Genomic DNA, 56,834 nt, shown 5'->3' with positions numbered 1-56,834 from the left:
CCACGGTGCCCATGGCGATGTTGCGACGATGCATCGGTTGCGGCGCGTTGGCCGGCGCAGCGTCGGCCAGCACGATCGAAAATGCGGCCACCGCGGCGGCCAGTGCCGTCGTCAGCGTGGCGGCGAAGGGCGCGGCCAGCGGCAGGCTGACCTGGCGATGCAGGCCGAGCATGGCAAGCCACAGCCCGGACCACAATCCGATGCCAAGAATGGCCGCACAGGCTATGCGCCAGTTGCGGCGTTTCGCGACCGTCGAGCCCCCCGGCAGGCGTGTCGCAGCGTCCAATGCGGCAAACGTGGTCAGCCCCGTGCTGACCCACGCAAACAGCAGCAGCGCAATATGGAAATCGTTATGCATGCGAGCGCGTTCGGCGCGGCCCCGATCCACGCCTGGTCTTGTTTGGCGGCGAGGATAGCGCAAACGCGTGCCGTTTCAGCCCGCGAAGAAAGATGTTTGTTGCGCGCTATTCACAGAATGCGTCGGGAGAATCCGCCGTGACGGCATCGCATCATGCGGGCACGGCGACGCCACGCCTGTTCTCATGCATCGGCACGAACGCCGAAAACGTGACAGGGGTATACGCGAATGGCTTCGCGCTGCCGGATCGGCGTCAGGCGTTCAGCCGGCCGCGACGGCGCGCGGTGGTGACCGTGGCGGCACCCGCGCGCTCAAGGTCGACGCTCGGCAGCAGGTGCAGCAGCCGCACGAGCTCCGACTGGCGATGCGTGCCCGTCTTGCGCAGGATGTCGCGGATATGCACCCGCACCGTATGCAGCGAGAGAAACTCGTGCTCGGCGATCTCCTGCAGCGTCTCGCCCGCCGCCAGTCGCGCTGCGACGATGCACTCCTTGTTCGTGAGCCCGAAGAGCGACGCCAGCACGCCGGCATCCATGACGGAGCGGGCCTCGGAGTTGCCGACCAGCACGAGCGCCAGCGGCGACGCCCACGCCGAGCGCAGTGCGTCGGACGGCGCCAGGGGCGTCGCAATGAACGGCACCGGCCGCCCATCGCGAGCCAGGTACATCCACGAGCCTGCCGCGCCCTGCACGCCGATCGAGCCCGCAGCATGCTCGATCAGGTTGCGCAGCGCCGTGTTATGGATGTGGTCTTCGGACCGCAACATGCCTCCATCGAGCGACAACCTATCGTCTTCGGCCGTCATCGTGCGGGCCCAGGCATTCGCGTACTTCACGCGCATGGTGCGCTCGATGACCATCACGCCAAAGTCGAGCGTGTCGAGCCCCGCCATGCCAAGCGCGGCAAGTTCGTTGAGCTCGAGATTGCGCTGCTGCATGCGGGCCGCGCGCTGAAGATGCGGCAGCACGCGCTGCAGGCGCGTTTCGCGTTCGCTGGCGCTGAGCTCGGATTCGCCTTCGCGGGTGCGCAGGCGCATCACCACCTGCAGGTCGGGCGTATCGATGAGCGTGACAGCCGCCGCGGAGGATGGCTCCGTCGCAGCGCTCACGTGCAGTCGAGCGTCCTGGCAGAAATCCTGGCAGCGGCCAGCATGCGGGCACTGCTGGCACCAGCCGGATGACACGCCATGGCGCGGCGCGCCGGCATGCTTGTCCCACACGAAATAGTGCGCGCTTTCCGCGCCGGCATAGACGGAGAGCAGGGCCAGCGCAATCGGCATCTGCGCGGGCTCGAGTACCGCCTCGTAGAGGGTGTCGACGAGTCGATGAAACTCTGCGTCATCCGATAGACGTTGCAGCATGATGGCCCCCGGTGCGTATTGCGACGGCTGAGGGTGCGCTCCCTTGCTGTCGGCGTGTTGCGGCCTGATGCCGCTGTCGCTGTATTGGTTCTTGTCGTTTTGCGCGACTTCTGTGGTGATCGGCAACGCGTTGGAAAAACTGAACATTCCGCTCTGATGCTCCCAAATTCGGGCGGTGATGTATCCCCCTCAGTAGAGGGGAGTATGGGCGACTTTCAGCGCTGAAAAAATAAACAATTCAAAAAAATCGTGCACATGTTCACGATCGGCGGTCGTGCGCGTCGGATCTCAGTTGAACTGGTAGGTGTACGCGGCATTGAACCGCAGGGCGCGCGAGCTGTTGTTCACCGGCTTGTCGCCCACGGGGCGCGCCACGGCAAGGTCGAGCGTGTAGTACTTGCGGTCAGAGAAGCGGACACCCAGGGCGATGGAGCCGAGCTGGTCGTGAATGAGCGTGCCCGCATTGGAATACACCTTGGCGGTGTCGTACAGCACGTACGGTTGCACGGTCTTGAGGTAGTCCATCGACACGGTGAACGCGCGGTTCAGTTCAACCGCCGCCCCCCAGCCTCGGTCTCCGGCCACTTCGCCGGCAGGATAGGCGAGGCCGAAGAAGCGTCCGCCGAAGCTGATCTGCTCGGACGAGGGCAGCACGGCGCCGCTGTACTGTGCGGCGGCCGAGACGGCCACCCCGAAGCCCATCGGCAGATCGTGCGCCTCGCTGGCCGTCACGCGGGTGCGCAGGAAGCTCAGGTCGACATTGTTGTTGGCCGACTTGCCTGCGCCAATGCCGTTGATGCCCTGATACACCCCCAATGAGGCGCGGCGTGTCTCCCCCGGCTTCACCTCTGTGTACAGGGCTTCGGCGCCGGCCACGCGAACCTTGGCGTCCAGCTCGGTCTGCGCGAACACGGGGCTTTGCGGCGTGTAGCGCTGCTTGTCGTCGTTGCCGTAGAGCGTGCCGGTGAGCGTCAGGCTGCGCGTGTTCGACAGCTGCACCGGATAGCTCAACGACAGGCCGAGACGCTGCGTATCGGTCAGGTAGCGTGACTGGTAGCCGAGCTGCTCAAGCGGCAGGTTTTCGGGCGTGCCGCGATAGTGCGACCACGTGAGCTTGGCCAGCATGCCATCGGTGCCGATCGGCTGCGCCCAGGTGGCCGAGTAGAACGTTTCATGATCCGGCCCGCGCGGCTGCAATGTGGACACGGTGATCTGCTCGCCCAACGGCGTCACGCTGTTGAGCGTGCCGGTGATGACCGCGCGCACGCCGGGCTTGCGGTATTCCACCCCGGTGCCGATCGTGTACGGCTGGCGCTTGACGTTGAGCACGAGTTCGCTTGCGCCATCGGTGGTGGTGGGGGGCTGCACGGTGGCGGTGATCTGCACGCCCGGCTGCAGCGCGAGCACGCCGGTCACACGCTCGAACGTCTCTTTGCGCAGCGGGCGTTCGTCCATCATGCGTTGCGAGATCTCGCGCAGGCGATCCTCGAGCGGGCCAGGTGTGCCCTCGATGCGCATGCGTGCCACGTAGCCTTCCACCACGGTGATGCGCACCACACCGCCCTCGAACGTTTGAGCAGGCACGAACGCGAAAGAGAGGGGATAGCCGCGCTCGGCGTAGAGCTTCGTGACGTCGTTGGCCGCCTGCAGCAGCTGTGCGACCGTGACATCGTGACCGGCCAGCGGCGCGAAGTGCGCGGCAATCTCCGGAAAGGGCAGGGTCTTGACGCCCTCGATCTGAAATTTGCTCGGCGTCAGGTGCGTGGCGAGCAGATTCTCAAGCGCGGGGTTGGGGCGCTGAACCTCCACCTGGATCTTCTGTTCACGCGGGCGGGAGGTATCGACCTTGGGCAGCGTATCGATCGGGTTGCCCTGGGTGGGGCTGCTCTGTGCCCAGGTGAGTGCCGGACTCGTGAGCACAACGCCTGTCGCCAGGGCCAACCGCATGGTGGTGGTCCGCACGCCTGTCTTCTCCGTGGTGGTGTTCGTTTGTCATGGTGCAAGCGCATACCGCCGCGCATTGCATCAAACGATAACCGCGAGACATGGTGCTTTACAACAAGACACATCAAGGCGGCGTTCACGCGGCGCAACGTCGGCGGCTGAACCGGCGCCGCGGCGCGTGTGCCTGCGAGCCAATCACGATGCCGCATTGCGCGGCATCGGTGTTTGAGATGCGATGGCTGCGGACCAGAACGGGGGCTGGCCCGCTCCCGTTCCAGCGGTTACTGGCGCGCGCCGCCCAGCAGGCCGCCCACCGTACCCAGCAGGCCGCCCACGGTGTTCGTGATGGGCGCCAGCGGGGTGGTGGCACCTGTCGACGTGACACCCGTGCCGACCGTGGTCACGATGTTGCCAACCGGCGCGGTGATCGCGCTGACGGGATTGCTGCCGCCCGTGGCACCGCCCAGGCCGCCAAGCGCCCCCGTGACAGCGCCGAGCGGGTTGCCGCCCGCGCCACCGGTCAGGCCGCCCAGCGCATTGGTGACGGGCGCCAGCGGGCTGGTGCCACCGGTGCCACCCGCGCCGCCCAGACCGCCGAGCGTGCCGGTGATGGCACCCAGCGGATTCGTCGCGCCCGTGCCGCCGCCGAGGCCGCCCAGGAGCCCGGTGATCGGAGCGAGCGGATTCGTCGGTGTGGAGGTGGACGAGTACACGACGCCGCCGAGCGCACCCACCGTATTGCCCACCGCCGTCACCACGCCGCCAAGGTTGCTGACGACCGGAACATTGGCTGCCGTGAGCGTGTTGCCGCCGTTGGCAACAGCGCCGCCCAGCGTGCCGAGCAGCGTGTTGGCCGGCGAGCCTAGGCCGGTGGCCGCGCCGAGCGTCTGCGTGCCATTGGTCAACTGCGAGGTGAGCGGCACGATCGCTGTGCTGAGCTGCTGCGTGAGCTGTTCCACCGGGCCCGTCGACAGCGCCGTGCCGAGCGTGCTGCCGCCATTCGCCACGGCCTGGCCGACCTGCGTGACGACCCCCGCCAGCGGCGTCGTGATCGGTGCGAGCGGTGCCAGCTGACCGGTGCCCAGGTTGTTGACGAGCGTTCCGGTGGCCGTGACGGTGTTGCCTGCGCCGGTGACCACATTGCCGAGGCTCGACACCGTCGTGCCCACCGGGTTGGGGTTGCGTCCGATGCTGCCAAGGCCATCCTGCACCCCCTTGCCCAGCGCCGACACGGTCTGGCCGGCGTTCTCGACCACGCCGCCCACGCCGCTCTGCACGCCGCTCAGCTGCGACGGCAGCGGTGCGTTCTTGATTGCCGTGCCCACGCCGCTGACGGCGCCGCCCGTTGCCGTCACGATGCCGCCCGTCGTATTGAGGACGCTGCCCGTCGGCGTCAGCGGAGCAGGCGCCGGTGTCGGCGAGGGTGACGGGGAAGGGGAAGGTGACGGAGATGGCGAAGGCGACGGCGACGGAGAGGGGGACGGCGAAGGCGAAGGCGACGGCGTGTTGCCGTTGTTGTTCGACCCGCCGCCGCCCAGCCCGCCGCTCATATCCCCCGAGCCCGAGCTTGCGCATCCACCCAGGATCAACAGACCTGCCATGGTGGCTGCCAGGCTCTTGATGTTCTTGTTCATGATGGTTCTCCCGTTTTGAAAATCCGCTTTTTACGGCTGGAAAATGGTCCCAATGTGCTGATGGGTGGGCGGACTCTGCAAACGGTGTGCCATGCGGCGATTATTACGCAATCCGTAATCGCTTATGTGCATTTGGCAACTTTGATCGGGAAATCGGGCGAAATGAGGTGGGCGCGATTCAAAAACGGCGGTTATGTCCGTGTCCAGCATGTTCCGTGTCACGTTACGTCGTAACGTCCGGAACACGATTTTCGGGCCCGTAACGGGGGCACTCCGTATTCGGGTAATCGCCAGGGTGTGGCCCGCAAAGCGCGCAACAGAGCCATTGCCGGAAAATCGAAGCTCTCCTCCACCGTATTGGCATGGTGTTTGCAGAAATCGGCCCGCAGTGCGCAGTACCGAGCTCAGACATCAGAAACATCATTCCAAGAAGGGGACGGACCATGACTCAGATTCGCTACTCCATCCGCGTTGCGCCGCTGGCCTGCGCTGTTGCCGCGCTCATGCTGGCAGCTTGTTCTTCGGGAGGCTCGGGCTCGGGAAGCTCGCCCAACCCCAGCCCGAACGATATGACGGGCGTCACGCCCGTCGGCAAGGTCGCCAACGGCACGGGCAACACCGTGATCGCCACGGGCCAGGCCGTCAGCGGGCTGGGCACGACCTTGCAGAACGCCAATCTTCCGGGCGTTTCCGACCAAGCCAAGGCTGGCCTGGGCGGTACGGTTTCGCATACCGGCGGCGCCGTGACCGCGCTCGGCGAGGGCCTGCGTGATGGCGTGGGCAAGATGGGCCAGAACCCCAATCCGGTCGGCACCACGGTCGCCAGCACGGGCAACGTGGTGACCGAACTGGGCCAGGCAACCGTCAGCGCCGGGTCGCTGGTGCAAGGGCTGGGCCAGGGCTCGGGAGCCCCGCTGGCACCGATCACCCAGCCGGTGGGCGGCGGTGTGCAGCAGATCGGCCAAGCGCTCATCGGTGGCGGCACGCTGCTGGGCAGCGCGCTGTCGTCGGGGGCTGTGCAGCAGGTCACGCAGCAAGTCAGCTCGGCCATCGTGCCCGTCACCACGCAGATCACCAACGCCACGCAGGCCGGCGGCGATGCCACGGGCCTGGGCGGTCCGTTCAGCTCCTTGCTGGGCACGATCGGCGGCGGCGTGGCCGGAGCCGGCAACACCATCACCGGGACGGGCGTGCCGGTGGTCTCGAGTCTGGGCCCGGTTGTCACGTCGGTGGGGACCACCGTGGCGGCGATTGGCGGTGTGGCCACCGCGGGTAATTCCGGCGGCGGGAGCAACCCGCTGGGCGGGCTGCTGGGCGGTGTAGGCGGATCGGGCGGCACCAATCCGCTGGCGCCGGTCACGGGGCTGCTTGGCGGCGGATCGGGCGGTGCCAACCCGCTCGCGCCCGTCACCGGCCTGCTGGGCGGCGCCTCGGGTGGCAGCAACCCCTTGGCACCGGTTACCAATCTGCTGAGCGGCGCAACCAGCGCGGCCGGCGGTACATCGGGCAGCGGCAATCCGCTGGCCCCTGTTACGAACTTGCTGGGCGGCGTAGGCAGCCCGGCGCACTGAGCAGTACCTGTCTGTGCTCTTGAAGGTGCGCGGGCGTGTTCCCGTCGCTCGCGCATCCTTTTTTTGCCCAAGACAGTATGGGGAGCGTTCCAATCCACCGCAGAATGCAGGGATAACCCACCCATATAATGGGGGTAATCTGCGGCGCATTAAGGGATTTCCATTACGTATCAAGGAGTTGGCGCGCCTTCAATACAATTTAATAGAGCGTTAACTCTAAATTGTGACAAGTACCTCAACTGAGTTATTTCGTTTGGACCCTCGCAAGCCTATAAAAGCGTTACGGAACGTTACGTGACAGGCGTGACATTTCGGGAACGAAACGAAGAACCTGTGCGGCGAAAGTGGGGGTACGGGAATGAGAGCCATCATCACGCGTTTTTTACGCGAAGACGAAGGTGCCACCGCGATCGAATATGGCCTGATGGCTGGTTTAATCGCAGCGGCGATCGTCGCGAATGTTGGTGGGGTTGGAACGCAGTTGGGCAGCGTTCTCACCTATATCAGCAACAAGCTCACCGGGATTGTTCCAAGCAGCTGATCCCACGGTCTACAAGAATGTAGCAACAGGGCGAGTGCACAGCAGGAGAGAGATCATGAAACACGCCATTCTTCAGTTCATCCGCGACGAGCAAGGTGCCACGGCCATCGAATATGGCCTGATGGCAGGTCTGATCGCTGCAGCCATCGTGGCCACGGTCGGCAACGTTGGGACCAACCTCAACAGCGTCTTCAACTACATCAAGGGCAAGCTGGTCGCCCCGACGTCCTGATCCGATGGTTGGGACTCAGCTTGCGAACACCGCAGGCTGGGCCGCCGTCGCAATCTTCTCGGCTTTTGCCATCTGGTTTGATCTGCGCGCCCGTCGGGTGCCGAACTGGCTCGTGCTTGCGGGCCTGGCGCTGGCGGCTGCGCTGATCGGGCTGGGGCCGGTGCGTGCGCTGGCCGTGGATTGGCGGGACGCGCTGCTGGGCGGAGCCATCGGTTTCGCGGTCTATCTGCCGCTGTATGCCATGCGCTGGATGGGCGCGGGGGATGTCAAGTTCTTCGCGGTGGCCGGGCTGATGTGCGGCTGGCATGGGCTGCTGCCGGTGTGGGTGGTCGGCAGCGTGCTTGCCGGGCTGCACGCGCTGCTGATCCTCATGGCGCGCCGGGTCGATGCGGCGAGCCCGGCTGCGTGGCTGCTCATGCGGGCGTGCCCGCCTCTGGCGCGCTGGGACGTCGCGCAGGCCGGCCGGCGCGGCATCCCGTATGCGGCGTACATGGCCGTCGGATTGTTATGCCTGCCGTGGTGGACGTATCGCTGAACACCGCGGGAAGGCGGCGCGGGAGGCGCCCCAAAAAGTACAGACAGGATTCACCAAGAGTCGCGCGAAAGCGGCCATCGCATAGAGGGGAATCGGCCATGCCGATCAAGCAACGGGAACAGGCGCGCGAGCGGGCGCGCCGGGGCGGCGGGCGTCGCCCGCATTGCCGAAGAGACCGCACTGGCGCAGTCTCCATCGAATTTGCCGTGGTGCTTCCGTTGTTGCTCACGCTGATGCTGGGCATCACGTACTACGGGCTCATCTTTGCCATGCAGCAGGTGCTGACGCTCGCCGCAGAAGAAGGAGCCCGCGCCGCGCTGCGCTATCAGCCTTCGAACCCCCAGCGCGTGGCCGCGGCCTATACGGCTGCCAATGCCGCGCTGCCGTCCTTCATCAGCGCGCAGGTCAAGACCAACCAGAGCGCCACGCCGCTGGTCACGTGTCCGACCATGGCGAGCATGCAATGCCTGAACGTGGTGCTCACGCTGCCGGTGACGACCGGCGCCAGCCCGCTGCTGCCCGCCATTCCGCTGCTGCCGCTGCCCGATGCGCTCACGGGTTCGGCCGTGGTGCAGCTCGTTCCGAATACGTAGGCGCCATGGCCCCCACCGCTCCCCTCGACCGTATCGACAGACCGCTCCGATGACCAGCAAACATCTCCAGATCTTCGCCGCCGCGCTCTTGGTGCTGGCCGCTGTCCTGGGTGCCGTGGCCTGGCGCAGTGCACACAAGCCGCCTGCGCCCGCCACCGTGCGCGAGAACGGCAAGACACTGTATCCGGTGGTCGTGACCACCAAGCCGCTCGAGGCCGGCAAGCCCATTGCCGCCAATGCCGTGGCCGTGGAGATGCTGCCCATCAATCCGGCGGACGGGTTCTCCGACGTGGGCAAGGTGATCGGCCGCGAACCGATCGTCGCGCTGGGCATGGGCGTGCCGTTGATCGGCTCGCAACTGTCGTCGGGGCTGGCGCTGCAGGTCACACCCGGGCAGCGCGCGGTGGCCATCACGGTGGATGAGGTGATCGGCGTGGGCAACCGCGTGGAGCCGGGCGACTACGTCGATGTCTTCCTCGTCATGCGCCGCGACGGCCAGGAGATCGACGGCAGCCGCGCCAAGCTGCTGTTGCCGCATCTGCGCGTGCTGGCCTTCGGCGCGGTGGCAGTCAACGAGCCCCCGCAGAAAGTGCAGGACGGCGGCGCGATGTCGCGCAAGGTGGAACCCGCCAAGACGGCCGTGCTGTCCGTGCCGGTGGAGGCCGTCAGCCAGCTCGCGATGGCGCATCAGTCCGGCCGGCTGCTGCTGGCGCTGCGCAATCCCGCCGATGATGCCGAGCCCACCGTCAAGCCGCAGGATGCAGCGGTGCTGGCGGCCGCCAACCGCAACCCGATGGACGTCGCACAGACCGGCGTATCGATCAGCAACCTGACCGGCGAGCCGCGCCGCCTGGCCGCTGCCCCCATGCCGGCGCTGCCGCTCGCGGCCGCGGTGCGCAGCGCCACCGTGCGCACCAGCACAGGCGGTGTCGAGATCATCCGCGCAGGAAAACGTGAGGAGCAACATGACTGAAGCCGTCGTGGTTCGCGGTTGGATGGGCGCGGTTGTGTTGGGCTGCGCGGTGCTGGCATCGACCGCATTTGCCGAAACGGCGCCCGCCGGGCAGACGTTGCATCTGCTGGCCGGCAGCCAGCGCGAGATCCGCCTCGGCAAGCCGCTCGAGCGCATTGCGATCGGCAATCCGGACATTGCCGACGCCCTGCTGCTCAAGGGGCGAGGTGCCGCAAGCAGCCTGCTCATCGTCGCCAAGAAGCCCGGCGCCGCCAGCGTGATGGTCTGGGCGCAGGGCGGGGCCGCCATCACGTACAACGTGCAGGTGGATGCCGCGGAGCCCGTGGCGGGCGACCCGAGCGTCAGCGTGCAGGGCAATACGGCTGTCGTGTCGGGCCAGCCGAAAGACGTGTATGGGCTCGCCCGGGCCCACCGCGCCGGTGCCGCGGCCACGGGCGCGGAAAAGGCCAAGGGCGGCAATGTGGTCGACACCACGTCTCTGGGCATTCCGGGGACGGTGCAGGTCGACGTGCGCGTGGTCGAGTTCAGCAAGACGGTGCTCAAGGAGGCGGGCTTCACCTTTGGCCGCAAGCGCGGCGGGTTCGATTTCCGCACGTTTGCGCCGTCTTCGCTGACCAAGTACACCGTCGACGCCAACGGCCTGTCGACCGAATCGACCATGCCGATCAGTTCGGCGTTCAACCTGCTCCTGTCGTGGGGAAGCAAGGGCATCTTTACGGACCTGAGCCTGCTCGAGTCCAACGGCATGGCGCGCGTGCTGGCCGAACCGAGCCTGGTGGCACTGTCGGGGCAGAGCGCGAACTTCCTGGCCGGCGGCGAGATCCCGATCCCGGTGCCGCAGGCGCTCGGCACCACCACCATCGAATACAAGCCGTTCGGCATCGGGCTCACGGTGTCGCCGACCATCCTGTCGGAAAATCGCATCGCCCTCAAAGTCGCCCCGGAGGCGAGCGACCTCGACTTCAGCCGCGGCATCACGCTCAATGGCGCCACCGTGCCGGCCATCGTCACGCGGCGCGCCGACACCGTGGTCGAGCTGGGCGACGGCGAGAGCTTCGTCATCGGCGGGCTGGTGAGCCGCTCGACGCTGTCGAACCTCGACAAGGTGCCGTTCCTGGGCGATCTGCCCGTCATCGGCACCTTCTTCAAGCGCCTGAACTACAACCAGGAGGAGCGCGAGCTGGTGATCGTCGTCACGCCGCACCTCGTCAAGCCGATGGCCCGCAATGCGCCCATCGACAAGATGCTGCCGGGCCAGTCCAACGGGCAGGACCGCGACGGCGCGGGCGCGCCGGTGTGGCGGCCGTTTGCGCTCGGCATTGCCGATCCGGCCACCATGCCGGGTTTCTCGCGGTAAAGGGCAGGGGCGGGCATGGATTACTTTCTCCTGCATGGCGGCACCTACGGCGCCCAGGGCGACGCGCAATCGGCAGCGGCCCACCGCTGGCTGGCGGGCGCCATCCGCGAGCTCGGCGTGCTGGTGGCGCAGACCAGCGGGCCCGACGGCTTTCTCGAGCAGATTGCCGCCGTCAATCCCGAAGTGGTGTTCGTGCGCTTCGCCTCTTCACCGGACTCCGCGGCCGCGCCCGAGCAGGACCAGAAGCTCGGCGAAGGCACCGACGCCATCAGCGAGGCCACGCAGCTGGTGGCGCAACTGACGCAGCTGTATCCGGGGCTGCCGCTTGTGGCCGTCGGCTCGGCCAGCGACGGGCGCGCGATGCTGGCCGCGTTGCGCGCAGGCGTGAAGGACTTCATCGACGTGGACGGCGCCCCGGCCGAGGCAGTGCGTGTGGTGCGCCGCCTGCTGGCCGAGCGCGCGTCCGCCGAGCCCACGAGGCGCGGGCGAGTGCTGGCCATCCTCGGGGCGCGCCCGGGCGTGGGGACGACCACACTGGCGACGAACCTCGCCACGCTCGTGCGGCGCACGTCGGCCAGCGACGTGATGCTGCTCGACCTCGGCCAGCCGCTGCGCGATGGCGCGCTGTACCTGAACGTGCATGCGCATTTCCATTTTGTTGAGGCGGTGCGCAACCTGCGCCGCTTTGACCAGGTGTTCGTGCAGACGGCGCTGTCGCGTCACCCGAGCGGGCTCGCCGTGCTGCCGCTGCCGGTTTCGCTGGCGGAGATGCGCGACATCTCGTTTTCGGAGGCGCTCGGGCTGCTGAACCGGCTGCGCACCTTCTTCGACCTGCAGGTCGTGGACCTGGGCGGCTTCAGCACCATTGATTTCATCGCGCAGCTCGTCAAGGCGGCCGATGACGTGATGCTGGTGGCCGAGCAGAGCGTGGGCGCGATCGTCTCGGCGGCGGAGCTGATGCAGGAGCTCAAGAAGCGCGAGATCGACCGCGACCACCTGCACCTGACCATCTCGAAATTCGACACACGCCTGTCGTTGGATGCGGCGCAGATTGCCGAGCGGCTGGAGATTCCCTCGGTGCTGACCGTGCCCAACCGGCGCGAGGCCCTGGTGATTGCGTCCAACCAGGGCGCGACGCTGGCCGAGAGCCACCCGGGCGATGCGTATGTGCGCGCCCTCGCGGGCATCGCGCAAACGCTGGGCTACGCCGAGCAGGGCGAACGCGCCACGGGCGTGCAGAACTGGGTGACCGGGCTCGGCGCGCGCCTGGGCAGTCGCTTCCGGCGCAAAGCGGCAGAGGCCACTGAACTGGATATCGGTACCACCGGACGGAACGCGACATGACACAACCCATCGAGTTCTCCAACCAGACGGACGCCGGCCACGGCGCGTTTGCCGTCTCGCAGGCGTTCCAGGACATCAAGGAAGCCGCGCACGAGCATCTACTCACGCGCATCGAAGAGCTCGGTGCCGAGTTCGGGCGCTGGTCGCGCACCGCCATCCAGCGCTTTGTCGATCTGGAGGTGGAGGGCTTCACCCGCGTGCGCCGCATTCCCGTCAACGAGACGGAAGTGCGCCAGATTGCAGAGGCGCTCACCAAGGAGCTGGCCGGCTTCGGCCCGATCGAGGATCTGCTTGCCGACCCGGCCGTGGAAGACATTCTCGTGAACGGGCATCTGGATGTGTACGTGTCGCGGCACGGCGTGCTCGAGCGCATTCCGGTGCGCTTTGCCGACAACAACCACCTGCTGCGCATCGTGCGCCGCATCCTCGCCCCGATCGGTCGGCGGCTCGACGAATCGAACCCGATGGTCGACGCGCGCCTGCCCGACGGCGGCCGCATCAACGTGGTCATTCCGCCGCTGGCGCTCGAAGGGCCCGTGGTGTCGATCCGCAAGTTCCGCAAGGATCCGCTCAAGCCCGATGACCTGCTCGGCCTGGGCACCATGAGCCCCGAGATCGGCGCGCTGCTGGAGGCCGCCGTGCAGGCACGCTGCAACATTCTCGTGAGCGGCGGGACGAGTTCGGGCAAGACATCGCTGCTCAATGCGATGGCGTATCACATTCCGACCTCGGAGCGCGTCATCACCATCGAAGACACGGCCGAGCTGTCGCTCAACCACCCGCACGTGGTGCGTCTGGAGAGCCGGCCCGGCGGTTTTGAGGGCACCGGCGCGGTGACGATCCGCGAATTGCTGCGCAACAGCCTGCGCATGCGCCCGGACCGCATCATCGTGGGCGAAGTGCGCGGCGGCGAAGTGCTCGAAATGCTGCAGGCCATGAGCACCGGGCACGATGGCTCGATGGGCACCATCCACGCCAGCAGCCCGCGCGAGTGCCTATACCGGCTCGAGATGCTCGCGGGCTTCGCAGGCTTCCAGGGCAGCGAAATCAGCTTGCGCCGGCAGATCACCAACGCAATCGACTTCATCGTGCAGATCGGGCGGCTGTCCAACGGCAAGCGGCGCATCCTGTCGATTACCGAAGTGACGGGACTGGGCGACAACATCATCTCCACACAGGAGCTGTACCGCTACGAGCCCTATGTCGGCCCCGACGGTGAGGAGATCGACCGCTGGACCGCGCTCGGCCTGCAGCCGCATTCGCCCAAGCTGGCGCGCCTGCGCAACGGTGGCCTGGAAGGCGGCGCGATGGGCGGCATGGGTGGCGGGATGGGGGGCGGATTCGGCGGCGGAGGCCGGTTCCATGTCTGAGGCGCTCTGGTTCGGCTGCCTGGCGCTGGCCTTCGTGGGCGGCGCGCTGATGCTGTGGTCCGAGGCTGCGCGCCGCCGCGAACGCGAGGCGTCGCGCGCGTTCGTGCGCGTGCAGACCGAGCAGATCAACGCCCGCTATCAGTCGAATGCCGAAGCCGTGCCGGCCAGCGTGCCGGATTCGCTGCACCGCGCCTGGAACGATGCGCTGCGCCGCGCAGACATCGAGCCCACCCGGCGCTTCTACATGCTGCTGATTGGGCCGGCGCTGGTGTTCGCGCTCGTTGCTTGGGCGGCATCGGGCGTACTTTCGGCCGTGATGGCGCTCGCGCTGTACGCGCTCATCGCCGTGTTCTGGTTCTGGAACCGCACGCGGCGCATCAATGAGCGGCTGTTACAGCAGCTGCCGGGATTCCTCGACGGCGTGGTAAGGCTGATGAGCATCGGCAGCGCTGTGCCGGCCGCCTTCCAGGCCGCCAGCGCCAACACCGAGCCGCCGCTGCGCAACTGCCTCGTTTCCACCACGCAGATGCAGCGGGCCGGCAAGGATCTGGATGCCGCCGTGCTGGCGGTCGGTCAGCAGTACCGCGTGACCGAACTGGTGCTGCTCGCCTCCGTGCTGCGGCTGTCGCTGCGCTATGGCGGTCGCGCCGACATCGTGATGGAGCGCACCGCGGCCTTCATGCGCGACCGGCAGCAGGCCCAGCGCGAACTGCTCGCGCTGTCGGCCGAGACGCGCCTGTCGGCCTGGATCCTGGGTCTGCTGCCCGTGGTGGTGGGCGGCCTGATCGTCATGTTCAACGCGAACTACGTGATGTCGATGTGGCGCGATCCCGTGGGTCAGATGCTGATCATGGCGGCGTTCGGGCTCGAGGTCATCGGAGGACTGGCGTTGGCGAAGCTGGCCAAGTCGGTCTAGGAGCAGGCATGGATGACGTGTTTCTCACCCTGAGCCTGACCGCGGCGGCGGCGGGGTTGCTGTTGCTGGGCGGCATCGCGGTTCGCGCCGTGCTGATGCGCCAGCGCAGCGTGCGCAAGCTTGATTCAGCGTTGTCCAATGTACGGGCGGCAGCAGCAGGCGCGGCACCCGCGCCGGCGGCCCCGGCTGTGCCGGCAGCGCCTGCCACCAAGGTACCGGCGCACGGCGTGCGCGAGGCGCGCCAACTGCAGCAGCAGATCGCCAGGGTCGGCCAGCGCTGGATCGACACGCCGCTGGGCCAGCGCATCCTCACTGAGGAAGACAGCAAGCTGCTGGAGGAATGCGGCTTTTACGGCGAACACGCGCGCACCGTGTTCGGCGGTCTGCGCATCGTGCTGCCGCCGCTACTGGCCATAGTGGGCTTCGTGCTGGCCGCAACGGGGGGCAAGGCGCTGCTCTGGGCGTTCATGGGTTTCGCCATCGGGTACCTCGCGCCCAAGTGGTACCTCAAGCATCGCTCGCAGGACCGCCGGCGGCGCGTCGACGAAGAGATGCCGGTGATGGTGGACATGCTGCGCCTGCTGCAGGGGGTGGGGCTGTCGATCGACCAGAGCCTGCAGGTCATCGCCAATGAATTTCCCGGGATGCTGCCCGTGCTGGCCGGCGAGTTTGGCCGGGCCAACCAGCAGTTCGCCTCGGGCCGCCCGCGCGAGCAGACGCTGCTGCGCATCGCCCGCCTGTTCGACAACGAAGACCTGAAGGGGCTGATCACGCTGCTCACGCAGGTGGACCGCTTTGGCGGCGCGGTGCAGGAGCCGCTGCGGCAGTTCGGCCTGCGCCTGCAGGAAAACCGCCGCGCGCGCATGAAAGAGCGCATCGGCAAGCTGACCGTCAAGATGACCGCGGTGATGGTCATGACGCTGCTGCCGGCGCTGCTCATCATCACCGCCGGCCCAGGGTTCATGGGCGTGATGCGCAGCCTGAAACACGTCGCAGGAGGAGGTTGAGGTGAGGACAATCCAGATCGCCGCACGCGCCCGGCGTGCATGGCCGATGGCGGCACTGCTGGTGCTGGCAGGCTGCGGCTCGATGGCTGCGTCGGACATGAGCCGCCGTACCGACGCCGATATCGAGATGGCCCGCCAGCGCCAGGGCGAAGAGAAGGCCGAGATCAGCAGCCCGGCCACGTATCAGGCGCTGATCCGCAAGATGCAGGAGCAGGGCCTGTATTACGCATCGCTGGCGCACATCGATGCCTATGAGCAGCGCTACGGACGCGTGCCCGAGATGCAGCTGCTGCGCGCCGATGCCCTGCGCGAGACCGACCAGGCCGCCGCGGCTGAAGCGGCTTACCGTGCCGTCATCGCCGCGACGTCGGCCATGGGCGCCGGCACGCAGGGCGCCATGTTGAATGCGGGCGCGTGGCGGGGGCTGGGCATCACCGCCGGCCGCCGCGGCAACTTTGCCGACGCCGCGCGCTTCCTGCAGGTGGCCGCGCAGGCCAATCCCACTGACGCCAGCACCGTGAGCGACTACGGCTACGCGCTGATGCGCGCCGGCGAAGTCGAGCAGGCCCGGGTGCCCCTCATGCAGGCCCAGCAGATGGCCGGATCGAGCGCGAAGATTGCCGGCAACCTCGTGATCTGGCTGACGGTGAATGACCGCAAGCAGGAAGCCGCATCGCTGGCGGCGCACGCACAGTTGAGCACGGCCGCACGCAAGGCCATCGACGACGATGCCATGCAGGTGATGCGTGCCTGGCGCGATCGGCGCATCGCCCGCGAGACTGCTCCGGCGGCACCGGTGGCCCCGCGTGCCGTGGCCACGCTGCAGCCGGCCGCTCGCCCATCCAACCATCCGCTTGCGCTGCAGCGCGGGCGCCTGCTCGACACCCTGGAGGTTGCGCAATGATCGATCGGATGCTTCTGGCCGCAGGCGTCGCGGCATGGCTTGCCGCGGGGCCGGTGGCTGCGCAGGGGTTCAGCGGCTCGGCACAGCCGGGGGCCGAGCCCGAGGCGCCCAAGGTCGGTCACCACGTGGCCGACGCGACGCGCGCATTGCTCAAGGCCCAGCGCGAGGGGACGTATGCCGGAGAACCGGCTCCGCTGCGCGGTGATGTGGCGGTGCTGGGGTATCAGCGTTATCTCGATTCATTCACCCAGCCCATGCCGGGGCTCACGCAGACGCAGTCCGGCACGCGCGCTTCCACGGTGAACTTCGTCCAGCAATCCGGCCGCTGACCGAGCGCATCGTGAACCGGCCCGCCATCCGCCCCTTGCGTATCGTCACGCTGCGCCGCATGCATGGCGCCATCAGTGTGATGACGGCCGCCTTTGTGGCCACGATCGGGCTGGCGGTGCTCGTGTCGATCGATATCGGCAACCTGTTCTATTCGCAGCGGGCGCTGCAGCGGGCGGCCGATCTGGCGGCCATGGCGGCAGCGCAGCGCCTGGATGTTCCCAATGCCGCGCAACTCGCCGTGCAGCAGAACGGGCTGACGGTGGACGGCAACAACGTCAAGCTGACGGCGGCGCCCGGCGTCTGGGATGCCACCACCGGGACCGCGCCGACCTACTTCACGGCGCAGTCGGCTGTGGACGGCAACACCAATGCGGTGCAGGTGACGGTGTCGCAGAACGTGCCGTACTTCTTCACCATCGGGCAGCGCACGCTGCAGGCGACGGCCATTGCCAAGAACACGTCCATCGTGGCGTTCTCGCTTGGCTCGGGGCTGGCGTCGCTTGACAACGGTCTGCTCAACCGGCTGCTCGGCTATCTGCTGCACACCAACCTGAATCTGGACGCGGCTTCCTACCAGGGGCTTGCCACGACGAATATCCGGCTGGGCGACCTGGCGGTGGCGCTCGGCGCGGGGTCGATGCAGGAGCTGCTCGCACTGTCGCCGAGCCTCGGGACGTTGTTCAACGCCATGGTGTCGGTGGCCTCGCAGTCGGGGCTGGCCGGGCTGTCGGTGGGCGGTGCCGGGGCCAGCAACGCGCTGTCGTTCGGCAGCGACCTCAACGTGCCGATCAACATTGGCGACGGCGGCGCATCTTCGCCGGGCCTGCTGCAGGTGCTGGCGCTGGCCGGTAACGAAAAGGCCGCGCTCGATGCCACGGTCAATGTGCTGGACCTGCTGACGACCGCCGCGCAGATTGCCAACAGCAAGTCGGCCGTGAATGTGAGCCCCGTTACGCTGAACCTCCTCGGGCTCGGCTCCGTCAAGCTGTCATTGAAGATCATCGAGCCGCCGGTCATCGCCGTCGGGCCGCCGGGCCAGTTCCTGTCGGGGCCGAATGCGGGGCAGTGGAAAACGCAGGCGCGCACGGCGCAGGTGCGGTTGGGGTTGGACGTGAATGCCAATCTGCTTCTCGCCGGCCTCGACTTGCCGATCGGCTTACAGGTTGCAGCAGCACAGGCGCACGCAAAATCGACCAGTTGCACGATCCCTCGCAAGAATTCGACCGCGACCATCTCGGTCCAGCCTCAGCCCGTGTCGTTATGCATTGCAGCGGGTGCAGCCAGCGCGGTGAATGGCGCCATGAATTGTGCAACGGCGCCGTTTGCGCCTTTGGTGGATCTGGGGCCCTTGGGAGCCGTGACCATCAAGGCCAATGTGTCGCCGACCGCCAATTCCAACTGGAGCGACGAAACGATTGCAGCAAGCCAGATCGGCTTGAATCCCCAAACGGATACGGGTGGCAAGTCTCCACCGCGCGTTGCGACGCCGGCGGTCTTCAGTTCCATCTTGAACAGCAATCTGAATCAACTTCAGCTGAACGCGACGCTTCCGCTCGTGGGCACCATTCCGCTCGGCGACGCCGGCAAGCTGATTCTTGCGCCCGTTGTGGCGGCCATCGGCCAGACACTCGACACCGTACTCTCACCTTTGCTCGGCGCCCTCGGCATCCAGCTCGGCTACGCCGACATCAAACTCCTCTCGCTCGGCTGCGACGCCGTCGAGCTCGTCTACTGACAGGGAAGCGACGACATGAAAACCGATCGCTGGGCGTACGAAGCGCTTGAGATCTTCGTCTGGGAAGGCCGCCACGACATTGCGGATCGCGTGGCACGATTCATGGCGCCGTTCGGCGCCGAGGTGATCCGTGCCGGCGGCATCGATTTCCAGCCGGCCGAGCCGCGCCTGAAGCCCAGCGTGGCGATCATCAGCGCGTCGGTGGTCGAAAGCGGCGGCTTTACCGTGCTCGACTGGCAGGCCGCGCAGGGCATGCCCGTGATCTGGGTGGCCGCCGATACGCAGCACGATCCGAGCCGTTTCCCGCCCGAATACACACACGTGCTGGGGCCGGACTTTGGCGCGACCGAGTTGCGCGCGCAGATCGGCAAGGTGCTGCCCGCGCTGTCGTCCTCGCAGGACGAGGCGCGCGACCAGAGCGATCTCGTGGCCGCATCGCCCGCCATGCAGGGGCTGCTGGAGCAGGTCGATACGTTTGCCGACTGCGACAGCAACGTCATGCTCTACGGCGAAACCGGTGCAGGCAAGGAGCGCATCGCGCGCCTGCTGCACGACAAGAACAGCGTGTACGGCAAGGGCCCGTTTGTGGCGGTCAACTGCGGCGCGATTCCCGACGGGCTGTTCGAATCGCAGTTCTTCGGCCATGCCAAGGGCGCGTTCACCGGGGCCATGTACGCGCACCGGGGTTACTTCGAGCAGGCCAACGGCGGGACGCTGTTCCTGGATGAACTCGGCGACCTGCCGCTGTATCAGCAGGTGAAGCTGCTGCGCGTGCTGGAAGACAGCGAGTGCACGCGGCTGGGCTCCACCGTGCCGGTCAAGCTGGACTTCCGCCTGGTGGCCGCCACCAACAAGAACCTGCGCGAGATGGTGGCCACCGGCAAGTTCCGGGCCGACCTGTATTTCCGCCTCGCCGTGATCGAGCTGCGCATCCCGAGCCTGGAACAGCGCGGCGCGGAAGACAAGGTCGCGCTGCTGCTGTCTTTCCTGCGGCACCTGCTGGGCGACAAGGTGTACGACAGCATGCCCCCGGTGCCCGAGTGGGTGCGGGCGTCCGTCGGCCGCGCCTACTTTGCGGGCAACGTGCGCGAGCTGCGCAACCTCGCCGAGCGCATCGGCATCACCCTGCGCCAGTTCGGCCGCTGGGACGAAGCGCGCATCCTGCCGCTGTTTGCCGGCCTGCAGCGCGACGCCTTCGAGCGGGAGGCCGGCAATGGCTCCTACGGGGAGCGGAGCAACGGCGGCAATGGCGGCGAAGAAGAGCGCCGCCGCATCCTTGCCGCGCTGGATGCCAACAACTGGCGCCGCCAGGACACCGCCGCCACGCTCGGCATCAGCCGCAAGGTGCTGTGGGAAAAGATGCGCAAATACCAGATTGCCGACGGCGAAACCGAGCTGCGCGAGCTGGAGTGACGCCAAACAACACCCCCACGGCCCTGGGGCGGGCCCGCGTGCCACTCGGGCGGCGGATCGCGTATAGTTTTCGGCTGCAACACCTGCGCAGAATCCACAGTGTCGAGATGAGAACAACAAAACAGTCAGGGAAAGCGCCGCAACAGGCGTTCCAGAGGGGATTGGCCGTTGCCGCCGCGGTGGCGATCATGGGCGGCACAGCCGCCTGCACATCGGCCGTGGCACAGAGCCCGGCTGCACCGCCCACCGCCATTGCACCGATTGCCGGCACGCCCGTGCCTGCATTGACAGCCACGGTGGGCCAGCCGGCCGCGCCGGCGGCCGCCAGTGCACCGGCCGCGTCGAACGGCAAGGCCCCGGCTGAAGCGTCGGCCGCCGGCGGTGCCGTGCACGAGTTGCAGCAGCGCATGCAGGCCCGCGAGCTGTCGGAGCTGCGCACGACCTACAACGGTGCCTATGGCGCGAGCCTGCTGTTTGCCCAGAGCGACCTGACGTACTACGTGACGCTGTTTCAGCAGAAAGACCTCTGGCGCGTCGTCAAGACCACCAACGAGGCCTTTGCGGAGCGCCTGTACAACGACTTCGCCAAGCAGACGCGTGCCATGGCCGACCTGGAGCTGCAGCGGATCCGTCTCGAGGCCCAGAAGGAGCGCGCCGAACGCCAGATCGCCGCGCAGGAAGAACGGCTGCGCGGCCTGCGCACCGATCTCGACATCCAGCGCCAGCAGCAGGCCCAGGCACTGGAGCGCCAGAAGGTCGCCCGCACCGAGGCCGATGCGCTGGACGCCGAACGCCGCGCCGCGCGCGCCCGTGTCGAGGCGTTGCAGCGCCAGATTCGCGAGCTGGAGGCGCAGGTCAATGCGCCGTTCAATTCGCAGCAGCGGCGTCGCTGAGCGCGACTGCATGAAACGCGACATCGGGCGGCCCACGGGTCGCCCGATGCACTTTTAGGGGGCGATTTCCAAACACGGCGACAGTGTTTGCCGTCGCTCGCAAGCGGCGCGTACATTGGCTAGGGCTCCTAACCCCATTCCCGCCGTCGACCACGCATGCGCTCTGCCTCCGAGTTGCCCGCCAACGTGTCGGCCATGGTTGACCCCAAGGCCGAGCCCATCCCGCAGCCCAAGGGGCTGCCCTGGCTGGGCAATCTGCTGCAACTGCCCAAGGACCGCCTTGCCCAGACGCTGCTGGAAACCAGCCGGCACTTTCCGCAAGGGCTCTACCAGCTCGACTTTGCCGGCCGCCGCGTGCCCTTCGTCTACGCCGCCGACCTGGTGGCCGAGCTCAGTGACGAAACGCGCTTTCGCAAGCTGATCGGCCCGCCGCTGTCGTTCCTGCGTGCCGGGGCTGGCGACGGGCTCTTCACCGCACACCACGACGAGCCCAACTGGGGCAAGGCGCACCGCATCCTGCTGCCGGCATTCAGCCAGCGCGCGATGAAGGGCTACTTTGACGTGATGCTCGAGGTGGCCAACGCACTGGCTGATAAATGGGCGCGCCAGGGCCCCGAGGCGGACATCGCCGTGGCCGACGACATGACGCGGCTCACGCTCGACACCATCTCGCTGGCGGGCTTCGGATACCGCTTCGACTCGTTCAATACGCCGGAGCTGCATCCGTTCCTGGCGGCGATGGTGGGCGTGCTGTCCGAAGCCATGGGCAAGCTCACGCGCCTGCCGCTCAAAGACCGGTTCATGCGCGAGCATCATCGCCGCTTTGCGCAGGACGTGGCTGCCATGCACGCGCTGGTGGACGAGGTCATCCGCGCGCGTCGCCATGCGCCGGACGGTGCCGCCGCCGCGAGCGACCTGCTGGGTCTGATGCTCAACGCCCGCGACCCGGTGACCGACGAGCCGCTGGACGACACGAACATCCGCTTCCAGGTCATCACGTTCCTGATCGCTGGGCACGAAACGACCAGCGGCCTGCTCACCTTCGCGCTGTACATGCTGCTGCGCAATCCGGCCGTGCTGGCGCAGGCGTATGCCGAAGTCGACCGCGTGCTGCCTGGCGACACGGTGCCGCAGTATGCGCATCTGGCGCGGCTCGACGTGCTCGAGCGCGTGCTCAAGGAAACGCTGCGCCTGTGGCCCACCGCCCCGAGTTTTGCCGTGGCGCCGTATGAAGACACGCGCATCGGCGGCCGCTACGTCATCCGCAAGGACCAACGCGTGGTGACGCTGCTGCTGGGGCTGCATCGCGACCCTGCGGTATGGGCGCGTCCTGAAGTGTTCGACATCGACCGCTTCTTGCCTGAGAACGAGGCCCGCCTGCACCCGCACGCATACAAGCCGTTCGGCAACGGCGAGCGTGCCTGCATCGGCCGCCAGTTTGCGCTGACCGAAGCAAAGCTGGCGCTCGCGGTGATCCTGCAGCGCTTCGCGTTGTCCGACCCCTACGATTACGGCTTCCGGATCAAGGAGACGTTGACCCTCAAGCCAGACGGCTTCCGCCTGCGTGCGCGGCGGCGCAATGCGCACGAGCGGCTGTCGGTGGCGATGCCCGCGCGCGTCGATGCTGCCAAGCAGCCCGATGCCGAGGCCGCGCTGGCCGGCGGCGGTGAACCGATGCATGTGCTGTACGGCGGCAGCCTCGGTACATGCCAGGACATTGCCGAGCAGCTTGCCGCCACGGCGTCGCGCGCGGGCTTTGATGCCAAGGTCGCGCCGCTGGACACGATTGCCGATGCGCTGCCGCAGCACGGCACGCTCATCGTCGTGGCCGCGACGTATAACGGCCGGGCGCCGGACAGCGCCCGCACCCTCGAAGCCAGGCTCGACGCGAGCGGCGCGCGCGTGCCGCAGGCCAGCGCATTGCGCTACGCCGTGCTGGGCTGCGGCAACTCGCAATGGCCTGCGTTCCAGGCGTTTCCGAAGCGGGTGGAAGCCATGCTGGCGGCATCCGGCGCGCAAGCCATCGTGCCGCGCGGCGAGGCCGACGGCAACGCCGGTTTCGATGCCGCGGTCGAGGCGTGGATACGCGGCCTATGGAGCGCACTCGGTGCCCGACAGGCGCACGCAGAGGGTGCGTCCGTCAGCGTCCGGTATGTCGCACCGGACGCCGTTCGCGCGGCCACACTGCCGCCCACGGCACGACCTGTGACAGTGCTCGGCAACGATGAACTGGTCAGCGACCCGACGGGCCTGTGGGATTTCACGCAGGAAGCGCCTCGCGGCCCCACGCGGCACATCACCGTGCGCCTGCCGGACGGCCAGACCTATGCCACGGGCGATCACCTCGCCATCTACCCGCGCAATGCCGATGACCGCGTCGATGCCGCCATCGCGCGACTCGGCCTGGAGGCCGATGCACTGGTCACGCTCACCGCGCGCCATGCGCATGTCCGGCATCTGCCGCTGGAGCAGCCCGTGTCGGTGCGCCAGCTGCTGCGCGACTTCGTCGAGCTGCAGGACACCGCCACGGTGCGCGATATCGCAGCGCTGCACGCGGCCACGCGCTGTCCGGTCACGCGCGGGCAGCTTGCCGTGTGGCTCGAGGGCGATGAGGCGGCGCGGCGCTTCGATCAGGACGTGCAGGCCGCGCACGTGAGCGTGCTCGATTTGCTGATCCGCTTTCCGGCGATCGAGCTGTCGCTGGAGGCGTTCCTGGCCCGGCTTGGCGCAATGCGGCCACGGTTCTATTCGATCGCTTCGTCGGCGCGTGTGTCGCCGCAGGTGGTGTCATTGACGGTCGGCATGGTGTCGGGCCCGGCGTGGTCCGGTGCGGGCATGTATCGCGGCACGGCCTCCAACTATCTGATGCAGCTGCGGCCCGGTGCGGAGATCGCCGCCGCCGTGCGCACGCCCAACCCGCCGTTCGCCCCCGAGGCGGATGCGAGCACGCCGATGGTGCTGATCGGCGCCGGCACGGGCATCGCGCCGTTTCGCGGCTTTCTCGAAGAGCGCGCCGCCCGGCAGGCCGCAGGGCACGCTGTGGCGACGTCGCTGCTGTGCTTCGGCTGCCGCCATCCCGAGCACGACTTCCTGTACCGCGACACGCTGCGTGCTTGGCAGGACGCAGGCGTGGTGCGCGTCTTTCCCGCATATTCGTGCGTGCCCGGTCATCCGCATCGCTTCGTACAGCATGCACTGTGGGATGCGCGTGACGCCGTGTGGGCGGCATTCGATGCCGGGGCCGCGCTGTACGTCTGCGGCGACGGGCGGGCCATGGCGCCGGCCGTGCGCGACACGCTCATCCGCATGCATCAGGCGCGCCATGGCAGCGATCTTGCAACGGCATCCGATTGGCTCGCGGCGCAGATGCAGGCCGGACGGTATCGGCAAGACGTCTTCAACTGATGCGCCTGATGGTGTCGCGCTGCCGCATCACCGCGCCGGGCGTGGGCGGGCGCGGCAAGGGCCCATGTTACGATTCGCCACTCGGAGCACAGCGCTTTTGGCTTGGCGACGCACAGTCTGACGCGTCCGGCGCAGCGGCTCCGCGAGGAGAAATGACAATGCGACGCCGAATCAAAGCGTCCTGGATGGCGATCTTGGTCTTTACCCTGCTGGGTATCGGCTACTTGTGGATGTACCGTTTCGAGCCGCTGCTCTCGGGCGAGGCCGGCAGCGATGTGTTCGTGTGGGACCGCTGGACCCACCGCGTCTGCGCGCTGACCGACAGCGGCGAGGCCACGGAACTGCGCTGCGACAACGCCATGGAAACCGACGGCTCCGGCAGCAACAACTCCGACGTTTCCACGCGCCTGCGCATGCGCGACGCCATGCAGCGCATCAAGCTGTAACCCCCACGCCCGCTGTTCGTTGCGGGCGTTTTCTTTTCCTTATCCTTTGCTCGGCTCGGCCGCATCCACGAGTTCCGGTGCCGGAACGGGCGGCAGCTTGCGCACCTGCGACGCCTCCATGCGGCGCTGGCGCTGGAAAGGCCCCAGGTTTTGCGGCTGGCCCGATTCCAGCGCACGCTCGATGGCGGCGAGCACGCGCACGTCTGCCAGGCCTTCCTCGCCGTTGGGTTCGGGCTCGCGGTTGTTCAGAATGCAATCGGAGAAGTACTGCAGCTCGCCGCCAAACTGGTCGGTCGATTCGAACACCTGTTCCTGCGTGCTGCCGTCGAGCGTCAGGTGGTGCCGCAAGCCCACGCCAAACGTGAAGCCGGGTGAGACCTCCAGATCGCCCTTGGTGCCGAGAATCCGGTACTGGTCGATGTTCGCGCCGCTGTAGCAGACCACGAACTGCGCGATGCGGTGGTCGGCAAAGCGCAGCGTCACGCTGACGGTGTCGTCGAAGTTGAAGGGAAGGTCGGGGTCGCGCACACCGCAGGCCGAGACTTCAACCGGCTCCTCGCCAAAAAGGTTGCGTACCGCGTTGATGGGGTAGACGCCCATGTCCGACACCGGCCCGGCCCAGTAGCCGTGGCTCGCGCGATGGTTGGACGGCGCGACGGACTGGCTGAACATGGCCGAGAATGCGCGGATGCGCCCCAGCTTGCCCGAGCGCACCAGCTCGATGGCGGCCAGCGTGGCGGGCTCGAAGTGCAGGCGATACGCGATCATCAGCTTGGCATTGCCGCTGCGGGCCGCGTCGATCATCGCTTCGCAATCGGCCTCGCTCGTGGCCATGGGCTTCTCGAGCAGGACGTGGATGCCGCGCTGCAAGGCGGGCAGCGCGTATTGCCGGTGCATGTCGTTGGGCAGGGCGAGGTAGATGGCGTCCACCTCGCCGGCGCTGAGCAGTTGCTCGTAGTCGGCATAGCCGTGCACGTGCTTGATGCCGTAGCGCCTGGCCAGCGCGGTGGCCTTGGCCGAGTCGCCCGTGACCAGCGCGGTGACGACGGAGTTGCCGCTTTGCGCCACGCCAGGCAGGAAAGCGGCCTGCGAAATCCAGCCGGCGCCGACCACGGCATACCGCACCGGGCTCTGCACGGTCCGTGGTGGAGCGACTTGCGGTTCACGCTCAGCCTCGTGAAAAGGGGTAGACATGACAATTCCTTTGCAATCGTTGCGCATGCAGGCGAGCGGCCCCTGCGATACGGCAGCAGGGCGCGCAGCGGCATGCTGTCTCTGAAACGACGTAGCAAAGTCGATGCCCGGCAAGGGCAAATGGCGTCACATCGCCCGCGGGAGCCTGCTCAGGTGTGCGCCGCGCGGCTGTCTGTGGGCGCCTCGTCGCGTTCGGTCATGCCGTAGTCGCGCACCACGTGGGCGATGCGCAGGCGGTAGTCGGCAAAGGCGCGCTCGCGGCCGGCGTGCTGGGCCTGACGGTGTTGCTCGAGGTTGCGCCACGCACGGACGGCCTCTTCATCGCGAAAGAACGACAGCGACAGCATCTTGTCGGGGTTCGCAATGCTCTGGAAGCGCTCCACCGAGATGAAGCCGTCCACCTGCTCCAGCAGCGGCTTCAGATGCGCGGCAAGGTTCAGGTAAGCATCACGCTGGCCCGGCGCAGGTACGACTTCAAAGATGACGGCGATCATGGCGAGTCCTTTGTTGGAGGAGTGATCCGCATCTCAGGCGCTGAACACCGGGATGCGGGCGTTGGGCGAGGCGCGATAGGTCACCTCGCCGAGATTGCCAAGCCACCGATCGATGCCCGGCAGGCCGAGCAGGTGCCGCACCGTTTCGCGCGCGATGATGGTGGCCAGCGTTTCGGCGGGGCAGCGGTGTACGCCGGCGCCGAACGTCCACAGGCGCGGTGCGGGGCGGTCGATATCGAAACGCAGCGGCGCCGGGTTCACGGCGGCGTCCACGTTGGCGGCGGCCAGCAGCACGAGAATCCGTTGGCCGGCCTGCACGTGCTGGCCCAGCAACTGGACGTCGCGCTGGACAAAGCGGCGCGTGTTCTGCACCGGTGCGTCGTGACGCAGCACTTCCCGCACGAACGGTTCAACGGCACCGGGCTGGGCGCGCAGCCGTGTGCGCAAGGCCGCATGGCGCGACAGCGCGACGATGCAGTTGCCGAGCAGCCCCGCGCAGGCGTCATAGGTCTGCGCAAGCAGGGCAGCGAGGTTGTCGACCTCGGCATCATCATTGCCGGCAACGAGCGGCGAGCCTTCGAAGCGGCCATGCAGGCGCCGGACGGCCGCGTCGGCCTGGGCGACAGAAGCGGCATCTGGGGCAGGGCCCAGTGCTGCGAGATAGGCAGCGATGTCGGCGTGGCATGCCGGCGCATCGGCAGCATCGCCGAGCAGAGTCTGCGCCATCGTGGCCAGCGGCACGCGAAAGTGCGCGTCCCGAGCCAGGGCGGCATCGAGCTGCGCCGTATCAGGCAGCGCGGCATAGGCCTGGCGGCGCGCGCGCTGCCAGTGCCGAGGTGTCCAGCTTGCCGAGCGCGGCCATCACGATGGCCTTGCGCATGCCGTGCTCGGGGCCGTCGATCTGGCGCACGAGCCGGCCGAAGAATGCGCCTGCGGGCGAGGCAGCCACCGCGTTTGGCACGGGTTCATCGGCGGGCCGTACGCGGCAGGCATCGCTGCCGAGCACGGTGTCCACCGCCTTGGCGCTGGCGGCGACCCACCAGCCCAGCGCGGCATCGAAGAAGAATGCACGCGTGGCGGCAAGCTGCGCGTAATAGGGCGCGGGATCGGCATGCGTGACGGCTTGCAGCGCGTCGATGGGTGGGGCGATGGCAATGTCCATGGCGAGGCAGCGTGCAGTCGGACAGCAGGGGCGGGAGTAAGATGGCTCCCATTGTCTGAACCGGCCGCGTGCCTGTCACGCGCCAACAGTTTGGTCTGCATCGAACCATGACCGCATCGTCCACCGCCGCATTGGCGGCCACGCAACCCGATATCGGCCGGCTAGCGGCCACCATCGGTGACCCGACCCGCATCCGCATGCTGCTGTTGTTGATGGAGGGCCGCTCGCTGACCGCCAAGGAACTCGCCTACGGAGCCGGCGTGGAACCCGCGACGGCCAGTGCGCACCTGAGGCGGCTGGAGGCGGACGCGCTCATCACGTCCCTCGCGAGCGGGCGCTACAAGTACTTCGGGCTGCGCTCGCCTGCCGTGGCAGAGCTGATCGAATCGCTGCTGGTCGTGGCGCCGGAAAAGCCGGCCGACCCACGCCGCTCGACCGTCCCCGAGAACCTGCGTGCCGCACGGCTGTGCTACGACCATCTGGCGGGAGAACTGGGTACGGACGTGTCTGCGCGGCTGCTCGCGCGCGGCTGGATCGTGCAGCAAGACGACACCCATGCCGAATACGACGTCACGCCGGCTGGAGCGCACGCATTTGCCGCCATCGGCATCGACGTGGCTGCACTGCGCGCGGGGCGCCGTCGCCTTGCTTACGGTTGCATGGACTGGAGCGAGCGCCGGCCGCATCTGGCCGGTGCACTCGGAGCCGCTGTGGCCGAGCGCTGCATTGCGCTGGGTTGGCTCGCGCGCCAGAAGCATTCGCGCGCGCTTGCAGTGACCGAGGCTGGGCAGCGCGAGCTGCCAGCCTGGCTGACGACGGCCTAGCCCCTCGGCCAGGCCGCCGTGGTGTGGGCGGGCGTCAGTTGCGCGCAGCCTGCGAGGCCACGTAGTCGCGCTGGAATGCGCACATGCGCAGCGCGTTGTGATACACGCCGTTGCTGAAGAACTCTTCGACGAGTTCGCCCTCGCGGTGAAAGCCGCATTTCTCGTAGATGTGGATCGCCTTTTCGTTCTTCACGTCCACCACGAGATACAGCTTGTGCAGGTTCAGCACCATGAAGGCGTAGTCGATGGCCAGGCGCGTTGCCGTGGAGGCATAACCGCGGCCCTGCCAGCCCGGCGCGATGATGATCTGGAATTCGCCGCGGCGGTGGATGTAGTTCAGTTCCATCAGCTCGACCAGCCCGACCGCCTCGCCGGCATCGTTTTCGCAGATGAAGCGGCGCTCGCGCTGGTCGTGCACGTGGCGGTCGTACAGTTGCGAGAGTTCGGTGAAGGTTTCGTACGGCTCTTCGAACCAGTAACGCATGATCTTTGCGTCGTTGTTGAGCTCGTGTACGAAGCGCAGGTCATTGCGCTCCAGCGGGCGCAGGCAAAGGTTGCGGGATTTCTCGATCACCATGGTCTTGTCCTTGTTGTGTTGAGGCGCTTGGCATCGCGTCTACGCCCCTACGTTGTCAGCAAGGACGTGTCGCTGCAGATGCCTGTCTGCGCTGCGGTTGGGCGCGTCGGCGCCGATCCAGATAGAGCCACCACCCCGTTGCCGCAAACACCGGCAGCATCAATGCTCCGATGCACACTAGCACGATGCCGATCGGCCCGAAGTAGCGTCCATTATGGAGCGGCAACATGCCCGCCCGCAGGCGTTGCATCGGCGGCTTGTCGGCGAAGGATTCGTTGCGGATGACGGCGCCGGTGCCGGCGTCTAGCGTCAAGCGGTTGAAGGCCCGGTCATGCGGAGCATCGGCGGGCAGCCAGTTGATATCGACCTTGCCGCTGCGAGCATCGTCGATACGCAGGGTGGCGGTTCCATAGTTCGACGCGTTGGCAAGGAAAGCGTTCCACGTGCGCTCAATTGCCGCAGTTTCGAGCGGCTGTCGCGGGCCTTCCATCGGTTTCGCCTTGACCGTGACGGGCATGCCGGCCAGGTGCTGCAACGCGTCGCGGTACCAGTCATACGTCCAATACAGAGGGTCGGCCGGGATTCGTAAAATTTCCGCCAGAATGAGTCTAAGCGGCTGATTTGAAAGAGAAATCGATCGTCGGATCAAGCGGCGGCACCTTCTTGTGCAGGTCCATCAAGTAATCGCCGAACCGGTTGATGTGGTCCTTCCGGTAAGGCGACAGCACCTTCAGCACTTCGGCGTCGATCGGCAACCCCTTCTCCTGAAGCTCCTTGAGCTTGCGCGACATCCACTGCACGTTGTACAGGATGACCATGTTGGCCACGAGTTGGTTGTACTTGATGACCTTGCGCTGCTCGTGCCGGATGTTCTCGGCGATGACGCCCTCTCCCCCGAACATCAGCCACTGCGCGTAGTCGTTGAACTGCTCGCTCTTGTTGGTGGCCGCATGGATGGCCCGTCGCATGTCGGGGTTGCTGATGTACTTCAGCAGGAACATCGTACGGATGACGCGGCCCAACTCTCGGAAAGCGAAGTACAGCTTGTTCTTGCGGCTCTCGGAGCCGAGGCGCCGGAGGATCGTCGACGGCGTCATACGGCCGACCTTAATCGAGATGGCCACGCGCAGCATGTCCGGGAAATGCCGCTCGATCAGTGCCCAGTCGATGGTGCCCCGGAACAGCGAATCGATGTTTTTGTAGCGCCGGCGCCGGTCGGCCTTGTAGAACACCAGATCCTTGATGTTTCGGATGCGCGGCATCAGGTTGATCCCCAGTAGATGTGCCAAGCCGAACACCGGCCCGCTCTGCGCCTGCGTGTCGCCATGGACGGTGTCGGGCTGCACGCTGGAGGCATTCTTGAGCAACCCATCCAGGATGTAGACGGCCTCGTGCACGCCGCAGGGAATGAAGTGGCTGAACAGCGCGATGTACATGTCGGAGACATGGTAGTAACCGATGCCGCCATAGCCACCGTACCGGATGTGATATTCCGACAGCAGGTTCTGCTCGTAGAGGTTCCACTTCGTGCCGTCGGCCGACACCCGCTTGCCGGAACCCCAGAACTTCGGCAAAGCGAACCGGTTGTAGGCATTGATGACCTGCACGATGGCTTTGTCCAGGCGCTCCTCGGTGACGTGTCGCAGATTCAGCCAGGCGACCTGCTTGCGGCTCAGGTTCTTCACCGAGCGCGCGGTCTGGCTCGGTCCGAGATTGCAGCCATAACAGAACAGCGTTGTGATGAACCGCTTGCGCGGATCGTCGATCTTGGCTTCGAACCCCGACAGCGGACCGAACAGCTTGTGCAAGTCGAGCCACCGCTCGGTCTCGATCAGGATGTCCAGAATGCTCACCGGTGGCATCGACGCGGTGATGGCCTGATCGATCAGCAGCTTGTTGGGCGGATCGGGATCTTTCTCCAGCCGATGCAGGATGAGCCCCTGTTCGCTGATCTCCACATGGTCGTTGGCAGGGAACTCAGAGTCCACCGCGTCAGCGAGCGTACCCAATTCTTCTTTCAACGCCTGGACGAATGCCTTGCCGTCGACCGGGAAATTGACCAGCTCGCTGTAGCGCGGTAGTTCCGCCCGGAACTCCTCCCACGACACCTGGTGCACACGTGGATCGTCGTACTGGTCACTGTTCTCCACATAGATGTCACCCGATTTCAACTCCCGCATGATTTGGCTGAATACGCACAGCTCGAAGTACTTGCGGTGCATCAGCCGGCCGCTCTTGCCATTCGGGAAAATCGGCTTCTCCCACTTGTCCGGTATCCAGCCCAGCGGTAGGTTGGCCGCGTCACGGTCGCTGAGCATCAGGTATTCGCGGTGCGAGGTCCTGTAGCTGCGCATCCAGTCCAGCGCTCGCAGGAGCGCATCGTCTTGCGAGCTGGCCCTGAGCGATAGCAGATCGAGGCACTGGAACAGCAGCGCCCGCAGGTTCCGATACGGACGCAGCATGAAGGGAAACGTATGGTTTCCCGCGTAGGCGATGTGTTCATTGCAGCGGGTCAGTACCCCATCGGGATCGCCGCCCAGCGCCGCGCGCATCTTCGCGACACGGGCTTCCGCCGGCAGCGTGTCGTCCTGCAGCACACCGAGCACGTCTCGAAACTGACCGACCAGGGCCTCAAGCTGGTCCGCGTGCGCTAATTGGTACTGCTGCAGGCGCAATTCGGCCGTATGTTCCAGGTTGCGCACCGTCTTGATGAAGATCTCGGCCACGTCGTCCAGTGCTTTTTGCAACTGCGCAAGGATGAACAGGACAGCCAACGCATAGCGCTTGGTGGGCTTGAGCGACCGCATTTCCTGGACATCCAGGGCGCGCGCTTCCGTGACCAACTGCGTGCACTTTGGCGCGGTGAGGATCTCCGGTGCCACCGGCATGCCATCAGCCAAGACACGCAGCGCCTCGATGTGCTTGAGGAACCCGGCGATCTCCCGTGGCGCGGGCCGCTTGGGTTCCCGTTTGACCTGATCCCAGCCGGTGCGCCCGCCACGGTTGTCGAAGAGCGCATCGATTCTGACGATCAGGTCGGGCCCCAGCGCCTCGACGATCGTGCGGTAGATGGTTTCGTTGACCTGACTGCGGGCGTGGGCAGCGATCCTGGTCAGCGCGGCCAGCGGCGGCAATTCATAGCGGTGCCGGATCAGCTCCTCGATCAGGACGTTGATGATGTCAGGCAGTTCCGTTTTGATGCGCGCCGCGTGCGCGGCCACATCGGCAAGCCACGCGTGTGTCTGCGCGTCCGTGGTGCGAATGCCGATAAAGTCGCGCAGGAGCTTTTGGTGGCGGGATTTGCTTCCTGAACGGTCGTATCGTGCCAGCACGCTGCGCAGCAGTGGGCGGATGCGCAGCACCGAACACACGTGATGCACGATGGCCGTCGGAACGCCCGAAACTGGCGGGCAGTAGCCCAGCCGCTGGTACAGCTTGAGCTGGACGAGGATCAGCGCGCGCGTGGGCGCTTGCCGATACTGGTCGGCAACAAAGCGGATTTCGGCCGGGCTCGGGGTGAACACCGTGGCCAGTTCCGTTTCCCCCAGTTCGGCCGGCAGCATTGGGTAGGCCGTGTCATGGATCTGCTGCATCGTCTCAACCGCCGAGAATGTTTGCGTCTTGAGTCTCGTCACGCCAGGCTACGCATCATAAGGGCTGACCGGTGCGATATCGGCCCCGCCTCGGGCTGAAAACCGTGTCAGCGCGCATGCAAGCAATGCCAGCATCGGGTCTGGTGGACAGTTCTTTTTAAGTCTGATTTCGATATTTTTCAGCGATAACGGGCCACAGCCGCTCTACCATCCCGGGTTTTGGTCAACCCGTGCTGGTCGTCGATGAGGTCAATCAGGTCACCCCGCAAAGCCCGCGGAACCCGACCGCCCACTGTCTGGGAGCAAGGCCGATGGATCAAGGCCGGCTTGCCGCGCGATGGGTGGATTCGCGTCGCTGCCGACGAGGGCGACGCCGGTGTCGGCACGTGTGACCGATGCCGTGGCGTGTTCACGGGGCCGGTGCACGTATTACGTCATCACAACTACCACGGCGTGCTGCGCGTCGACGAAGACTGTTCCCGCGAGTTGCGGGTGAAACCGCAACAGAGCGAGCCGAAGCCGCCGCCGCGCAGCCGGGCGACCAAGCGCCTCTTATGGCTGACCCGCGCATGGAAGCGCGGCGGCAGTTTCGATGGCCCCATGTCGCTTCCGGCCGATGGCTATGTGACCACGGTGTGGCGGCAGGAGAACGGATGGCGTTACGAAATTCGCCCCATCCGGCAAACCGAAATCTGTCGGGCAGAAACGGGCTATGCCTCTGATGAGGCTGCGCGCCTAGCAGCGTTCGATGCCATTACCGAACTTCTCGAAAACAAATCCCCCCGCCCAGATCCTGCGCGCGTGCAGCCGCCGGTGGATGGTTGGACATTGCACCTGTAACGGGCAGATCGCCGCATGGAAGTCACAACCCTTCTTCAGAACCTCTTCGCCCCCACACGCCGCCTGTACACGCTGGAAGGCGACGGGCCGCTTGCGGATCTGGCGGTGGAAGCCTGGCTCGGTCGCGAGGCACTGTCCGAACTGTTCGAATGGCGCGTGGTGGCCGTCAGCGCCAATGCGCGCATCGCGCTCAAATCATTGCTGGGCCAGCGGGTCACGCTGGTCACGACGCTGGCCGATGGTACGCAGACCAAGCGCACGGGCCTGATCCGCCTGGCTGAGAAGCTCGGCGCGGACGGCAGCCTCACGCGCTATCGCCTGACGGTGGTGCCATGGTTCTGGCTGACCACGCAGCAGCGCCACAGCCAGGTGTTCCAGAATCGGCCGCTCGCTGACATCATTGAGCAGATGCTGTCGCCGTACGAGCCGTACGCCTCGTGGCGCTACGCGGCCGGTGCCGAAGCACGCATGAGCGATTTCGGTACACGCGCGCACATCGCGCAGTTTCGCGAGACGGACTACCACTTCGTCACACGCCTTCTCGCCGAGGCGGGGCTCGGCTTCACCACGGTGGAAGACGACCAGGCGCACGGCGGCCACACGCTGGTGATCTTTGCCGACAGCACGCAGCTGCCGGAAGACACGGAGTCGGCTGCGGCCGGCGGCATCCGCTTCCACCGCGCGCACAGCCTGGAAGAGCGCGACGCCATCCAGCAACTGGCCTGCCACACCCGCACAACTGCCGGCGGCGTTGCCGTGGCCGCGTGGGACCCGGAAGGCAAGCACAGCGTGCGTGCCCATGCGCCCGCGCGCTTTGCCACCAGCGCCGGCAGCCCCGACGCGTATCTGTCCATCAGCCCGTCGCTGGCGCCGGATTCCGCCAATGCCCAGCGCATTGCCGAGCAGGTCATGGAAAGCCTGGAGGCGCGCGCACTGCTGTTCTCGGGGCGAGGCACGGTGCGCACGCTGCGCAGCGGTACGCGTCTGCAGGTGGTGGATTGCCCGCACCTGCCGCAAGACGTGGAAGGCGCCTATCCGCTGTTGATGGATCTGGTCGAGCACTGCGGCATCAACAACCTGACCGTCGATACGCACAACGCGCTCAGCCAGCGTTTGGGCGGGCTCGATGCCGCGCTGGCATTCGATACGCCGCCCAGCGCGCCGGAATCCGGCCCGGGCGTTTTTGGTTTCCAAGAAGCAGAAGGCCCCGTCGAACGCAGCACGCCGACTGGCGATCTGCTCAAAGCAGCACGCGCGCACGGTTACGCTGGCGTCTTCCGCGCCGGCGACGCACGCCGGCCCTGGCGCCCGGCCGTGACTGAACCCGATTGCGGCCGTCTCTACGCGGCGCCCACCGCGCAAGGCGTACACAGCGCCATCGTGGTCGGCCCGGACGGCCAGACCCAAGCCGGCGGAGACGGCGAGCACCATGCCAGCCCCGCAGGTGAAATCCGCGTGCGCTTTCCCTGGCAACAAGGCGAGCGTGCAGATGACCGAAGCAGCCGCTGGGTACGCGTCGCGCAGCGGCAGGCCGGTTCCGGCATGGGCTGGCAATGGCTGCCGCGCATTGGGCAGGAAGTGCTCGTCAAGTTCAGCGAAGACGATGTCGACCAGCCGGTCGTCATTGGTGCCCTCTACAACGGTCAGGGCGAGGCCGGCGTTGCGCCGACGCCCGGCGGCCAAACCGCAGCTCAAATGGACACGGCCGCACTCTACAAACAAGGCAGCGATACGGCCCCGAGCGCCCAGGGTAACGTGGCGGGCGGCCACAGCCCCGCCTGGCACGGCATGGGCACCGACGCGGACGGACACCGCAACGCTGCTGCGCACACCGGCTTCAAGAGCGCCGAACACGGCGGCAGCGGCTACAACCAGCTCGTCTTCGATGACAGCGATGGTCAGTTGCGCACGCAGCTTGCCACCACGCAGCTACACAGCCAGATCAACCTTGGCCACCTCGTTCACCAACAGGACAACCGGCGCGGCAGCTTCCGTGGTCAGGGCTTCGAGCTGCGCACCGACGGCCACGCCGCCGTGCGCGGCCAGGCCGGACTGCTGCTGACCACCTACCGCGACGCCGCCAGCGGCAAAGCTGTGCCCACAGGCGACAACGCCGCCGGCATTGCCCTCATCAAGCAGGCCAAGGCGCTCACCCAATCGCTGGGCCAAGGGGCCGTCACCCATCAGACCGCTGGCCTGTCGTCGGCGAAGGACGAGAATGCGCCGCTGGCCAAGCAGGAGAAGGCCGCCGCCGGCATGGTGGACGGCAAGGCGCTCGATGCGGCGAAGCAGGATGCCAGCGCCGGCAACACCAGCACGCCGGGCAAGGTGCCACACCAGGGCGAGGCGATGGTGCATGCGAACGGCCGCGCCGGGTTGGTCATGGTGGCCGGTCAGGATCTGCAGTTGGCCAACGGCGAGAGCATCGCCCTGGGCAGCGGCCAGGACACCAACATCGCCGTCGGCAAACAGGCGCGCATGCACGCTGGGCAAGCGATCGGCGTGGCGGCGGGCCTGTCCAAGGCGGGTGACAACAACATCGGCCTGCAACTGACCGCCGGCCAGGGCAACATCGACGTTCAGGCGCAGCACGACACGCTGAAGCTCATGGCCAAGGATGACCTGAAATTAGTGTCGGCCAACATGAACGTGGATTTTGCGGCGGCCAAGCGGATTCGCCTGGCGACGGCGGCCGGTGCAGCCATTACGCTGGAGGACGGCAACATCACCGTCGAGTGCTCCGGGCCGATTACCTACAAGGCCGCGCAGCGCACCTTTGATGGGCCGGTGAACCAGTCGTATCCGTTGCCGGCGTTTCCACAGAGCATCTGTGTCGAATGCATGTTGCGCGCAATGGCTGGCGGTCATTCGCTCGGTAGCAGGAACGGCTGATTTAGCAGACATCGAGGTCATTGGCACCATGGCAACCCGTTTCCAGATTCAACGCAGACGCTCGGATGAACCTGCTTGGGTGAACGATTTCCCGGATAGCGCTCTGGCACAACTTTTTGGCGCATTGCCGGAGGCGAACGTGTATGCCTTGGTCGACAACGCGTTCGATACCGGTTTCGCGCAGCGGCTACGCTCGCGGTTTCCGGGCTTGCATCCGCAGTCACTCTACGAGGGGCGCTATGACGGGCCCGGCTTGGCAGAAATCGCCCCCTCCGTGGTCCGCATACCGGTTGAAGAATCCGAACGGCGTACGTTCCTTGAGTTCGTTCTGAATGAGACTTCGGGCAAGCCGATGCTGAGCTTCTTGCATCGCATCGCGTCGGCTCTTGATCCAGTCGCGCACCTCCAGGACCAGATGGAAGCTGTGGACCATGAGGGGAAGGCGTTCCTGATCCGCTTCGCGGATACCCGCTCGTTGGATGCGCTGCTGCAGGTGTTTGATGACGCGCAGCGTGAGCGCTTCCTGAATGGGTTGCGGTGGTGGTACTTCCGACGCGATGGCAGGTTGCAGGCTGTCGGTCACCCTGACGATGCTTCAGCCGACCGGACTGACGAACCCTATGTCTTCAGTCGGGAGCAGATGGATCGTCTTGATGCGCTGGCTCGCCCGGATGGCCTGCTGAGACTCATTCAGACGAACGTGCATTGGTGGGGAGAACTAACAGGTACACCATCTCAGGCGCATAGCTGCATTCGGATGGCGCTGGATAGCCCCGAGTTCAACGCGGGCGCGCATGACGCAGTGGTTTTTCGAGTAGTCGCCGGTGCATTGAGTGAAGCTGGTTTGCTGCAGTCGCAAGAAACGACGGAACAGTCATGAAAATTCGAACATGGATGGCACTCGTGTTGGTGGTGTTGGCCACGCTCAGCGCCGGCTGCAAGCCTGCGGAGCAGGCGAATGCTGCCCAGCAAGATGAAGACCTCGGCCTTGAGGTCCGAGTGCTCAACTACATGGATGAGGGACTCGACATCGTTTATGTAAACGGCGTTTGGGTAGGAAGTGAGAAGCGCCATGCAGGGGGTTTTGGTGTTGCAGGGGCAATCGGTGTGCCACGCAAGTGGCATCCAGGTCTTACAGTAGAAGTTGAATGGCAGGACGACACGCTCTACCGGAAGGACCATGATGCGACATACAAGGCACAGGTCCCCGTCGAGCCGTATCCTGACGGCGATCCAAGTTCGCTTTGGCTAGCGTTTTACCCAGGCAAGAAGATAAGAGCCATTGCTTCGCGCTATACGCCTCTCAATCCCAAATTTCCAGGCGGACTGAAGTATCCAGAAGACGCTTGCATGGCGGACAAGGCGTGCGCCGCCAAGTTCTATCCCGAGCGCATGGCGTCATCCAGCCAGGAGCGATGAGATGGCCGAACTCGAACGACTGCAGCCAAATCCCTTCGCCCTAACGCTGGACGAGAAGGGACGGTGCATGGCGAACAACATTGAGGCCTTCTCAGGGCAATGCACCGAGGAATTGCGAATCGGGATCTTCTTCGATGGCACCAACAACAACAAGGATCGGGACGCACCCAAGCACGCCCACAGTAACGTAGCGCGGCTGTACGACATCTTTGAGCGGAAGAAAAATCAGGTGGCCTTCTATGTGCCCGGCATCGGGACACCGTTCGAGAAAGAAATCGGCGACACCGGCCGCGGCTATGACGCACGGGCGGGGCTGATGGCGGGCTGGGGCGGTGAAGCCCGCATCAATTGGGCATTGCTGAAACTAACCGATGCGCTTTACCAGCTGTTTTACGGAGATGATCTGAGTAGGGCGATGGGCACCGAAGATCTGAAGGTGCTTCGCAAAATCTCGGGCGATTTGAGCTTCCCTGTACATAAGCGCGCGGAAGCCGGCGCACGCGACGAGGCGCAGAAGATCAAAGACGAAGTGGAGCAACTGAATGACGCAGGGACGGGGCGCACGCTCGCCGTCGCGTTGGACACGGCGGACAACATTCCCAATGCCATTCCGCGCAAGCAGGAGTTGCAACGGCGGCGCGAGTTCCTTTCGCAAAAGCTGAAGGCACTCATCGCCGACCGCAAGCCGAAGCTCCAGCGCATTCGCCTGTACGTGTTCGGATTCTCACGCGGCGCGGCGGAAGCTCGGGTGTTCAGCAACTGGCTGGAAGATGCGTTCGACCCAGGTATGACGCTGGCTGGTGTCGAGGTGAGCTTCGATTTCCTCGGAATCTTGGATACTGTCGCGTCCGTGGGGTTCGCCCAAAGCTCCATGTTCTCCACCGGCCACGGCGGGTGGGGCCAAGAGGAATTCCTACGCATTCCGAAATATGTCAATCGGACGGTCCACTTGATTTCCTCACACGAAATACGTGGCTCGTTCCCGTTGGACAAGGCGGTCGCCAGGGATCTGCTCGAAATCGCCTATCCAGGCGTCCACACGGATGTGGGCGGGGCATACCGGCCAGGGGACCAAGGCCGTGGTTGCAGGGCCGACGGAACACCCGACGACAGCACCAAGCTCTCGCAAGTGACACTTGCCAAGATGTATCGGGAAGCCGTTGCTGCCGGCGTGCCGTTGAAGCCGTCAGCGGATCTTCCACCTCGGGTTCTGGATGCACTCAAGATCTCGCCCCAACTGATCAAGGACTACAACGCGTACGTTGATGCGGTGAATCCGCTTATCAAAAAGAAGGGCGGAGGAACTACTGGCGCAGCACACGTGCAATACGGCTTGTACCTGCGTTGGCGTCGGCTGCGCCTGGGCAGCGGACCCGATGCCTTTGAGAACCAACCCTTTTTCAGGCGAGCACAGAATTACAGTGCTCAGTGCGCACAGGATCTGAGCGGCGCAAACGAAGAATTGCGCGAAGAAGCCAAGACGATGTCGGAGATGGAAAACTCCATCCTGTACTCAGATGGCTGGATGGCGGCGGTATTCCGCAGGTCAGGTGTGGCCGCTGAGGCGTTGATCAGACTCCACCGTGCCATATGGGGCGACAAAGTTGCACAGTGGCGAGAGGTCAAAGAGTATTGGAATGACACGTCGCCGTTGGACCCGAGGATCGTCAAGTTCTTTGACGACTACGTGCACGACTCGCGTGCGTGGTTCAAGCCAATGGGCGCCACCAATGAAGGGGTCTGGAAGCTGAGGGAAAAAAACCGGCTGGAAGACCTCAAGCGCAAAGATGCCGAGTGGAACGCCAGATGGAAGGCGGAGTGGCAGAAGATGAGCGCGGACCTCCAGCGGGACCCGCGCGGAACGATCGAGCGCTATGCGCCGGTTTCTGACGGCGGCAAGGGTGAAGTCGCGCCGCCACCGCCACCAGTTATGGGTCAGGATCGCATCGATTTGGACCGCTATCTGAAGGACGGCACGCTGCCGTTGGAGAAAACCGGACGCGAGTTCAGTTCAGTATGGGGGTATCTACGCTGGCGCACACACTTCGCGCCGGAGCTGACGCTGGGCGAGCGTGCGCAAGCGGCGTGGGACCGTGTGGCGGCGGTGCCTGGCAAGGTAGCGGACACAGTCTCCCAGAAGGTCGGCGAAGTCGCGCATAGCGCAGAAGAGGGTCTAGCGAGCACAGCTCGCAAGCTCTTGTCTGCCGGCCAAGACGCGCTGGAACGTGGTGCGAAGCGCGTCCTGGAGCAGTACTCAGGCGGCGGGGTCCCCATGCTTTGACGCAGCCAGGAAACAGGCATTTCCTCAGCTGACTTCGACCTCCCAATCGTCCTGCTCGGACTCGGGATCGCGAGCCTGCTCGCTTCCATGGGGATGACTGATACGGGTGCCTCCACGGATGAGGAGGCGCTGCGCTCTATGGCCGCACAGCGACGTGTATTGCGTGCAATCGCCTATGTCTTCATGGGAATCGGAGGGTTGATGCTGCTGCCGTTGCTGGTCTTCAGCGTTGTCGGAATCTCCGGGGCGCCTTGATCGCATAAACAGCATTTCCGTCCTGTTTTCGAGAGACCTCCATGCCTGACCGATCCGACCCACCTTCGCCACATTCCCGCGCCGCTGTCGACTGCCAAGGTGGGCAGCGGATGGACTACCCCGACGGTAGCTTCATGGTCACGTTGCCAGGCGTCGCCACGGTTCACTGCTCACGCGACGGTGACATCGACGGGCGGACGCCGGCTATCCGCGCAGTCACCATCGCCGATCTCTCGAAGGTTGTGAAACACAGCATCATCCGCCTCTACGACACCGTGTCCCATACGGTGCACTTCGCAGGCGGCGGAGTTGTTTCCTACCTGCACGGCGTCGATGGGACCGGCTTTGAATTCAACTGTCGCAACGTCGTTTTCGAGATTTCCGAGGCGGGACAGGTGCTGGTGCTCGGCACCTATATCGAGCAGTAGTCGTTTAGATCCGCCCGAGGGCAGACCATCGTTGCCATCTTCGTGACTGCGTTTGCGTTTGGTTCGGACCAATGGCAGAATCATCACGGGCGCGCATCGCCGCCTGGGCTCCCAGCCCAAGTTTTGAGCGGCTTAAACTGGCACGAATTCATCTCTTCCTTCCGCGTCGCATGATTGTCAAAGGCGGCGGACGCTAAACGCTCAACGTTCGCTGTGCTCTGAGAGACAACCATGGACCAGTTCTCCCGCTGGAGCGGCATCGCGCACGCCCTCCTTGTCAAGCAAGCTCCCAAAATCAAACTCGGCCAAGTGCATCAGCTCCTCGCTGCCTGCCTCGGCCACCGAACGTACGCGTCGCTTCGCGCGACGGATCTCGACACCCTGAATGGCAAGCCCCACTATGTCCTGTTCGACGATGCGGCGGGACTCGCACGCGCGGAGGACCTCGGACTTGCCGTGACTGAAGCGCAGTGGCGAGACGTTTCCTTGGCGCTTCGACCCAGCGGCATTACGCCATTTTGGCTGACCACCATCGGCGGCATGCACAACGCGGCTGAACTTGTTTTCGAGGACACGTCCAATTCCCGAATCCACGCCATCCAGCGATTGGTCGGTTACCCGGATGTCAAGAGAGCGACCTCAAGCCGCTGCCATTGCGCCGAAGATCAAGTGCCGGATATTCTGAGGATTGAGGTTTCAGGGGACGCCTACGCCTACAACCAAGAAACATCGTTCGCGGTACCCGTGATCGCGATCGTGGAGTTTCCAAAGGTCGGCCAACGCATGTACGGACACGGCACGATTGTCTCGGTCGAGCAGAAGGGAGCGCCGGAGCCGCGTATCTTGGAAGACGTGGATGCGGGTGAGTTTTACTGGATGCCTGAAGAATAGCGGCCCGCTGACCGCGCTCTGACTTTGCCGGCTCAGGCCGTATCAACAAGGGAGAAATGGTGGGACAAGCAAAACAACGCGGGACCAAAGAACAACGGGTGGCGCAAGCGCACGCCAAACTGGCGGCGCTGCGCCCGGAGACGCTGGTGTGCGGCAGCTGCAAAACGGCGTTTGCCGAGTTTGAGGCGCTGGGCACGCGCGGCCTGGCCGGTATCGATGCGGCCTTTGGCGGGCCGTGCCCGACGTGCGGGGAGTCGGTCGTCGCATTCAAGGGCGACTCCGATGCGGTGGCCGATTCCATCCTTGCGTGGCAGGACATGATTGGCAGCGAAGGCGTCGTCGGCAGCCAATCGTCCGATGGGCGCTACCTCCCGCTCGACGGCCCGTCCGGAGGTACTCACCATGGGTGAGGCCAAGCGGCGCGGCAGTCAGACAGAACGTGTGGAGGCTGCCATTGGCGCGGTACCGAGCCCCGAGGCCATGCGCGAAAGTATGGGTTTTGCGGCGTCCGCGAAGTTCGTGGGCTACGTCGTGCACCTGCCCGATAGCGACGAATTCCTGGCCGATGCCATGGAGTCCCAACGCGGGGTCACGGTCTATCGGTATGGTGCCAACCCGGACCTGGCCAAGGTGTTCGCAGACTATCGCGGCGCCGCCAAGCAGGCGGCCCAGATCCAAAAGCATAGGACCGTGGTGGCCTACTTGTTCGACCACGACAATCAGTGGCTGGTCGGTTTCACGGACTGACCTCGGCCCGTCGGTAGTGCAATGAAGACCTTTTATGGGTTCCGTCTGAGGCCGAAATCGGGTGCGAGCGGTTCGCACTCGCATCCGATTCTTCCGCCACCGCTCAACGTGGAAGCCCGCGAGCGGTTGCGTTGGCGCATCGTAGACCTCGACAAGAACCCGGTCGAGATGAATGAGGATGAGCTACGTGCCTGGTTGCTCTCGATCCCAGACGACGAACTGAACGAGTTGATCGCCTTGTCGGATTGGACGCACCCCGACGACAAAGCTGGATGACTCAGGCTGTCCCTCTACGGTACCTACCTGGGTACGCTTAGGTGCCCCAGCCCAGCCGGTGGTTCGCCTGCGTCGCCGCGTGGCGCAGATCCTCTTCGGTGTGCAGGTAGATGCTGGTCGTGGTGAGCGACGCGTGGCCGAGGTTGTCGCGCACGAAACGCAGGTCGACATGGCTGTCGGTCATGTGGGTGCCGGCGGTATGGCGCAGCCAGTGGGACGATGCGCTGGCCAGCCGATCCGCCTGCACGTTGAACTCAGGCCCCTGAGACCGCAGCCGGTCAGCCGCCAGCTTGAACACCTCTTTGACGATCAAGTGAATCGCCGCGCGCGAGAGCGGCTTTTCCGGTCTGATCACGGGCAGCAGCAAAGGGCGCGTTTCACCGGCCTGCGGCGACGGCGGCAAGCCACAGATGCGCCGGTAGCGTGCCAGTTCCGCGATCAGTTCGTCGGTGGCAGGGACCAGTCGTGTCTTGTCGCCCTTGCCCTTGACCTCGATCCACCAGCGCTCGACGCCAGTGGCATCGCGTCGGCAGAACACCGCGCCCATCGGCGTACTGGCGATTTCCGCCGCACGCAGGCCGGCGAGGTACAAGACCGAGAACAGCCACCGGCAACGGGCCGCATGCAGCCGGTCGCGTTCGGTCGTGACGGGCATCGTCTCGATCGTGGCTCGAACGGTATCCCAAAGGTCGTGCGTCAGGTACCGCGTCACGCGCGGCGGCGCCTTGGTGCCGCGCCGGCGTGCGAGCGACAACGGATTGCCGGCCAGATACCCCGCTTCGACGAGCCAAGCGAACAGCGCGTTGAGGATCGTCATCGCATGCCGCACGCTCGTGGGCGACAGCGGGCCGGCAAACGGGCGCCAATCGGGCGATGTTCGCGCCAGCTTCTTGCGCGAGGCCATGACCCAGCGCCATGCCGGCTGCGGGTCGGCCAGGAAGCGCTCATACACCAACAGGTCTTCGTGCGTGAGCGAGGACAGCGGCTTGCCGTGCTGCAGGATCGCCCACAACATCAGGCGCTCGGCTTCCTTGCGATAGGTCGCAACCGTGCCTGGAACCGCGGCATAGCGTGCGAGCCACGCAGCAACGGCGGACAGATCATCGTCCGCCGTGATTTGGCGGGTGCCTGCGCGCGCACGGTTGCCGCCGTTGGCCCCCGATAGTACCGGCGGGATGCGCAACTGCTCGATGGCCTGTGCGGGGCCGTTGAACGAAGGAACAAGCTGGGTCATCAATGAAGAGGTGCGGTCAGGTCAGCCGGAATGGACTGCATGTGCATCACCACTCGAAGTCCGGCCAGTCTTCATCGCTGTCGATGAAGGCGGTGGGCGGGATGACATCGGGGCGCATCGTGACATCCGACTTGGCCAGGTATCCATACATCGGATCGAATGTCGCCATCACCTTGGGCAGCATCTTGAGGCGCTGTTTGGGCGGCAGCGCAATGAAGTACCGACAGCGGCTATCGAGCACGCTCTCCAGGTGCACGTAGGTCGCGTTCGAGGCGGACCGTGTGCGGTGGATGACTTCATCGGCCAACACCGGCGTGGCGGCGCGTACTGCCGATTCGACCACGTGCTCCAACTCGAACATGATCGCCTGGTCGAGCTTGTTGGTCGGGACGAAGGCCATGGCCTGGCGCAGCACGCCGACCTGGGTCAGGAGCACCGGCCACAGGACTTCGACGCCGTAAATGCGGCAGCGGTCGTCCTTGGTGTCGCCGCGATGGTCGACGCTGCGCTGCCCCGAGTAGGCTTTGCGTACGTCGTACGCGAGGCCGAGCACAAAACCCTCCTTGTCCTCGATGTAGACGCTTTCCTGCACGACGTAGTGGATGAAACCATGCAGCCGTTCCAGCGCCGCGAAATCGCCCCACAACGCGACGCCGGCATGGTTCGGCGTCAGCCGGTACTCCAGCATGGTCTTGCCTCCTGTTATCGGTCTTCGCGGGTGTGCCACAGCCGCAGCACGTAGATGGTGTCGCCCTGGATCTCGTAGCGCATCTCATACTGGCCGACGAGGATGCGCCGTACTTCGCGTGGCTCGAATTGGAACAGTTGCTCACCCACGCGCGGATTGGTCAACAGGGTCTCTGGCGCCTTGATCAACGCCTGCACTGCGCGCGCTGCCGCTGGCTGGTTCACCGGGGCGAGAAACTCGTACAGGCGTGCGAGGTCTTCCTGCGCCTTTCCAGTCCACTGCAGTTCCATCAGCGCGGCACCGCCAGCGGTTCACCGGTGCCCAGGCTGTCCGCCCAGGCCTGCACCGCTTGGTGACCGATGACGCGGCCGGCGTCCACATCGGCCAGTGCCTCACGGGTGAGGCGATCGCGCTCCTCTTCCTGGGCAATCCAGGCAGACAGCGCCTGCTTCATGATCCAGCCGCGCGAGCGTTCGAGGCGGTCGGCCAGTTGGTCAACCTTTTCGGCCAGCGGCACCGGGACGTGGGCGGTCAATACGCGGGTTTCGGTCTTGGACATGGCGTCCTCCTGAAATCGGGTCAATACAGTCGGGCGAAGTGCCCGGCGCCGTCAGCGGAATTTGATCTTGCCGGAGCCGGCCACCCGGTCGTCCCGGCGCGGCGGGTTGCCCCGCACGACGATGTCTCCGGAGCCCGCGACGCGGGCGCGCACGTCGGAGCGCACGAAGGCCTCGATGTCGCCGGAACCCGCTACTGACAGGTCGGCCGACTCGGCGATCAGCTCGCTGGCATCGACATCGCCGGAGCCCGCGACCTGCACGTGCAGGCGGGTGACCTCGCCGGAGACGGTGATGTCGCCCGAACCCTGAATCTCCAGGTCCAGGGCATCTTGCCGCAGATCGAGCAAGGTGACGTCGCCGCTGCCCTTGATCTTGACCGCGGGGGACTCGGGCAGCGCGAGGCTCACCACCGCGCGAGGCTGGCGAAGCGAAACCGTCTGCCCGGTGGCTTGGCCGTTCACGATGTCGCCCATCACCACCGAGCCGACCGTGCCGTGGAAAGTCATGTGGCCGCTGCCAAAGCTGATCGATACGCCTTCGCGCTCGATGACCAGCTTGTCGCCTTTGTACTCGGTCCGGACCGCCGCCACCGCGTCGGCACTTTCACCGGCTACCACGAGTGCGGGCGTGTCCGCGCGCCGGAACACCACATCGACCGAGCCCCTGATGACGAGCTTGCGGATCGGTTGCAGGGGACGGTCCTCCTTGATGGCGTTCTCAAGGCGATCCCAGGCAGTGTCTTTCATTGGGGAGGGCATGTTGAGGCTCATCGGCTATAGCACAGGCAAATCATTGTGATTAAAAACCAATCATAGTGATTGAACGCCGCGCAATCAACTGTCCGCCAAGTCACTTTGAGCGAGACGCGTTAGGCCGGGCCACTGTGACATGATCACTAGACAGAAGCGCCATTATGTCTAAAGACTGCGGCGGATAATAGGGAATCAATCGGTTTACGTTGTATTATTTTACTTCCAAGACGCAAACAAAGCCCGCGACCATGACGCTCGACCCCGCTTCCACTGTGGAAGACCAAGCCCTGCAAGCCGATATCGCCGCGCTGCGCGGCCGTTTCACCGATACCCGCGAGCTTTACCGGGAGGTCTGTGCGCTGCTGTTTTTTCGCTACGGCGTCACGCCGACGGCCAACAAGCTCTACAGCCTGGTGCGCAAGGGCAGCATGAGCACGCCGACCGACGTGCTGAACCGCTTCTGGCAGGACTTGCGGGAAAAGACGCGCGTCAAGATCGACCACCCGGAGCTCCCCGACGCCATGAAGCAGGTCGCGGCCGAGGCCGTGCTGACGATCTGGCAGGCCGCCTCGTCGGCCGCGACCGGTGAACTTGCCGCGCTACGGGCCGAAGCGCGCCACCAGGTGCACGCTGCCGAGACGGCACGTGACCAGGCGGCCGCCGAATCGGAAGCTGCCCGGCAGGCGACGGCAGCGACCCAGACGCAGCTCGATGCCGTTCGCGCACAGCTCACGGAGCAGCAGGAGGCGCTGTCCACCGAACGCCAAGCCCATGCCGCGACCGATGCCCGTCTGCAGGAGGCCCGCCGGCAACTGGATGAAGCGACACGGCAGTTGACGGAGCTGCGGACCGAGTTCGGCGCTCAGCTTGAGCGTGAACGGGAACGTGCTGACGCAGCCGACATGCGCGCGGCCAGTCACGAGAAGCGAGCACTGCGCGAGATCGACCAGGAGCGTACCGCTCGCCAGAAGAGCGAGAAGCTGGCGGAAGAACTGCGCGCGCAGCTTGTGGCCACTCGGGCCGAGATACAGCAGGCGGCTGTTCAGCACGCCAACGCGATCGGCGCCTTGCGCGCGGAACTGGGCGGGGCGCAGCAGCAGGCAGACGCCGCCGTGGCTCAGCTGCGCGCGGCGGCCGATCAACTGGCGCAGACTCAGTTGCAGCTGCAGGAAGCGCTGCGACGCGCTGAGCGCGCCGAGACCGAGGCGGCAACGACGCGCCGGTTGGTAGATGTGTTGAAGAAAGCGCCAGTTGGACGCGCTGGCCAGCGGCCAAAACCGGCCTGACGCCTAATTACCAAACGAAATAACAAGCGCCGCCTTCATCACCGAGAGGCTTATGATAGCGGGTCGGCTTATCTTGGTCGGCCCGCAGGTAGCGCGCCAACAATCCGGCCGCCAGCGTCGCGGCCGAGACAGCGAGCAGCGCTATATTGAGATGACGGAAGCCGGATTCCATGAACGATGGGCCTGCACGAATAGCGACCTGGAAGAACCGTTTGCTGCGCTAGATCATGCGACGCAACAATCGGTCTTTCAGCATGAACTCATGCCAGAGCGCTGCGGCCGCATGCAGCCCAACAAAGATGTACACGAGCGTGGCACCTGACTCATGCACCTCCTTGCTGAGGCTCGCCAAGCTCTTGTCCTGCAAAAGGGGGAGCGTCAAAGTCAGCCCGAACGGCTGAATCGGCTTACCACCCCAGGCCAGCGCCAGCACGCCAAGAATGGGCATCCCGACCATCAACAGGTAGAGCACGCCATGCGTGAGGCATGCTGCACGCTGCAGCAGTTGTGGGCCAGGGACCGGTGCCGGCGGCTGGGTTCCCCAGCGGACAAATAAACGCAGCACCATCAACGCGAGCACGGACAGCCCCGCGGTCTGATGAACCGCAAATGCCGCGGTGCGCGCGGTGCTGCCTTTGGGAAAAAAGTCGTGGATCTCGATCGCCACCACGGCAATCGTGACGGCCAGGAATACCAGCCAATGCAGGGATCGCATGGCAAGGGAGTACTTCTGTTCAGAGCGCATAAAACCACCTAGAAATTGGAGTGTGTGAATCATGGCTGCGCAGTACAACATCTATGTACTCGCATGCCCCGTTACGGAGCAGCGACTTCTGATCGATCGCCGCCGCGATACGGAAAACAGTTGTTGCAGATCAAAAAGGAAAACACGTTTAGGTCGGTGCCTCCACAGGGTCCACGTGGGTCATTACGTTGAGCACATCGCGGCGCAGCATGACGCGGCGCCGCGCTTCCAATGCAATGTCGTGGCCTTGTCTCACGTTGGCACGCGCATCGACTTCCAGGTGGACATCGACCAGGATCATGTCGCCCATGCGGCGGGTCTTGACGTCGTGTACGCCGTGCACGCCCGGCGTTTCCAGCATCGTTTGGTGGATCGCCTCAACGGTTTCCTGGTCGACGGCACGGTCCATGAGATCGTGCAGCGCCTCCCACCCGAAGTGCCAACCCATGCGCGTCACCATCAGGCCGACGATCAGGGCAGCCACAGGATCAAGCAGGCGGTAGCCGAACACATTGCCCACAATGCCGAGCGCCACCACCAGCGACGAGGCGGCGTCCGAGCGTGCGTGCCAGGCGTTGGCGACCAGCATGCTGGAGCGCACACGCTCGGCAACGGCCAGCATGTAGCGGAACAGCAGCTCCTTTGCCGCCAGCGCCCCGAGAGCGACCCACAGGCCGATGAGCTTGACTGGCTGAATGGCCTCGGGGTGCTCCAGCTTCACCACTGCATTCCAAAGCATGCCGACGCCGACGGCCAGCAATAGCAAGCCGAGCACTAGCGACGCGGCGTTCTCGAAGCGCTGGTGGCCATAGTGGTGAGTTGCATCCGGTCCTTTCTGGCTGTGGTGGCTGGCAAACAGCACAACGAAGTCCGAGATCAAATCGGACAACGAGTGGATGGCATCGGCCACCAACGCCTGGGAGCCGGCCAGGATGCCCGCCACGACTTGTGCAACGGTCAAGCTCAGGTTGACGCCCACGCTCACCAGCGTGGTGCGCCGTGCGGCTGCCTGGTTGGTCGCACTGTCTTCGGTATCCAGGTCGATCTTGAGATCGAGGTCTTCGGGATGTCGCATGATTCATCTACGTTAGGACACGTGGAGTACGCCGCTGCTTCGGTCGTTGCGAACGCACCCACGTTGATGGTTATCGCTATCTATTCATGGGGCATGTAAGGTGTTGCTCAAGATCAGTCATCGAAATCCCACATGCGATGCAGATCCAGCTGGAGCCGGCTGTCCGCCTCCAGTACGTTCACCCGAGCGAGCCGCTCGGCCAACACTGCGTCGGCAAGGCTGCGGCGTGCCACCAACAGCTCGGTCAAGCCGGACTCGCCGGCGCGAAACGCGCGGGTGGCGCGATCGGCTGCGCATCTCTGTAACGTAGCCGCTTCGATCTGTGCCTGCGCGGCTCCCCCTTTGCCTTGCAAGTCACGATAGAGCACGTCGAATTCCGCACCCAGGCGTCGTTCTGCACCGAGTCTGCGGCGAGCTGCAGCTTCCGCATCGGCCGCGGCCGCTGCTGCGGCAGTACGGCGATGCGCAGAGCCGAGCGGCATCGCCACGCTCACTCCCATGATGCGTTCCGCACCACCACGCTCCACCGATACGAACATGCCGACGGTGGGATCGGGCCGGCGCTCCAGATCTGCACGCTTGGCCATCTGCTGTGCCTGCACCTCTTCCGCCATGGCAAGCCGGTACTCGTGGCTGTCCTGTATGTACTGCGTGCGCAATCGTTCCGGTGGGTCCTGCGGCAACACAGGCAGCGCGGTGTCAGCGGCCATCATGGGCCGGGGCAACCCCGGAAAACGGGCCTGCAGTTCCGCCTGCGCGGCCTGTTCGGCTGCAGCGGCCGTCGCCAGTGCGGCTTGCATGCGAGCCTGGTCAGCTGCTGCCAGTTCACCGTCCAAGCGCGAAGCGTCACCCAACTGGACCCGGCGGGCCGTCAGCGTCGCCAACTCGGCCGCAGCCCGGGCATTCTCCTGAGCGGCCTGGCGTGCTTGCCCTGCCCGCACAGCAGCAAACCACAGCGAGAGGATCTGCCGCGATGCTTCGTGGCGTGCGTCCTTCACCGCAAGTTGCCCAGCCTCGGCCGCCGCATCAGCAAGCTGGCCATCGGCTTGAGCCTTGCCCCACAGCCTCAACGGCCGCTCCACGGCGATCTGCCCTTCGGCATGTCGCTCAGATGGATCTCGGACCTGACGCCCCTGTCCGATCGCTCTCACCACAGTCTCGGCCGTCCCCGCTCGAATGCCTTCGGCACGGGCCAGCGTGGCATCGCGCCGGGCTTCGGCCGTCATCACCTCGGGCGATTGCGCCACCGCTTCACGCACCGAGCTCTCAGCGGGTAGGTAGCCCGGCGTGTTCTGCGCTTGCGCGGCGGTGCCGCAAAGCAGCATCACGCCGGCTCCGGCCAATGCGAAGCGAAACATGTTCAACCTCATTGCAAATCTCCCTGCCCGTCGGCCGTCCGGGCCCGGGGCATACCAAAGCGTTCAAACAGCAAGGGGAGCAGGAGCAGCGTCAGTGCCGTCGAAGAAAGCAACCCGCCCGACACTACGATCGCCAGCGGGCGTTGAATCTCCGACCCTGGCCCGCTGGCCAATAGCAGCGGAATCATTCCCAGTGCGGTAATGCAGGCTGTCATCAGCACCGGCCGCAGGCGGTCTTGCACGCCCACACGCACGGTTTCCGCCATGCTTGAGCCCGACTCCAGCAAGGTGTTGAAGTGCGAGACCAGCACCACACCATTGAGCACCGCGATCCCGAGCAGCGCGATAAAGCCGACGGAGGCCGGCACCGACAGGTACTCGCCCGATATCCGCAGCGCGGCGATGCCGCCTACGAGGGCAAACGGAATGTTCGCGACGACCAGCACCGCCTGCCGCACCGAGCGGAACGTGAGCATCAGCAGCAGAAAGATGGCGCCCAAGGCCAGCGGCACGACCAGTGCTAGACGCGCCGCCGCACGTTGCTGATTCTCGAACTGGCCGCCCCAGACAACACGCAGTCCTTTCGGCAGCGTGCTGATGCTGCCAACCGCACCCTGTGCTTCCTGCACAAAGCCGGCCAGATCCCGGCCTTCAACGTTGGCCTGGATCACAGCAAACCGGGCTCCGTCTTCATGATTGATGCGCACCGGCCCGTCCACGCGTTCGATGCGGGCCAGAGACGAGAGCGGCCAAGTTTTGCCATCTGGCGCCGTCACCAGGAGGCCGGTGAGGTTCTCCGGCGCTTGGCGCAGGCCCGCTCCGCCGCGCAGGATCAGCGGTGTACGCATAATGCCTTCGGGCACTACGCCAATCCGGTCACCTTCGATCAGGGCTCGCAACTGCGTTTGCAGGGCATCTCCGGTAAAGCCAGCGTGGCCGACTGCCGCGCGATCCAGCGAGACCTTCAGGTACTGCACACCACTGTTGCTGGGCGCGATCACCTCGGCGGCGCCACGGATGGAGCGCACCTTGGCAGCAATGGCCTGTGCGGCCGCGTCAATAGCGGCGAGATCGCTGCCGAAGAGCTTGATGGCGATATCCCCGCGCGTACCGGTCAGCATCTCCGACACGCGCATCTCGATCGGCTGCGTGAAGCCATAGATCACGCCGGGAAAGCGCTCCATCACGTGACGAATGGCTGTCGCGATGTCCTCCTTGCTGCCGCGCCACTGGTCCTTGGGCTTGAGCACCAGGAAGGTGTCGGTCTCATTCAGACCCATCGGGTCCAGGCCCAGGTCGTCGGAGCCGGTGCGCGCCACGATGGAGCGGATCTCGGGCACCTCTTTGAGCAGCGTTTGCTGCACGCGTTGGTCCAGGTCCAGCGATGCTGCCAGGGAAACAGACGGCGCCTTTTGCAACAGCACAATCAGATCGCCTTCGTCCATGGTCGGCATGAACGTCTTGCCGACTGACATGTACAGCACCACGGCCACGACCAGCGCCGCCCCCGCCACGCCAAACACGATGCGGCGGCGCGCCGTGGTCCAGGCCTGCAGGCGGGCAAAGCCACCCGCCACCTTGCGCATCAGCCAAGGCGCCTCATCCGCATGCGCGAGCAGCAGCATGGAGGCCAACGCCGGCACGACCGTAAAGGCGATCACCACAGACGAGGCCAGTGCCAGCATGATGGTCAGCGCCACCGGCCCGAACAACTTGCCCTCCAGCCCCTGCAATGACAACAGCGGCAGGAACACGATGGCGATGATGGAAACGCCGGAGAGCATCGGCACCGCAACGGTAGCCACTGCGTGACGGATCACGGCCCCGCGCAGCGCTGGATCGGTCTTGTGGTCTTGGGCACGCGCCATGGCGGTCTCAATGTTCTCCACCACAACGACCGCCGCATCCACCAGCATGCCCAGAGCAATGGCCAGTCCACCCAGGCTCATCAGGTTGGCGGTCAGGCCCACGTAGCGCATCAGCAGGAAGGTCGCCAGCATCGACAGCGGCAGCGTGGCCGCCACCACCAGCGCCGCCCGCACACCGCCCAGGAACAGGTACAGCGTGATGACCACCAACACGCTGGCTTCAATCAGCGCACGCACCACCGTGTTGGCTGCGCGTGTCACCAGCTCGCCACGGTTGTAGAACACGTGTGCCGACATGCCCTTGGGCAGTTGAGGGCCAAGCGTGTCCAACCGTTCCTGTACCGCCTCGACCAGCTTGCGGGCATCGCTGCCGCGCAGGCCCAGCACCAGCCCTTCGACTACCTCACCGTTGCCATCCTTGCTGACGGCGCCGTTGCGGGTCGCCTCACCCAGCTGCACGGTGGCCACATCGCCCACGGTGACGGCAGGGTTGGACGCCGGACTCTGCGCTGGCACCACGACAATCGCTCGCAGATCGTCGAGCCCGCGCACGCCGCCTTCCACGCGGACCACCCAGTGCTCGTCACCGCGATCAAGCCGGCCCGCACCATCGTTGCGATTGTTGGCATCCAGCGCCTGGCGCAGCTGCTCCAGCGTCACCCCCCGTGCACGCAAGCGTGCCGGATCGGGCGTTACCTCATAGCTGCGGACCTCGCCACCCAATGCGTTGACATCGGCCACGCCAGGAACGGTGCGCAACGCCGGCCGGATGACCCAGTCCAGCACTCGGCGCCGCTCCGCCAGCGAGTAGCCGTCGCCCTCCACGGTGAACATGAACATCTCGCCCAGCGGCGTGGTGATCGGCGCTAGGCCACCCACGGCTGTCGACGGCAGGTCGCGGGCAAGACCTGCCAGGCGCTCCGACACTTGCTGGCGTGCCCAGTAGACGTCCACACCCTCTTCAAAATCGACCGTCACGTCGCTGATGCCGTATTTGGACACCGAGCGCACGATCGTCTTATGCGGAAGGCCGAGCAGTTCCTGCTCGATGGGCGTCGAGACACGCTGCTCGACTTCTTCCTGCGTCATGCCCGGCACCTTGAGCACGACCTTGACCTGCGTCGGCGAGATATCGGGAAACGCATCAATCGGCAGGTTCAGGTAAGCCCAGACGCCAGCGGCAGCAAGCACGCCGGCCGCGATCAGCACCAGTACACGCTGGCGCAAAGAAAACTCAATCAGGCGGGACAGCATCATTGTTCTCCCGCCAGCAAGCCCTTGAGTGCACCGACGCCCGCAACCGCTACGCGTGTCCCTGTGGGCAGATTGGCGCGCACGACAGCGACGGCGTCATCCGTACTGGCAACGGCGACCTCCTGGAAGCGGAAGCCTTTGTCGGTGGCGACAAACACGCCCGGAACGCCGGACACGTAGGCCAACGCGGCCGCCGGAACCCGCACCAGCCCCGAGGCGCCCGCGCCGGTAGCGCCGCGCAGCTTGAGCGTGACGTTGACGCTCTCGCCGGCACGCAGATCGCCACAGCGCTCCAGCGACGCCCGCACGCGCACCCCTGCCGTACCGTCACCCGAAGGCGCAACGCCAATGACCGTACCGCTTGCACCACGCGCCACGATCTCGATGCGGTCGCCTATGGTTGGCACAGGCACATCGCGGCCAACCAGCAGGTCCAGCTCCAGCGCAGCCGGGTCAACGATCCGGAAAAGCGGCGCGGCCGCTTCAACTCGCGCCCCCGGAACAGCGTTGACCTCCGACACCACGCCGCCATGATTCGCGATCAGTTGCGCTTCGCCGCCCGCGCCAGCGAATGCGATACCTGCGGAAGCCAGTTCGGCCCGGCGCGCCATGGCCATGGCGTTGGCCTCAGCGGCCCGCGCCTGCGTTGCCTGCCAGCGGCTTCCGGCGATGATGCCGTCATCAAAGAGCGCCTTATCGCGGGCGAGCGATTGCTGCGCCAAACGCGCCTGCGAGTTGGCCTCCGTGAGCGCGCGGCTCGCTTCAAAGAGCTGCGGGCTCAGGAAACTCGCCAGCGGTTGACTCGGGCGGACGGTCTGCCCCAGTGACACCAGCGCGCGAGGCACCACGCCCGCGTACGGAGCCGCCACCACATATTGCGCATCCGGCTTGAACACGACACGTGCGTGGGTGCCGACTTCCAAGCCCCCAGAAGCTGCGACCGAGCTAAAGCGCACACCCAGTGCGCGCGCCTGTTCGGCCGACAGAGACACTGCCTGTGCCGCCGGTTGAGCAGTAGCCCAACGCACAGGAAATGCGGTCAGTGCAATCGATGCGCCAACCACCACAATTCGTTTGAGAAACATGCCTGACTCCAATCCACGAAGGCAACGCTGTCGGCGTCATCCTCCAACTGCGTCGCCTCCCGAAGCGGCACGAACACCGACTGCGGCGTGGCGCTTCGAGGCGACGCGAACAAGAATGTAGGAACAGTGGATGGCCAGCGGATAGCAATGCAGCTACCGCCTTGTGGCGTCGAGCGAACGTGATGGGTCAGAAGCCAATGCTCCTAACGAATTCATGATCGCTACGGTGGGCGTGATGGGGCTGTTGCAGATCAACTCAACGAGTGTTCTGCTGCACCGTGACGCGCGTGCCGTCCGCCTGCTTAGGATCAGCAGGCCGGTGGGGGAGCCTGCGCTGGAGGCGTTCGATTGATGCGATCGCGCCAGCGCGCGCGAATTGGTGCTGGCCGAAAGACTGGGCGTGATATGGCTGAACAGGCAAGCGCTGCCAGCAGAAGAAAGGTGAGTGCCGATAACCCAGGCCCCGCAGCAGCCCAAAGAAATCCGGCGAGATCCGATGGACCGATCGAGGGCTCTACATCAACCTCAAAGGGTTCCCTGCTCGTCAGAGCCAGCTCGCGATCAAGAGCATACCCCTCATGCGCGGAGGCTCGATGATGGGAAGATCCGAGGGATTGAAAATGAGAATCAACCGCGCCAGAAAGCGCGGTGTGCACGTGCAGGCCAGTCTGTTTCGGAATTCCGAAATGGCCGTGCAGAAGTGGGCTCAGCAGCTGCAGCAACACGATAAGAAGCAGCAACACAGCCCGAAGCGAGATGCTTAGGGTTGCACGTGACATGCGCGCATTGTAGCGCATGGCATCGCGTTGAATGTACTGATGGGAGATGCTGCCGTACTAAGGCGTACGCAAACGTACAACGTAAGCGCGAATTTAGCCAAACGTAGCCCCCAGTCGGGAGGCGGCAGATGATTGTGTCCATCACTATTTTGATGGACACAATTCATGACGCCAGAAGACCTGGAGGACTTGTTGCCGTTGAAGGTTCTCCATGTGGGGGCGAACGGCAAACGCACCTTTGACCCACGAGGCAACCGAACCTATCCGTGAAGAGCTCCCCTCTATAGCCCCTCTCCATTTTTTTCGGTTGCCACGTTTCTGCAAGCCCGGTAGATGGGATTCAACGTGTTCCGTTAGCTCTCTCAGAAAGACTGTCTCGTCAACTCCAGCTGCCTCTCAGCGCACCAACCAGCCACCTTTGCTGATTCAGTAGCGTTCCTGCCCTGTAATGGGCGACGCCGATGCGCTTGGCGATCTGATACGGATTCGTGCTGCATGACGGTAAGCACCCGGTGAACCCGTCTTGAAGGGGACCCGCGTAGCAAGGAGCATCGTGTCCATCTAGTTCTAGGTGGACACGTGGACACTATCGAAGAGAGCGCGCCAATACGGCGCCGACGTCGGCATAGCGCCGAGTTCAAGGCCAAGGCAGTGCAGGAGTGCATGCAGCCGGGTGTTTCGATCGCGGCGATAGCCCTGCACCATCGCCTCAATGCGAATCTGCTGCGGCGCTGGGTCGCCGAGCAGGAAGCAAAGAATGGCGCGCCTGAGGACCGCGAGTTGATGAGGGTGCCGCAAGGCGAGTTCATCCCGTTGCGGATCGGCGAGCCGACCACTGCCGTGCCGGACATCCAGATCGAAGTCCGCCGTGGCGCGACGACGATCAGTCTTCGCTGGCCGGGATCGGCCGCAGCGCAGTGCGCCCAGTGGCTGCAAGGGTGGTTGCGTTGATTCGGGTGGACGCGATCTGGTTGGCCGTGGAGCCGCTGGACATGCGCGCCGGTACCGAAACGATCCTCGCGCGGGTCGTCAAGGTGTTCGGCGCGGCACGCCCCCACCACGCCTACCTGTTTGCCAATAAGAGTTCGACGCGCATGAAGGTGCTGGTCTACGACGGCTTCGGCATCTGGCTGGCCGCGCGGCGCCTCAACAAGGGGCGCTTCATCTGGACGAACGGCGACCAGGCGATCGCCACGGCGCTCAATCCCGAGCAATTGCGTGCGCTGGTGACGGGGCTGCCTTGGCAGACGCTCACCCACGACCACGCGATCACGGTCGTGTAATACCCCCAAAGCCGTAAACTGGCTTCCTTCCAGAGGACTTGGGGTTCTGGCAGACTCGCCGCATGAACCTACCCACCAACCTCGATGCCCTGAGCCCGGACGAACTGCGCACACTGGCTGCGCAGTTGATGGC

At 65.3% G+C, this 56,834-nt stretch carries 54 protein-coding genes (1 of these 54 running past the window's edge); 32 read left to right on the top strand and 22 right to left on the bottom strand.

Translation table 11 applies throughout. The annotated features are described in order from the left end of the window. The 4 genes from KHN96_RS00265 to KHN96_RS00250 form a co-directional block, all read right to left on the bottom strand. Positions 1–358, bottom strand: partial view of a putative bifunctional diguanylate cyclase/phosphodiesterase gene (locus KHN96_RS00265; protein WP_062739602.1) — the start only. It extends 1,724 nt beyond the left edge of the window; 358 of the gene's 2,082 nt are visible here — the first part of the coding sequence; the start codon lies at positions 356–358; its stop codon lies off the left edge, out of view. Between the two features lie 253 nt (positions 359–611). After that, positions 612–1,865, bottom strand: coding sequence for a helix-turn-helix transcriptional regulator (locus KHN96_RS00260; protein WP_045220005.1), 1,254 nt, complete (start codon positions 1,863–1,865; stop codon positions 612–614). A gap of 141 nt (positions 1,866–2,006) precedes the next feature. Then, positions 2,007–3,680 (bottom strand): ShlB/FhaC/HecB family hemolysin secretion/activation protein, encoded by a 1,674-nt coding sequence (locus tag KHN96_RS00255; protein WP_115044498.1) that lies wholly within the window; start codon positions 3,678–3,680, stop codon positions 2,007–2,009. 263 nt (positions 3,681–3,943) lie between these two features. Next, positions 3,944–5,296, bottom strand: coding sequence for a collagen-like triple helix repeat-containing protein (locus KHN96_RS00250; RefSeq protein ID WP_115044500.1), 1,353 nt, complete (start codon positions 5,294–5,296; stop codon positions 3,944–3,946). A gap of 443 nt (positions 5,297–5,739) precedes the next feature. Between KHN96_RS00250 and KHN96_RS00245 the strand changes: the two genes are divergently transcribed. The 18 genes from KHN96_RS00245 (at position 5,740) to KHN96_RS00160 (ending at position 24,861) form a co-directional block, all read left to right on the top strand. Further along, positions 5,740–6,867 (top strand): collagen-like triple helix repeat-containing protein, encoded by a 1,128-nt coding sequence (locus KHN96_RS00245; RefSeq protein ID WP_115044502.1) that lies wholly within the window; start codon positions 5,740–5,742, stop codon positions 6,865–6,867. A gap of 358 nt (positions 6,868–7,225) precedes the next feature. Next, positions 7,226–7,408, top strand: a complete 183-nt coding sequence (locus KHN96_RS00240) for a Flp family type IVb pilin (RefSeq protein ID WP_045220014.1) — start codon at positions 7,226–7,228, stop codon at positions 7,406–7,408. 55 nt (positions 7,409–7,463) lie between these two features. After that, a complete protein-coding gene (locus KHN96_RS00235) occupies positions 7,464–7,640 on the top strand; it encodes a Flp family type IVb pilin (protein ID WP_045220016.1) in 177 nt (58 codons plus the stop codon). A gap of 4 nt (positions 7,641–7,644) precedes the next feature. After that, the gene (locus KHN96_RS00230) at positions 7,645–8,175 is read left to right on the top strand and encodes an A24 family peptidase (protein WP_115044504.1); all 531 of its coding nucleotides are present in this window, start codon (positions 7,645–7,647) and stop codon (positions 8,173–8,175) included. 98 nt (positions 8,176–8,273) lie between these two features. After that, a complete protein-coding gene (locus tag KHN96_RS00225) occupies positions 8,274–8,768 on the top strand; it encodes a TadE/TadG family type IV pilus assembly protein (protein ID WP_115044506.1) in 495 nt (164 codons plus the stop codon). Between the two features lie 49 nt (positions 8,769–8,817). Then, positions 8,818–9,741 (top strand): Flp pilus assembly protein CpaB, encoded by a 924-nt coding sequence (gene cpaB / locus KHN96_RS00220; RefSeq protein WP_115044508.1) that lies wholly within the window; start codon positions 8,818–8,820, stop codon positions 9,739–9,741. After that, a complete protein-coding gene (locus KHN96_RS00215; RefSeq protein ID WP_045220026.1) occupies positions 9,734–11,098 on the top strand; it encodes a type II and III secretion system protein family protein in 1,365 nt (454 codons plus the stop codon). Before cpaB ends, KHN96_RS00215 begins: the two co-directional genes overlap by 8 nt. A gap of 15 nt (positions 11,099–11,113) precedes the next feature. After that, entirely contained in the window at positions 11,114–12,442 is a 1,329-nt protein-coding gene (locus KHN96_RS00210) for a CpaE/TadZ family protein (RefSeq protein WP_115044509.1), read from the top strand. Further along, positions 12,439–13,812, top strand: a complete 1,374-nt coding sequence (locus KHN96_RS00205) for a TadA family conjugal transfer-associated ATPase (RefSeq protein ID WP_045220030.1) — start codon at positions 12,439–12,441, stop codon at positions 13,810–13,812. The genes KHN96_RS00210 and KHN96_RS00205 overlap by 4 nt, the downstream gene beginning before the upstream one ends. Further along, on the top strand, positions 13,805–14,728 hold the full coding sequence (locus KHN96_RS00200) for a type II secretion system F family protein (RefSeq protein ID WP_104610690.1): 924 nt from the start codon (positions 13,805–13,807) through the stop codon (positions 14,726–14,728). The genes KHN96_RS00205 and KHN96_RS00200 overlap by 8 nt, the downstream gene beginning before the upstream one ends. Before the next feature lie 8 nt (positions 14,729–14,736). Then, positions 14,737–15,735, top strand: coding sequence for a type II secretion system F family protein (locus KHN96_RS00195; RefSeq protein ID WP_045220034.1), 999 nt, complete (start codon positions 14,737–14,739; stop codon positions 15,733–15,735). A 46-nt stretch (positions 15,736–15,781) separates the two neighbouring features. After that, positions 15,782–16,639, top strand: a complete 858-nt coding sequence (locus tag KHN96_RS00190; protein ID WP_104610692.1) for a tetratricopeptide repeat protein — start codon at positions 15,782–15,784, stop codon at positions 16,637–16,639. Beyond that, positions 16,636–16,968 carry a DUF3613 domain-containing protein gene (locus KHN96_RS00185; RefSeq protein ID WP_045220038.1) on the top strand — a complete coding sequence of 111 codons (333 nt, stop codon included), beginning with the start codon at positions 16,636–16,638 and terminating at the stop codon, positions 16,966–16,968. The genes KHN96_RS00190 and KHN96_RS00185 overlap by 4 nt, the downstream gene beginning before the upstream one ends. Positions 16,969–16,979: 11 nt before the next feature. After that, positions 16,980–18,704: a TadG family pilus assembly protein gene (locus tag KHN96_RS00180; RefSeq protein ID WP_244855818.1), complete on the top strand. Its 1,725-nt coding sequence runs from the start codon at positions 16,980–16,982 to the stop codon at positions 18,702–18,704. 15 nt (positions 18,705–18,719) lie between these two features. Then, on the top strand, positions 18,720–20,117 hold the full coding sequence (locus KHN96_RS00175) for a sigma 54-interacting transcriptional regulator (protein WP_104610693.1): 1,398 nt from the start codon (positions 18,720–18,722) through the stop codon (positions 20,115–20,117). Positions 20,118–20,224: 107 nt separating this feature from the next. Beyond that, positions 20,225–21,010 carry a DUF2968 domain-containing protein gene (locus KHN96_RS00170; RefSeq protein WP_045220041.1) on the top strand — a complete coding sequence of 262 codons (786 nt, stop codon included), beginning with the start codon at positions 20,225–20,227 and terminating at the stop codon, positions 21,008–21,010. Positions 21,011–21,166: 156 nt separating this feature from the next. Then, positions 21,167–24,415, top strand: a complete 3,249-nt coding sequence (locus KHN96_RS00165; protein WP_115044511.1) for a bifunctional cytochrome P450/NADPH--P450 reductase — start codon at positions 21,167–21,169, stop codon at positions 24,413–24,415. 158 nt (positions 24,416–24,573) lie between these two features. Further along, positions 24,574–24,861, top strand: a complete 288-nt coding sequence (locus KHN96_RS00160; protein WP_045220043.1) for a hypothetical protein — start codon at positions 24,574–24,576, stop codon at positions 24,859–24,861. 39 nt (positions 24,862–24,900) lie between these two features. Here KHN96_RS00160 and KHN96_RS00155 read toward each other — a convergent pair whose 3' ends face one another. From KHN96_RS00155 to KHN96_RS22705, 4 genes are all read right to left on the bottom strand, one after another. Further along, the gene (locus KHN96_RS00155; protein ID WP_104610708.1) at positions 24,901–26,055 is read right to left on the bottom strand and encodes a Gfo/Idh/MocA family protein; all 1,155 of its coding nucleotides are present in this window, start codon (positions 26,053–26,055) and stop codon (positions 24,901–24,903) included. Between the two features lie 149 nt (positions 26,056–26,204). Further along, complete coding sequence (locus KHN96_RS00150; RefSeq protein WP_115044513.1) at positions 26,205–26,549, bottom strand: antibiotic biosynthesis monooxygenase family protein; 345 nt, start codon at positions 26,547–26,549, stop codon at positions 26,205–26,207. Between the two features lie 33 nt (positions 26,550–26,582). Continuing rightward, positions 26,583–27,275 carry a cytochrome P450 gene (locus tag KHN96_RS22710; RefSeq protein WP_244855817.1) on the bottom strand — a complete coding sequence of 231 codons (693 nt, stop codon included), beginning with the start codon at positions 27,273–27,275 and terminating at the stop codon, positions 26,583–26,585. 61 nt (positions 27,276–27,336) lie between these two features. After that, positions 27,337–27,711 (bottom strand): cytochrome P450 family protein, encoded by a 375-nt coding sequence (locus KHN96_RS22705; RefSeq protein ID WP_244855816.1) that lies wholly within the window; start codon positions 27,709–27,711, stop codon positions 27,337–27,339. 107 nt (positions 27,712–27,818) lie between these two features. On the opposite strand from KHN96_RS22705, the gene KHN96_RS00140 reads away from it, so the two are divergent. Next, complete coding sequence (locus KHN96_RS00140) at positions 27,819–28,535, top strand: ArsR/SmtB family transcription factor (protein WP_045220055.1); 717 nt, start codon at positions 27,819–27,821, stop codon at positions 28,533–28,535. Between the two features lie 34 nt (positions 28,536–28,569). On the opposite strand, the gene speG is transcribed toward KHN96_RS00140, so the two are convergent. The 3 genes from speG to KHN96_RS00125 are packed head-to-tail and all read right to left on the bottom strand — an operon-like array spanning position 28,570 to position 32,705. After that, positions 28,570–29,112 (bottom strand): spermidine N1-acetyltransferase, encoded by a 543-nt coding sequence (gene speG / locus KHN96_RS00135; RefSeq protein ID WP_045220057.1) that lies wholly within the window; start codon positions 29,110–29,112, stop codon positions 28,570–28,572. Positions 29,113–29,167: 55 nt separating this feature from the next. Then, positions 29,168–29,761: a PepSY-associated TM helix domain-containing protein gene (locus KHN96_RS00130; RefSeq protein WP_244855814.1), complete on the bottom strand. Its 594-nt coding sequence runs from the start codon at positions 29,759–29,761 to the stop codon at positions 29,168–29,170. Beyond that, positions 29,721–32,705: a Tn3 family transposase gene (locus KHN96_RS00125; protein WP_049286361.1), complete on the bottom strand. Its 2,985-nt coding sequence runs from the start codon at positions 32,703–32,705 to the stop codon at positions 29,721–29,723. The genes KHN96_RS00130 and KHN96_RS00125 overlap by 41 nt, the downstream gene beginning before the upstream one ends. A gap of 327 nt (positions 32,706–33,032) precedes the next feature. Here KHN96_RS00125 and KHN96_RS00120 point away from each other — a divergent pair, with 327 nt between their 5' ends. The 10 genes from KHN96_RS00120 (at position 33,033) to KHN96_RS00075 (ending at position 42,734) form a co-directional block, all read left to right on the top strand. Beyond that, positions 33,033–33,545, top strand: a complete 513-nt coding sequence (locus KHN96_RS00120) for a hypothetical protein (protein WP_017513000.1) — start codon at positions 33,033–33,035, stop codon at positions 33,543–33,545. A gap of 15 nt (positions 33,546–33,560) precedes the next feature. Further along, the gene (locus KHN96_RS00115; protein ID WP_017513001.1) at positions 33,561–36,437 is read left to right on the top strand and encodes a type VI secretion system Vgr family protein; all 2,877 of its coding nucleotides are present in this window, start codon (positions 33,561–33,563) and stop codon (positions 36,435–36,437) included. Positions 36,438–36,465: 28 nt separating this feature from the next. After that, positions 36,466–37,317: a DUF4123 domain-containing protein gene (locus tag KHN96_RS00110; RefSeq protein WP_017513002.1), complete on the top strand. Its 852-nt coding sequence runs from the start codon at positions 36,466–36,468 to the stop codon at positions 37,315–37,317. Then, positions 37,314–37,856, top strand: coding sequence for a DUF3304 domain-containing protein (locus KHN96_RS00105; RefSeq protein ID WP_017513003.1), 543 nt, complete (start codon positions 37,314–37,316; stop codon positions 37,854–37,856). The genes KHN96_RS00110 and KHN96_RS00105 overlap by 4 nt, the downstream gene beginning before the upstream one ends. A 1-nt stretch (position 37,857) precedes the next feature. Next, entirely contained in the window at positions 37,858–40,137 is a 2,280-nt protein-coding gene (locus KHN96_RS00100) for a T6SS phospholipase effector Tle1-like catalytic domain-containing protein (RefSeq protein WP_039376341.1), read from the top strand. 365 nt (positions 40,138–40,502) lie between these two features. Continuing rightward, positions 40,503–40,820, top strand: a complete 318-nt coding sequence (locus tag KHN96_RS00095) for a hypothetical protein (protein WP_017514042.1) — start codon at positions 40,503–40,505, stop codon at positions 40,818–40,820. A 231-nt stretch (positions 40,821–41,051) separates the two neighbouring features. Next, positions 41,052–41,711, top strand: coding sequence for a hypothetical protein (locus tag KHN96_RS00090; protein WP_017514041.1), 660 nt, complete (start codon positions 41,052–41,054; stop codon positions 41,709–41,711). A 59-nt stretch (positions 41,712–41,770) separates the two neighbouring features. Further along, complete coding sequence (locus tag KHN96_RS00085; RefSeq protein WP_038316601.1) at positions 41,771–42,121, top strand: hypothetical protein; 351 nt, start codon at positions 41,771–41,773, stop codon at positions 42,119–42,121. Beyond that, positions 42,114–42,458, top strand: coding sequence for a hypothetical protein (locus KHN96_RS00080; RefSeq protein ID WP_017514039.1), 345 nt, complete (start codon positions 42,114–42,116; stop codon positions 42,456–42,458). The genes KHN96_RS00085 and KHN96_RS00080 overlap by 8 nt, the downstream gene beginning before the upstream one ends. Before the next feature lie 21 nt (positions 42,459–42,479). Continuing rightward, a complete protein-coding gene (locus KHN96_RS00075; protein ID WP_017514038.1) occupies positions 42,480–42,734 on the top strand; it encodes a hypothetical protein in 255 nt (84 codons plus the stop codon). A 37-nt stretch (positions 42,735–42,771) separates the two neighbouring features. On the opposite strand, the gene KHN96_RS00070 is transcribed toward KHN96_RS00075, so the two are convergent. Genes KHN96_RS00070 through KHN96_RS00050 form a run of 5 tightly spaced genes read right to left on the bottom strand, consistent with a single transcriptional unit; the run spans position 42,772 to position 45,962 of the window. Next, positions 42,772–43,968: a tyrosine-type recombinase/integrase gene (locus KHN96_RS00070; protein ID WP_017514037.1), complete on the bottom strand. Its 1,197-nt coding sequence runs from the start codon at positions 43,966–43,968 to the stop codon at positions 42,772–42,774. Between the two features lie 46 nt (positions 43,969–44,014). Further along, entirely contained in the window at positions 44,015–44,656 is a 642-nt protein-coding gene (locus KHN96_RS00065; protein WP_017514036.1) for a DUF6904 family protein, read from the bottom strand. 14 nt (positions 44,657–44,670) lie between these two features. Continuing rightward, positions 44,671–44,946, bottom strand: coding sequence for a type II toxin-antitoxin system RelE/ParE family toxin (locus KHN96_RS00060; protein WP_017514035.1), 276 nt, complete (start codon positions 44,944–44,946; stop codon positions 44,671–44,673). Next, positions 44,946–45,215: a CopG family ribbon-helix-helix protein gene (locus tag KHN96_RS00055; RefSeq protein ID WP_017514034.1), complete on the bottom strand. Its 270-nt coding sequence runs from the start codon at positions 45,213–45,215 to the stop codon at positions 44,946–44,948. Before KHN96_RS00055 ends, KHN96_RS00060 begins: the two co-directional genes overlap by 1 nt. Positions 45,216–45,266: 51 nt before the next feature. Continuing rightward, positions 45,267–45,962 (bottom strand): GIN domain-containing protein, encoded by a 696-nt coding sequence (locus KHN96_RS00050; protein ID WP_017514033.1) that lies wholly within the window; start codon positions 45,960–45,962, stop codon positions 45,267–45,269. 254 nt (positions 45,963–46,216) lie between these two features. Here KHN96_RS00050 and KHN96_RS00045 point away from each other — a divergent pair, with 254 nt between their 5' ends. After that, entirely contained in the window at positions 46,217–47,254 is a 1,038-nt protein-coding gene (locus KHN96_RS00045; RefSeq protein WP_017515764.1) for a DNA-binding protein, read from the top strand. Positions 47,255–47,261: 7 nt separating this feature from the next. On the opposite strand, the gene KHN96_RS00040 is transcribed toward KHN96_RS00045, so the two are convergent. The 6 genes from KHN96_RS00040 to KHN96_RS00015 form a co-directional block, all read right to left on the bottom strand. Beyond that, positions 47,262–47,426 carry a hypothetical protein gene (locus tag KHN96_RS00040; RefSeq protein WP_156174057.1) on the bottom strand — a complete coding sequence of 55 codons (165 nt, stop codon included), beginning with the start codon at positions 47,424–47,426 and terminating at the stop codon, positions 47,262–47,264. A 48-nt stretch (positions 47,427–47,474) separates the two neighbouring features. After that, the gene (locus KHN96_RS00035) at positions 47,475–47,999 is read right to left on the bottom strand and encodes a cytochrome b (protein ID WP_049286305.1); all 525 of its coding nucleotides are present in this window, start codon (positions 47,997–47,999) and stop codon (positions 47,475–47,477) included. A gap of 148 nt (positions 48,000–48,147) precedes the next feature. Further along, positions 48,148–49,074 (bottom strand): cation diffusion facilitator family transporter, encoded by a 927-nt coding sequence (locus KHN96_RS00030; protein ID WP_017511440.1) that lies wholly within the window; start codon positions 49,072–49,074, stop codon positions 48,148–48,150. Between the two features lie 113 nt (positions 49,075–49,187). Then, entirely contained in the window at positions 49,188–50,444 is a 1,257-nt protein-coding gene (locus KHN96_RS00025; protein WP_062739609.1) for a TolC family protein, read from the bottom strand. Continuing rightward, positions 50,441–53,554, bottom strand: a complete 3,114-nt coding sequence (locus tag KHN96_RS00020; RefSeq protein ID WP_062739608.1) for an efflux RND transporter permease subunit — start codon at positions 53,552–53,554, stop codon at positions 50,441–50,443. The genes KHN96_RS00025 and KHN96_RS00020 overlap by 4 nt, the downstream gene beginning before the upstream one ends. Then, a complete protein-coding gene (locus KHN96_RS00015) occupies positions 53,554–54,639 on the bottom strand; it encodes an efflux RND transporter periplasmic adaptor subunit (RefSeq protein ID WP_017512748.1) in 1,086 nt (361 codons plus the stop codon). Before KHN96_RS00015 ends, KHN96_RS00020 begins: the two co-directional genes overlap by 1 nt. A gap of 1,358 nt (positions 54,640–55,997) precedes the next feature. Between KHN96_RS00015 and tnpA the strand changes: the two genes are divergently transcribed. Then, positions 55,998–56,369, top strand: coding sequence for an IS66-like element accessory protein TnpA (gene tnpA / locus KHN96_RS00010; protein ID WP_004633552.1), 372 nt, complete (start codon positions 55,998–56,000; stop codon positions 56,367–56,369). Continuing rightward, on the top strand, positions 56,336–56,701 hold the full coding sequence (gene tnpB / locus KHN96_RS00005; protein ID WP_306303472.1) for an IS66 family insertion sequence element accessory protein TnpB: 366 nt from the start codon (positions 56,336–56,338) through the stop codon (positions 56,699–56,701). Before tnpA ends, tnpB begins: the two co-directional genes overlap by 34 nt. Positions 56,702–56,834 lie beyond the last annotated feature (133 nt).

The sequence above is a fragment of the Ralstonia mannitolilytica genome, assembly GCF_905397375.1.
GTDB classification, from domain to species: Bacteria; Pseudomonadota; Gammaproteobacteria; order Burkholderiales; family Burkholderiaceae; genus Ralstonia; species Ralstonia mannitolilytica.
This window is presented reverse-complemented; position numbering and strand designations above follow the sequence as displayed.

Coding starts and splice junctions, on each gene's coding strand:
- KHN96_RS00215 (WP_045220026.1), top strand. CDS start 9,734: ATGACTGAAGCCGTCGTGGTTCGCGGTTGGATGGGCGCGGTTGTGTTG.
- KHN96_RS00160 (WP_045220043.1), top strand. CDS start 24,574: ATGCGACGCCGAATCAAAGCGTCCTGGATGGCGATCTTGGTCTTTACC.
- KHN96_RS00045 (WP_017515764.1), top strand. CDS start 46,217: ATGACGCTCGACCCCGCTTCCACTGTGGAAGACCAAGCCCTGCAAGCC.
- speG (WP_045220057.1), bottom strand. CDS start 29,112: ATGGTGATCGAGAAATCCCGCAACCTTTGCCTGCGCCCGCTGGAGCGC.
- KHN96_RS00170 (WP_045220041.1), top strand. CDS start 20,225: ATGAGAACAACAAAACAGTCAGGGAAAGCGCCGCAACAGGCGTTCCAG.
- KHN96_RS22710 (WP_244855817.1), bottom strand. CDS start 27,275: ATGGCGCAGACTCTGCTCGGCGATGCTGCCGATGCGCCGGCATGCCAC.
- KHN96_RS00095 (WP_017514042.1), top strand. CDS start 40,503: ATGGACTACCCCGACGGTAGCTTCATGGTCACGTTGCCAGGCGTCGCC.
- KHN96_RS00245 (WP_115044502.1), top strand. CDS start 5,740: ATGACTCAGATTCGCTACTCCATCCGCGTTGCGCCGCTGGCCTGCGCT.
- KHN96_RS00035 (WP_049286305.1), bottom strand. CDS start 47,999: ATGCGCTCTGAACAGAAGTACTCCCTTGCCATGCGATCCCTGCATTGG.
- KHN96_RS00080 (WP_017514039.1), top strand. CDS start 42,114: ATGGGTGAGGCCAAGCGGCGCGGCAGTCAGACAGAACGTGTGGAGGCT.
- KHN96_RS00060 (WP_017514035.1), bottom strand. CDS start 44,946: ATGGAACTGCAGTGGACTGGAAAGGCGCAGGAAGACCTCGCACGCCTG.
- KHN96_RS00070 (WP_017514037.1), bottom strand. CDS start 43,968: ATGACCCAGCTTGTTCCTTCGTTCAACGGCCCCGCACAGGCCATCGAG.
- KHN96_RS00175 (WP_104610693.1), top strand. CDS start 18,720: ATGAAAACCGATCGCTGGGCGTACGAAGCGCTTGAGATCTTCGTCTGG.
- KHN96_RS00150 (WP_115044513.1), bottom strand. CDS start 26,549: ATGATCGCCGTCATCTTTGAAGTCGTACCTGCGCCGGGCCAGCGTGAT.
- KHN96_RS00110 (WP_017513002.1), top strand. CDS start 36,466: ATGGCAACCCGTTTCCAGATTCAACGCAGACGCTCGGATGAACCTGCT.
- KHN96_RS00140 (WP_045220055.1), top strand. CDS start 27,819: ATGACCGCATCGTCCACCGCCGCATTGGCGGCCACGCAACCCGATATC.
- KHN96_RS00155 (WP_104610708.1), bottom strand. CDS start 26,055: ATGTCTACCCCTTTTCACGAGGCTGAGCGTGAACCGCAAGTCGCTCCA.
- KHN96_RS00230 (WP_115044504.1), top strand. CDS start 7,645: ATGGTTGGGACTCAGCTTGCGAACACCGCAGGCTGGGCCGCCGTCGCA.
- KHN96_RS00240 (WP_045220014.1), top strand. CDS start 7,226: ATGAGAGCCATCATCACGCGTTTTTTACGCGAAGACGAAGGTGCCACC.
- KHN96_RS22705 (WP_244855816.1), bottom strand. CDS start 27,711: ATGGACATTGCCATCGCCCCACCCATCGACGCGCTGCAAGCCGTCACG.
- KHN96_RS00195 (WP_045220034.1), top strand. CDS start 14,737: ATGGATGACGTGTTTCTCACCCTGAGCCTGACCGCGGCGGCGGCGGGG.
- KHN96_RS00210 (WP_115044509.1), top strand. CDS start 11,114: ATGGATTACTTTCTCCTGCATGGCGGCACCTACGGCGCCCAGGGCGAC.
- KHN96_RS00050 (WP_017514033.1), bottom strand. CDS start 45,962: ATGAAAGACACTGCCTGGGATCGCCTTGAGAACGCCATCAAGGAGGAC.
- KHN96_RS00020 (WP_062739608.1), bottom strand. CDS start 53,554: ATGCTGTCCCGCCTGATTGAGTTTTCTTTGCGCCAGCGTGTACTGGTG.
- KHN96_RS00105 (WP_017513003.1), top strand. CDS start 37,314: ATGAAAATTCGAACATGGATGGCACTCGTGTTGGTGGTGTTGGCCACG.
- KHN96_RS00015 (WP_017512748.1), bottom strand. CDS start 54,639: ATGTTTCTCAAACGAATTGTGGTGGTTGGCGCATCGATTGCACTGACC.
- KHN96_RS00225 (WP_115044506.1), top strand. CDS start 8,274: ATGCCGATCAAGCAACGGGAACAGGCGCGCGAGCGGGCGCGCCGGGGC.
- KHN96_RS00185 (WP_045220038.1), top strand. CDS start 16,636: ATGATCGATCGGATGCTTCTGGCCGCAGGCGTCGCGGCATGGCTTGCC.
- KHN96_RS00055 (WP_017514034.1), bottom strand. CDS start 45,215: ATGTCCAAGACCGAAACCCGCGTATTGACCGCCCACGTCCCGGTGCCG.
- KHN96_RS00190 (WP_104610692.1), top strand. CDS start 15,782: ATGGCGGCACTGCTGGTGCTGGCAGGCTGCGGCTCGATGGCTGCGTCG.
- KHN96_RS00205 (WP_045220030.1), top strand. CDS start 12,439: ATGACACAACCCATCGAGTTCTCCAACCAGACGGACGCCGGCCACGGC.
- KHN96_RS00200 (WP_104610690.1), top strand. CDS start 13,805: ATGTCTGAGGCGCTCTGGTTCGGCTGCCTGGCGCTGGCCTTCGTGGGC.
- KHN96_RS00090 (WP_017514041.1), top strand. CDS start 41,052: ATGGACCAGTTCTCCCGCTGGAGCGGCATCGCGCACGCCCTCCTTGTC.
- KHN96_RS00250 (WP_115044500.1), bottom strand. CDS start 5,296: ATGAACAAGAACATCAAGAGCCTGGCAGCCACCATGGCAGGTCTGTTG.
- KHN96_RS00100 (WP_039376341.1), top strand. CDS start 37,858: ATGGCCGAACTCGAACGACTGCAGCCAAATCCCTTCGCCCTAACGCTG.
- KHN96_RS00260 (WP_045220005.1), bottom strand. CDS start 1,865: ATGTTCAGTTTTTCCAACGCGTTGCCGATCACCACAGAAGTCGCGCAA.
- cpaB (WP_115044508.1), top strand. CDS start 8,818: ATGACCAGCAAACATCTCCAGATCTTCGCCGCCGCGCTCTTGGTGCTG.
- KHN96_RS00075 (WP_017514038.1), top strand. CDS start 42,480: ATGAAGACCTTTTATGGGTTCCGTCTGAGGCCGAAATCGGGTGCGAGC.
- KHN96_RS00040 (WP_156174057.1), bottom strand. CDS start 47,426: ATGGAATCCGGCTTCCGTCATCTCAATATAGCGCTGCTCGCTGTCTCG.
- KHN96_RS00115 (WP_017513001.1), top strand. CDS start 33,561: ATGGAAGTCACAACCCTTCTTCAGAACCTCTTCGCCCCCACACGCCGC.
- KHN96_RS00065 (WP_017514036.1), bottom strand. CDS start 44,656: ATGCTGGAGTACCGGCTGACGCCGAACCATGCCGGCGTCGCGTTGTGG.
- KHN96_RS00235 (WP_045220016.1), top strand. CDS start 7,464: ATGAAACACGCCATTCTTCAGTTCATCCGCGACGAGCAAGGTGCCACG.
- KHN96_RS00125 (WP_049286361.1), bottom strand. CDS start 32,705: ATGCAGCAGATCCATGACACGGCCTACCCAATGCTGCCGGCCGAACTG.
- KHN96_RS00025 (WP_062739609.1), bottom strand. CDS start 50,444: ATGAGGTTGAACATGTTTCGCTTCGCATTGGCCGGAGCCGGCGTGATG.
- KHN96_RS00165 (WP_115044511.1), top strand. CDS start 21,167: ATGCGCTCTGCCTCCGAGTTGCCCGCCAACGTGTCGGCCATGGTTGAC.
- KHN96_RS00030 (WP_017511440.1), bottom strand. CDS start 49,074: ATGCGACATCCCGAAGACCTCGATCTCAAGATCGACCTGGATACCGAA.